Origin of the sequence: Vibrio sp. LQ2, assembly GCF_023920125.1 — a bacterium.
In the GTDB taxonomy this organism is placed as follows: domain Bacteria; phylum Pseudomonadota; class Gammaproteobacteria; order Enterobacterales; family Vibrionaceae; genus Vibrio; species Vibrio fluvialis.
Genome location: NZ_CP085308.1, coordinates 2,991,801 through 3,049,471, shown reverse-complemented (window position 1 = coordinate 3,049,471; position 57,671 = coordinate 2,991,801). Strand labels below are relative to the sequence as shown.

The window sequence follows — 57,671 nt, the reverse complement described above, 5'->3', positions numbered from 1 at the left end:
ACAACGCCTGACGATGACGAACACGTTCTACTTCGTGCTGAAAGCTTTCAAATGAGGAGTACACACGCTTCTCGCCACGCACCCGTTGACCCGCTTGGCTGTTGTCCTGCCAACCCACCACGCTATCAACGCTGAACACTTCATAGTGCGCCGGATAGCGGCTTGACGGCACAATACGGTATTCCGATTTGCGACCATTGAGATCGATTGGGTCGGCATCATGTTCGAATAGGTTGATCACTGGGGTGCAATAGAGCTGAAAATTGTCCTTACGCACGCGAACGTCGGCAGGCAACGTTTTGGATAAATGAATGTGCAGCGTGAATTCGCCGTGCACCGATTTTGGCAGTGCTTGCCCCAATCCCTTGAGATCAAAAAAGTGGAACGCTTCCGGAAATGACAGGTATTCCTGCAAAATGCGGTAGCCTTCGTAAACATTAGTTGGATAAGGCAACAACGATTCGTCGCTCTTAAAGCCCACTGTTGCAAACGTATTACGCGGCAGAGTGAACACCGCACCATTCACTTCAACGGTGACTTTATCCAGATAGTGATTGAGCCACAGATACAGCATTTGTGAACTGTACTTGTCCCCACCTAAGTAAAAACGCAAATCACCCAGTTCAGCATCACCAATCGAAATGTCGCCGTTCATCTTCATCGCTAATTTAATGGTGGTTGCTTCGCGCGTGTGTTCCGCGTTGGCGTCCAGACAATGAAGCGGATAGAGAGCAACATCTCGGCAGGTTCGAAAATGGCATTTAGTGCCAAACACGGGTTTGCTATCCAGTTGTGTGCCGCGTGTAATGGTCTGCTTTTCACTGACGCTTTTGTCCGGTGTAAAGGCCACCACACTCATGCTCGGCACGGGCCGCAAATAGTTCGGCCACAGCATGTTGATGATCGAGTGTGTCAGTTCAGGGAATTCATCTTCGACTTTTTCACGCAGACGCGCAGTCAGGAACGCAAAACCTTCCAACAGACGTTCAACGTCCGGGTCGGTTGTTCTGCCATGCAGAAAGCGCGACAGCTGAGGGTGAATTTCGGTAAATTCTCTCCCCTGCTCTTTAAGAAAAGCGAGCTCTTCCCTGAAATACTTGTCTTGAGTCATGGTGATTAAAACACTCGATACTTTCTGTTTTGATCCAGTAACAGACTGAACTGAACTTTCTTGTGTAATGCATCGCAGTTAATGCTGGCCACAATGTGGAAACGCAGCGTTAAAGGATTGAAATGGTCCGAGTCGGCACGCACCAGTACCTGTTTTAAGCGCGGCTCATAACGTTCCAGACAATGCTGAATCGCCAGTTTGATGCGCAGCGACAAGTCCATGGTTTCCAAAGTAGCGTCGTTAAAATCCACTAACCCGAGATGCGGGGCGCTTTGAGCACCACCGATTCTTGTATTGAGGATATTGGACACATTACGCTTAACGGATTCGAGTACATCCCATGCATCTGGCCCTTGGGTCAGAGACATGGGCTTAGCATTGGCTTCCAAACGTTCAAAGAAGCCAACACCAAATGCACTCTCTTCAGGTGCAATGTAAGTCATGGTTATGCTTGATCCAGACGGCCTACCAGCGACAGTTCGAAGTTCGCACCCATGTACTTAAAGTGCGGACGAACAGCCAGAGAAACTTGGTACCAACCTGGATTGCCTTCCACGTCCATCACCTCGATTTTCGCGGCGCGAAGTGGACGACGGCTGCGTACATCTGCTGGCGGGTTTTCCTGATCGGCAACGAATTGCTTGATCCAAGCGTTCAGCTCACGTTCCAGATCCTGACGCTCTTTCCAAGCACCAATCTGTTCACGCTGCAGCACTTTCACGTAATGCGCCAAGCGGTTGATGATCATCATGTAAGGCAGTTGCGTACCCAACTTGTAGTTGGTTTCTGCTTCTTTGCCTTCTTTGGTGTTCGGGAAGATCTTGGCTTTCTGAATGGAGTTTGCCGAGAAGAATGCGGCGTTGTCGCTGCCCTTACGCATGGTCAGAGCAATGAAACCTTCTTCTGCCAGTTCAAACTCTTTACGGTCAGTGATCAGCACTTCCGTTGGGATCTTGCTTTGCAGCGCGCCCATCGATTCAAATACGTGTACTGGCAGATCTTCAACCGCACCGCCACTTTGTGGGCCGATAATGTTTGGACACCAACGGTATTTCGCGAAGCTATCTGTCAAACGAGTTGCGAATGCAAACGCCGTATTACCCCATAGGTAATGCTCGTGCGATTGGCTCACGTTCTCTGAATAGTTGAATGATTTGATTGGGTTCTCTGTTGGGTCATAAGGAACACGCAGCAGGAAACGAGGCGCCGTCAGGCCAATGTAACGTGCATCTTCTGACTCACGCAGTGCACGCCATTTGGTGTATTTCGGGCTTTCAAACGTAGACTTGATGTCTTTGATGTTTGGCAGCTCTTCAAAAGAATCGATGCCAAAGAATTGCGGGCCAACACTAGAGATAAAAGGTGCGTGCGCCATTGCGCCTAATGCGCCCATGTATTGCAGCAGTTTCATGTCCGGTGTTGATGGCGTGAAAGCGAAGTTGCCAATGATAGCGCCGGTTGGTTCACCACCAAACTGACCATACCCTGAGGAGTAAACGTGTTTGTATAAGCCAGATTGAGTTGTTTCTGGTGCAAATTCAAAGTCTTCCAGCAGCTCTTCTTTGGTGACGTGCAGCAAATCAACTTTGTTGTTTTCGCGGAAATCGGTACGATCAACGAACAGTTTCAAGCCACGCCAAGCCGATTCCATTTGCTGGTATTTCTCGTCGTGGAGAATTTCATCCATCTGCGCGCTGATTTTTTTGTCCAGTTCAACCAACATCTGATCGACCAGAGATTTATTCACTGCTTCATCTAACTGGTTGCCACCAATCAGATTTTCAATAAATGCTGCAACACCTTTTTTCGCAACATCGTACCCTTCTTCGCTTGGAGCGATGCGGGTTTGCGCCATAATTTCGTCCAGCAGGCTTCCTTCAGCCAGCTGCGGTCTTTCCAGTACCGTTTCAGTAGTAGACATCTTTTTGTTCCTGATTAAGAATTAATGACAAAAGTATCAAGTCAACTTAGGCTTGAGTTTGCTCTTCTGACTCACTAACAAGACTGAGTTCTGCCAGCAGTTTCTCGCGCGACTCTTCCGAGTTCAGCAGATCTTGCAAGCGCTCACGGAACGCAGGAATGTTGCCCAGCGGACCTTTCAGTGCCACCAGCGCCTCACGTAACTCAATCAATTTTTTCAATTCAGGAACTTGCGAAGCCACAGAATCCGGGGAGAAATCCGCAAGGGATTTGAAGCTTAGTTCCACCGGTAGATTGGCGTTTTCATCTTCACCCAGTTTGTTCTTCACTGTTGTCGTCAGTTTGAGATTGCTTTCACGCATTACGGCTTCAAAGTTATTCTTATCCACAGAAACGGTTGAGCGCTCTTCTACTGGCGTCTCTTCTGAATGGCCTTTGAAATCACCAACCACTAAGGTTTTTAATGGCAATTCCACTTCAGCCTGTGCATCCCCAGTCGCAGGAATATACTTAATATTAATGCGCTCTTTAGGAGCTACACTTCCTTCTTTAGACATATAACGTCTCCAAATACCTATGCCAGTCGTTGTCAATGAAATAGTTGTGTAAATATCTGATTGATAATACACATTAGAAATATCTTAATTATCTTATTTGATTTTTAGTAAATATAACTTCTTGAAATTGATTAATTCACCCGACTTCTCGTCAGACAAATATAACCATTGAATAATACAAGTTAAACTTACATGTAAACTTTTATTTATAAAACTATGAATAAAGAGACAAGCCAATCTCCCTATTCCTGATATTCGAAAGCGAGCACATTCTATTCATTTAATAATGTTTTGTTGCACAAAAATCACAAGAATATGATCTTCACCCCAAAAACGATTACTTTTATCACACTTATTATCTATCGCTAATATTGAAATAAACTAAATATCCCAGAACAGATCATGGTTATAAAAGTCGACATTTTTTTTCAGGTTTAATTCTAATGTATCTGCCGCAGTCTCTTGCTCAGAGGTAATACTTGGTGCCAATTGTTGATACTTTTCAGCCACTGCAGAATGGAGATTTTCTAAGCGGTCCGTCCCCGCCGTTTCCAGATACAGATCGAAGTAAGCTTTTGCTCGCACCACGTCGGTTTCCACAAACGGATAAGCTTCTCCTTGTCCGCAGTAAATGAAACCCAGTGCGGCTAGCGATGTGAGATCTCCGGCCTGCAAGGCCTTCTGGCGCCATTCGAATGCTTCTTCGTAGCGACCTTTATCTTCCAACAAGTTGATATAGGCGCGTATTGCCGGAACATAACCTGTTTTAGCCGCAGCCAGATACGTTTCACGCACTTTGGTGTCACGAGAACCAGGCATCATATATGAGCCAGAACCACTTTCTATTCGTCTGGCCTGCTCCATTAATGCTCGCGGATGATGAAAAGCCATTGCTTTAACAAGGTAATATTCTGAAAGTTCTTGATTGCTTGAATGGAAGTACTGCGCCAATTCAAACAAAGCTTGCGCCGGGTTAAGTTGCCCCAAGCGAATCAGCGTGTCGTGGTATTGATGCTGCCACTGCTCGCGTTCCTTTTTACTCAGCCATTGACCATTCTGATACAAATGTTGCATCGCGTGGCGGTTACCGCCTTGTGCAGCCTGAAGCAAATATTCACGGGCTTGCGGCGGGGTACGAATCGTCGTCCGATAGTTGGAAAGTTCCATAGCATAAAGGTAAGCCGCATCAGCATTGCCATTGTCCGCTGCGTGTTTCAGATACTGGCGAGACTCAACATTTTTAAACTGGGCGCGCAATAAGCGACCACTTTCGAACGCCTGCTGCGCGTTCAACAACTTGGCATCGTAATCTTCACCATGCGTAGCAAAGCTCGTCACGCCAAAGGAGAGAACAAGAGAAACCAGACAAGACTTAACCAATGTTGACACTGCTACCACCTTGTAACACGCCACCACAATCCACTGCATCGCCAGCTCTTGCTGCGGGCTTGCCATCAATCATCACGGTTGCAGAGCCTGCCGCAATACTGCGCGGGTGAGCTGGATTTTTCGGTTTATCATGCGGTGCAAGCGGGTCCCCCTGACGAGCGGCCGGAATACCATCAATTTTGACCGAACCCGAACCCGCAGTGACCGGAGTCGGAGGGAATCCATCATGTGCTGACCCGATATGCCCGACTACTATGCCATTTCCCATAACAAACTCTTCTCTGAACCATCATTAAAATATGTGTGGCTCTAATAAAAGCAAAATGTATACCCATTGTTTATCCAGCAACTGGTTAAACCAGAACATAATCAGGCAAGTTATTGCCCATAACAAGCAATACACTACCCAAACCAATACAAAAATTTGCTCGATGGTTTATCAATGTCAGAGAAATGAAATTTAATAAAGTAAAAACTCTAATAAATCATCACAATATACACATTTGTCATTTAATTGATCAATTTTGTGACTGAATATCACTTTTAGTAGATAATAAATATATTAATAATGTCTTATTTTTGAGAGAAAATATAACTCTATATATTGAGTAAATAATTACTTTTCATTTTTAATTTAATTCATCTAGTTGAATATTATTGTTTGATATTTCTAAAATGTATTTTCCTAATATTATTGCCGTTCATCTTTGGGTGAATCCATAACCACCATGGTTGTAATCGATTGCACTTGTAGACATTCTCCTAATACATCAGCATGAAAACGTTTATAAGCCGAGAGGTCCTTTGTTTCAACCCGAAGCAGATATTCATTCATTCCGGTAATGTTATGGCATTCCACGACTTCATCTGCAAAGCGCACATGATCTTCAAAACTCAGTTGCGACTTTTTAGTATGGCTGTTCAAACCAATTGAGACGTAGGCGATAAACCCAACATTCAGTTGAGGTTTATCCAACACCGCACGATAGCCTTTGATGACCTTCTTACGTTCCAGCTCCTGAACTCGACGCAGCGTGGCTGAGGGCGACAAACCCACCCGTTCCGCCAACTCTACATTGGAGACTCGGCCGTCTTGCTGCAATTCACGCAATATTCTTTCGTCAAACTTATCCATTGCCACCATCCATTGCTAAAAACTTCAATAACACACAAATATAAGCACAAAATTGCGCTCAGCTACCATTACTATTTTTCATATGTTTTGATGATGAATGAGTAACTTTGTATGGATTACACTCAATGGGGCCCGCTGGTGGCTTTCGCTTTTGTATCAACCTTTACCCCAGGCCCGAATAACATCATGCTCATGACGTCCGGTGCCAATGTAGGCTTCTGGCGTACGATTCCCCATATGTTGGGCGTTACGTTTGGGTTTAGTGTCATGGTGCTGTTAGTGGGCGTTGGCCTGACGGGATTGTTTCAAGCCTACCCAGTGCTGCAGCAGATCCTGCACGTGGCATGTCTGGTTTATCTGGTCTATCTGGCGATGAAAATTGCTCGCAGCACGCCAGCAAATAAAAACCATCAATATAAGCCGATGTCGTTTCTTTCAGCAGCCATGTTTCAGTGGGTCAATCCCAAAGGTTGGTCAATGGCGTTAACGGCAGTCAGTGTTTATAACCAAAGTGCAAGTTGGGCTCAATTACTGTTGATTGCGTTGGTGTTCGCGGCAGTGAACATTCCGTCCGTCAGCGTGTGGACGGCTGCAGGAAAACAGCTCAGCCATTGGATGACACATCCGAAGTATGTGCGTTGGTTTAACGGTTCGATGGGCGGCTTGCTCCTGCTGTCCACCGTGCCGATGTTGTGAGGTACGATCAGAACTCTTTGTTCATTTGAGTCAGCATTTGCACCAGAGCCTGATGCTGCTGTTCGGTAAAGTGGCGGGTCAAATCCTGCGTAAGCGCGATATGCAGCGCATTGTGCTCGCGGTAAACACTTTGCCCTTGATCAGTTAAATCAACCACAATAGAACGTCGGTCGCCTTCCAGCGACTGACGTTCAATCAACCCCGCCTGCACCAGTTTTTCAACCTGAACGGTCAGCGTGCCCGTCGTGATACTCAAGCGATTGGCCAGCTCTTTCATCCGCATCGCACCATGACTGCCCAACACCTCCAACGTGTGGATCTGCGCCAGTGAATAACCGGTTTCTTTGACCACTGACAGTTCCCAAGAGGACATTTTGTCGTAAAACTCGGTGATCAGATTGTTGAGTTCAGTCAGATGTTGCATGTGTTTGCCTTTACTTGGTATTCACCTCTAGTGTGAGGTGGTGCAGTTTATCAAACTCGGTCAGTTGCTGTCTAAAGTACTCAGCATCTTTCTCAGCTTCAGCTTTAAGTCGAATCGTCGCTGCGTAATGACTGGAACTCACTTTCCACATATGGATGTCCATCACATCGGCACCACTCTGCGCCAGCCTGGTCAGAATTTTTTGCTCATAATCACGGCCAATATGTGCATCCAGCAATATTGGCGCCGTCTGTTTCATCAAACCAATCGCCCACTTGGTGATCACCAACGCCCCCACAATACCCATGATTGGATCCAACCATACCCAACCCAGATATTTGCCCACAATCAATGCTGCAATGGCCAGCAACGACGTCAGTGCGTCAGCCAGAACATGCATATACGCTGCTGTGAGATTGTGATCATGATGGTGCTCATGAGCATGGCCGTGTTCATGATGATGGTCGTGATGGTCGTGATGGTCGTGATGGTCGTGATGGTCGTGATGGTCGTGATGGTCGTGCAATAAAAACATACTGACAACATTCACAATCAAACCAATCACAGCCACTAAAATCGCTTCATTAAACTGGATTGACAGCGGATTGAACAGACGATGCAGAGATTCGCCAAACATAAATAGCGCCACTAATCCCAGGCCAATTGCGCTGGTGTAGCCCCCCAACACGCCAACCTTGCCAGTCCCAAACGTATACTGACGTGAGTCCTGATGTTTACGTGCGTAACGAAACGTGAACAGCGTGATACAGAATGCCGCGGCATGAGTGCCCATGTGCCAGCCATCAGCCAGCAACGCCATAGATCCGTAAATAGAGCCCGCACTGATCTCGACCGCCATGGTGATCAGCGTTAACAACAATACATACAGCGTGCGCTTTTCACCTTTTTCGTTCGCATAAGAAAAGGTATGAGACTGAGGACAACTTGGTGATTGCATAATAAATACTTTGATTATCAAATTTTCTAAATAATAATTAGTTTGAATATCAAAGTAAAACACATTTGTTCCATTATGCTTTTTCGCCTTAAATGTAGGTGAGGTTATAAAACAAACACATAAAGGATTACATGTGCATCCAGCCCTGCTTACCGCCATCACTATGATCGCCTTTGCGGCCAATTCCATTCTTTGTCGGCTGGCGTTGCAAGAACACGCCATTGACGCCGGATCGTTCACGGCACTGAGATTGATCTCGGGTGGAATCACGTTAGTGGTCTTGCATGCCATCGTCGTGCGCCGCGAACATCGTCGCTATTCGCTGCCGTTCGCCTTCAAAGCCGGGGGGGCTCTGTTTACCTATGCGCTCTGTTTCTCCATCGCTTATCTGACATTATCGGCTGGCACTGGTGCATTACTGCTTTTCGGTACCGTGCAACTGTCACTGCTCGCTGCGCACTGTTGGCAAGGCAACAAGATCCGAGCATTAGAATGGCTGGGGCTGGCGATTTCCATCGCCGGCTTTATCTATTTGATGCTGCCAAGTGCTGAACAACCCGATTGGATATCTGCACTGTTGATGGTCGTATCGGGACTCGCTTGGGCTGCGTTTACCCTGCTTGGGCGCAACAGCGGCAATCCGACCAACGCGATCGCCCAGGGATTCTGGGCGGCAAGTCTGCTGTGCATACTCGTCTTTCCCTGGATGATTCATCAGGATTCCATCTCTGCACGCGGCGTAATTCTTGCGCTGTTGTCGGGCAGTCTGGCGTCCGCCGCGGGTTACATTCTCTGGTATCAGGTCATCAGCCGCTTAACCATTCTGCAAGCGTCGGTGGCACAACTGTCGGTTCCTGCTATCGCGTTGGCTGGCGGCAGCCTGCTGCTCAATGAAACCCTCACTCTGCGTCTGATACTGGTGAGCCTGATGATTCTGGGTGGCATATTGCTGGTGTTTGTTGCCCGAGAGCCGAAATAATCGATGTTGATTCCGGGCTGGCTTTTCTAAGGCAGCTCAGTACAATTCAGGCCGTCTATTCCACGCGATTGTTTTGTTATGCCACACTCTGACCGCTGCTTTACACCTTTTAAGGCCGACGTTTCCGCTATTGCTTTGCCGGAACGTTTTACCTTTCCGTTTTGTTACGAGCCGCATGCTCTGTGTGTGATTGCTGCCGATGAACTGCAGCAGCATATCCGCACCCAGCAAGAGTGGTCACATCCGTTCGGTCTTGAAGACGATGAAGCGGGCGCTAGCGGCAAGATGTTCGGCGTACTGGTCGTCAAAAACAGCGCTGGGCAGCTGGGTTATCTCTCTGCTTTTTCCGGCCAACTGGCCGAGCAAAACCATCTACCGGGCTTTGTGCCGCCGGTATTTGATCGCTTTGCCGACGACGCTTTCTTTCGCACCGAAGCCAACCAGATTGCCGCCATCAATCAACAAGTGCGAGAGTTGAAGCAAAACACCCAGGCAGACACGCTGCGCAGCGCGATTTCTGCGCACCAACAGCAAGCAGAGTCGGAGATTGAAGCGCTGCGCCTGCACATGATCGAGACTCGCGCTGAGCGTAAGCAGTTACGCGCCGAAGCCAACGCAGATGATCAGCATGCACTGCTGGAACGCTTGGCGAAAGAGAGTGTGGCCGAGAAAAATCAGCTCAAACAGTTAAAGCAGCAGTGGGAGCAACGTATTCGCGCCTTACAGGATGAGTTAGCGACACAAAACGCCGAACTTCATGCGTTGCAGGAGCAGCGTAAACAGCTCTCTGCGGCGCTGCAGAAAAAGCTGTTTGCCCAATATCGTTTCTTAAACAAACGCGGTGATGTGCAGTCGCTGAATGACATTTTCTCACTCGCGGCCAATCCAATCCCACCCGCAGGCTCAGGGGAATGCGCAGCACCTAAACTGCTGCAATACGCGTTTACGCATCAACTGACACCGATCGCGATGGCGGAATTCTGGTGGGGGCGTTCTCCGAAATCAGAAATTCGCCAGCACAAGAAATTCTATCCGGCCTGCCAAAATAAGTGTCATCCGATCCTTGGCCATATGCTGAGTGGTATGGTACTCGACGACAATCCGTTGCTGGAAAACCCGGCAGAAGGTAAAGAGATCGAGATTGTGTATCAGGATGAAGCGATTGTGGTGATCAACAAACCAGCCGAGTTTCTCTCCGTGCCCGGTGTGAACGTTAAAGACTCTGCCTTGACGCGATTGGAACAGCAGTTTCCCGATGCGGAAGGTCCGTTTGTGTTACATCGTCTGGATATGTCGACTTCGGGGTTATTGGTCTTCGCTCTCACTCGTCGCGCAAATAAAAGCCTACAAAAGCAGTTTATTACTCGCGGTGTAGAGAAGCGCTATGTGGCGCTGCTGAGTGGTGAAATCCCCCACGGCGAAGGCAGTATTACCCTGCCGCTGCGTCCAGACTTAGACGATCGTCCACGTCAGATGGTCTGTTTTGAGCACGGCAAAGCCGCCGAAACTGACTGGCAGACGATCCGTACCGAGCAAGGGCGTACGCGAGTTTATCTGCATCCTAAGACAGGGCGCACCCATCAGTTGCGAGTGCACTGCGCCCATGAGCAAGGTTTCAATACGCCGATTCTGGGTGATGATCTCTATGGTGAGAAAGCCGATCGCCTGCACCTGCATGCGGAAAGTCTCAGCTTTGATCACCCTTACACCAAGCAGCGCATGACTTTTCAGGTCGATCCGGCGTTTTAATTGCGCGCCATTCAAACACCGAGTCCCGACAACCACTGTGGCTACCGGGACATTCCAACCACAATACAAACCGATCTTTTTCCCCCGGGTTTCAGGGTGTTACACTCGCAGCCATCATTTCGCTACAACAAAGACTAGACGACTGGTCTAATTATCACTATATTTCATCCCATGAACGCAAAAACTCAAGATACACGTCAACATATTCTGGAAGTCGGTTACCAATTAGTGGTGAACCGAGGCTTTACCAGTGTCGGCTTATCGGAACTGCTGAAAAGCGCCGATGTGCCCAAAGGCTCGTTTTATCATTATTTCAAGTCCAAAGAGCAATTTGGCGAGGCACTGATTGAAGCCTACTTTGCCCATTATCTCGACAAACTCGATGCTCTGTTCAACGGCAGTGACGGCTCCCACTATCAAAAATTGATGCGTTACTGGCATTACTGGACAGAGCAAAACAGTTGCAGTTGTTCTGCCGGAAAATGTCTGGTGGTCAAACTCGCTGGTGAAGTCTCCGACTTGTCAGAACCTATGCGCCTGGCACTGCTCAAAGGCACCAATAAAATCACTGCCCGGGTAGCCGATTGTATTGAGCAAGGGATCCAAAGTGGTGAACTGCACGTACAAAACAGCCAGCAAACATCAGAGTTGCTCTACAATCTGTGGATTGGGGCAAGCTTGCTGAACAAAATTCGCCAAGATGACATTAGCCTGCAACAGGCGTTACTGGCTACAGAGCAGCTGCTGAAAGGCAATAAGCTCAACTGATACACAACAATCAATGCCGCTATCTCGATAGCGGATTTTTTGCAACGAACACTAGACGACTGGTCTAATCAAGAAGGATATCACATGACTGATTCAATGAATCGACGCATTGTTCTGGCATCTCGCCCAACAGGTGCACCCACTGAACAAAACTTCCGTCTGGAAACCGTTGAGAAACCGACACCGCAAGCAGGCGAAGTGCTGCTGCGTACTATTTACCTGTCGCTCGATCCCTATATGCGCGGTCGCATGAGCGCCGCCGAATCTTACGCAGCGCCTGTCGCCATTGATGACGTCATGGTCGGTGGCACCGTGTGTCAGGTTGAAGAATCACACAACCCGGAGTTCGCGGTCGGCGAATGGGTGCTGTCGTATACGACTGGCTGGCAGAGCTACTCCGTTTCAAATGGTCAAGGTCTGCTGAAACTGGGGATGAACCCTAGCCATCCTTCCTACGCACTGGGCGTGCTGGGTATGCCTGGCTTTACTGCCTACATGGGTCTGTTGGATATTGGCGCGCCAAAAGCTGGGGAAACCATTGTGGTTGCTTCTGCAACGGGCCCGGTGGGAGCGACTGTGGGTCAAATTGGTAAAATCAAGCAGTGCCGGGTGGTGGGTATTGCTGGCGGTGAAGAAAAATGCCGTCACGCCGTCGAAGTACTGGGTTTTGATGCCTGTATCGATCACAAAGCGGACGATTTTGCCGAGCAACTCGCCAAAGCCTGTCCTCAAGGCATTGACGTTTACTACGAAAACGTCGGTGGCAAAGTGTTTGATGCAGTGATGCCGCTGCTTAACACCGGTGCCCGCATTCCAGTGTGTGGCCTGATTTCTCAATACAACGCCACATCACTGCCAGACGGTCCGGATCGTTTGTCTCTGCTGGCAGGCCTCATCCTGACGAAACGCATTCGTATGCAAGGCTTTATTATTTTTGACGATTACGGTCATCGCTATGGCGAATTCGCCAAAGACATGAGCCAATGGGTTGCCGAAGGCAAAGTGCAGTACCGCGAACAAATTGAGCAAGGGCTGGAGAATGCACCTTCGCAACTGATTGGTCTGCTGGAAGGGAAAAACTTCGGCAAACTGGTTATTGCAGTGAACAAGCCGCTGTAAACAGGAGAGCATGATGATCACATTGCACCATCTCAATCGCTCACGTTCCAAACGCATCATCTGGTTGCTGGAAGAACTGGAAGTCGAGTATCAAATCGTTCCTTACCAACGAGATTCGTTGACCTTTCTGGCGCCACCGGAGTTGAAAGCGGTGCACCCTCTGGGGAAATCACCGGTGATTGAAATCGACGGACGCGTAATTGCCGAATCAGGCGCCATCACCGAATACCTGATTGAACGCTTTGCGCCACAACGTCTCGCTCCAGCGCGTGATAGCGCCGACTACATCGACTATCTGCAATGGTTACATTTTGCTGAAAGCTCGGGCATCCTGCCGCTGCTGCTAAAATTGTTCTTGGCCAAAGACGGGGCCAAAACGCAGTTTTTGGAAGGTTACGCCAACAGTGAAGCCGCCAAAGTACTGGGTTATGTCAACGCACAGCTCGAAGGCAAAAACTACTTGGTCGCCGACAAACTCAGTGGCGCAGACATCATGATGTCGTTCATCGCCGAGGGTGTGCAAACCAGTGGCATGCTGGATCATTTCCCGAACATCAAGGCGTATCTGTCCGGTCTGTCCGCACTACCTGCTTATCAGAAAGCGAACCGAATCGAAGCCGAACTCAGCGCCTGATGCGATAGACTTTGCAGATAAAACAAAGCCTGCCAATTGGCAGGCTTTCTATTTCTCGTATTAGGCCACTTCGGGCACGGGTTTCGGTGGTGCATCGACCTCTGGCTCTTTCTGCACCGGAGGCACCTGCCCCTCTTCCACCGCTTGTTGGTAACAACCGCTGAGTTTGATCGCCAGATACATATCGGCACGCAATACCAAACCACCATCGCCGACAGGCACGCCACTCAGCTCACACCACTGACGCATGCTACGTTTACGCCCGGCAAGGATCAGGCGGACACCGCGTTTCTTCAGAATATTCTGCACATCCCCCAACATCGCCATCACACTCAAATCAAGGTGAGTAAAGCTCGCTACCGCATCGATGATCACACAGTTCACTTCCGAATCACTGGTTTCGACCTGCTCCAACAGACGGCGTTTGAAATACGGCGCGTTGAAGTAAGTCAGCGGCGAGTTAAAACGATACAACATCAGCCCAGGAATGGGTGACGCTTTACCTGAACCGTCAATCGTGCGAATGGTGCCGTCCTCATCCAAGCCCAGACGCTGATCGCTCGGTCTCATCACCACACGCAGAAACTGGAACAAACCCAGCAACACGGCCAGTGTGATACCAGGAATCACTCCGACGATCAGCACGGCAATAAACGTCACCCCCGCCAGATAAAACGCATCTTTATCGCGCTTTTTCAGGCCCCACAGTCCTTTCAGATCCAACAATGACGTCGAGGCGATGATCAGCACTACCCCCAAAGCTGCAGTAGGAATGTACTGCAATGGGCGGTAGAGGAAAATCGCCACCACGCCAATCACGACTGCGGCAATCACCGACACCAGTTGCGATTTACCACCATTCGCATCGTTTACCGCAGTGCGCGAGTCGGCGCCACTGATCGCAAAACCCTGAGAAAAGGCGGAGGCTAAGTTGGCAAAACCCAGTGCGCGGAACTCTTTGTCAGCGTCGATATCGTAACCATTTTTGGCCGCAAAGCTGCGCGCGGTGAGCATCATGCTGACAAAGCTCACCATCGCCAGGTTGAGTGCAGGCACCACCAATTCACGGCTGATACCGATGTCAAACATTGGCGTCTGGAATGCTGGCAATCCGCCTTGGATCAAGCCGACAACACTGACCCCCTGACCATCCAACTGGGTAGCCCACACCAACACGCCAGCCGCAATGATCGCCAGCATCGCCGCTGGCCAAGAGGGGCGAAAACGCTTGGCAACAAAATACACCACGACCGTCAGCAAACTGACCACCACAGTTTGCCAATGCACGTCAAACAGACGCTGCGGCGCTTCTGCCAGTCGTTCCAGCAGATAACGCTGCTCATATTTCACGCCAAATACTTTACTCAACTGGCCAACGATGATGGTCAGCGCGACACCATTGAGCAGCCCCATCAGAATCGGACGAGAGAGAAAATCAGCCAGAATGCCAAGACGAAACTTACTGGCGAGAATGCACCACATGCCCATCATCGCAGTCATGGTCATAACTAATTGCCAGTGTTTGGTCGGGTCGCCTCCCGCCAGCGGTGTCACCACCGCCGCAACCACGGCACAAGTGGCTGCATCAGGGCCGACGATCAATTGGCGTGAAGTTCCGAACAATGCATATATCAACATCGGAGCCACACACGAATACAGCCCGACGATCGCTGATACCCCGGTCAACTGCGCATACGCGATCGCCACGGGCAGCGCCACCGCAACCACGGAAAATGCCGCTCGCATGTCGTCAACCAGCCAAGCGCGTTCATAGTGTTTAAACTGATACAATCCCGGCATCCATTGCCGGATCCAAGCCGATTTCAACGTAACCTCACCTCTGACTCAAGTTTTGCCTGTGCACAACGATTCACTTAAGCATAACTCAAGATCCGCAAACTCTCGCTGCTAATTTGCTGATTTTACAAAGGATTGATTTTTGCTCAGTGAATCGCCGAAATCACGGAACCTCTGCCTTCTCATTCGGGCAGAAAACATTGGTCGCTAGCGCGCCCTTTATGTGACAATGATCAGCATATTCGCCACCCAATACCGTTGAACTTATGAATTTCCAAGCTGCTATTTTTGATATGGATGGACTGCTGCTCGATACCGAGCGCGTCTGTTTAGAGATTTTTGAACAAGCCTGTCACGCCGTTGGCGTTCCGTTTTTGCGTGACCTGTATTTATCGGTGATTGGCCGTAATGCCGCAGGCATTGAAGCCTCTTTGCGCGTAGGCTACGGGCCAGACCTCGATTATCCGGTGCTGCACAATGAATGGCGCACGCGCTACAACGCGGTGGTAAAACATCAACCAATCCCGGTCAAACAGGGTGTGATTGAGTTGCTGCAATGGCTGAAGGCGCATCAGATCCCTACGGCGGTTGCAACATCAAGCCAGCGCGACGTCGCCAGCGTCAAATTGCGTCTGGCTGGCATTGATCATTACTTCGATTCATTCGCCACAGGCTGTGAAGTCAGTCAGGGCAAACCGCATCCGGAAATTTTTCTGCTGGCGGCCAATCGCCTGAACGTCGAACCAGAGCACTGCCTGGCGTTTGAAGATTCCAATAATGGCGTCAAATCAGCGATGGCTGCCAAGATGAACACCTATCAGATTCCGGATTTGGTCACGCCAAGTGACGATGTGGTGGCTCTGGGTCACAGCATCCGCCCATCACTCAGCCACGTATTGGATGAACTTAAAGCGAACCGTTAACCCCGATTGATTGGCGGCGCTCAGTCGCCACAACTGTCGATGGTGATCACCACGGAATCGGGTCGCCAGTATTCAAATTCACAGTCCATGATCGCCCCGTCCTGTTTGTAGTTCACCCGGCAGATTTTCAGCACCGGTTGCCCCGTGGCGAGATTGAGCGCCTTCGCCACATGCGATGGCGCTGCGGTCGGAATCACTTCAAAGCGCGAACGCTGGGTGCGGTAACCATATTTTTCCGCGTACAGACCCGTCAGTGAACCTTGCAGATTTTCATGCAGAATATTGGGAAACAGGTTCGCAATCAGGCAGTTTTCGACAAACAACACCGCGCGCCCGTCGATATAGCGCAGGCGTTCAATAATATGAATCGGCGTAATGCGTTCGATCTGCATCGCTTTGGCGTAATCACGCGAGGCCATTACGCTTCGTACATTCAGCACTTTGGTTTCCGCAATGCGATCCTGCTCGCGCACCATCTGATGGAAATGCGAACGCGACAGCGGGTTGTAACGCACCCGTTCCGGCGACACAAACCAGCCGCGGCGCTCTTCGCGATAAATCAGTCCTTCTGTTTCGAGCGATACCAACGCGTCCTTGATGGTAATGCGCGTGGTTTCGAACAGCTCACTCAATTCACGCTCGGATGGCAGCTTCTGCCTGTCGTTCATGATGCCGCCGCAAATCTGCTCGCGCAGGGTGGATTTTATTTTTCCCAGTTGGGTCGTCGCCTGTAGCTTCATCCTGATCTAGTCCAATAAGGTCTCTCTTTTTCAGACTAATCAACGCACATAACAAATTTATTACAGCTAACCCTCTGTTAATTAAAGATAACTGAAACATAACTGCCATAAAACTAACGAAAAAGCGTCATATTTCTTGAGCCAAAACGTCACATTCGCTGCCTAGGATAAAAAACAAACTTACTGACCTAGTCCAGAAGGATGGAGACAATGAAAACGTTACTGACCAGTGCAACTCTGATTGCGACCACGCTCGCGATGCCCGCTTTAGCCAAAGACGGCGACATTCAATCGCTGATCGATGCCGCCAAAAAAGAAGGCGCTGTTTACAGCGTCGGTATGCCGGGAAGTTGGGCAAACTGGAAAGACACCTGGAACGACCTGAACACCCATTACGGCCTGAACCATCAGGACACCGACATGAGTTCAGCGCAGGAAATTGCCAAGTTCGAAGCGGAAAAGAAAAACGCGACCGCCGATATCGGTGATGTCGGCTTTGCGTTTGCCCGCGTTGCGGTCAAAAAGGGCGTCACTCAGCCTTATAAACCGACCACGTGGAGCGACATTCCAAACTGGGCCAAAGATAAAGATGGCCACTGGGCACTTGCTTACACCGGCACGATTGCGTTTATCACCAACAACAATCTGGTCAAGCAAGCACCAACGTCTTGGGCTGATCTGCTCAACGGCCAATACAAAGTGACCGTTGGTGATGTCGGTGTCGCGGCTCAGGCCAATAACGCCGTACTCGCGGCCGCATTTGCCAACGGCGGTGATGAAAGCAACCTGAAACCTGCGCTGGATTTCTTCTCGAAACTGGCGAAAAAAGGCCGTCTGTCGTTCACCGACCCAAGCCTGGCTAATCTGGAAAAAGGCGAAGTGGAAGTCGCGATTATGTGGGACTTTAACGCGCTGAACTACCGCGACCAGATTGATCGCAGCCGCTTTACGGTCACCATTCCGCAAGACGGTTCGGTGATTTCGGGCTACACCACCATCATCAATAAATACGCGAAGAACCCGAATGCGGCCAAGCTGGCGCGTGAGTACATCTTCAGCGACCAAGGCCAAATCAACCTGGCACAAGGTTACGCACGTCCGATTCGCAGTAACATTGAACTGCCGGAATCGATCAAAGCGAAACTGCTGTCGAACGATCAGTACCAGAATGTCCACCCGGTCACTGACTTCAATGCCTGGGAAAAATCCGCCCGCAAACTGCCGCGTCAGTGGCAAGAAAACGTCCTAATCCACCAGCAGTAAGAGGTGACCATGAACAATAAGGTGATCCTTGTTGTTCTTGATGGACTCAATTATCAGGTAGCCCGTGATTGCATGGGCTACCTCAACGGTTTAATTGAGCAGCAAAGAGCAACACTTTACTCCCTGCAATGTGAATTGCCGTCGATGTCACGCCCGCTCTACGAGTGCTTGCTGACAGGGATTCGCCCGGTCGACAGCGGCATCGTGAACAACCAGATTGTGCGTCTGTCGCACTTCGACTCGATTTTCAGCCTCGCCAAATCACAGGGCAAAACCACCGCCGCGGCCGCGTATCACTGGGTCAGTGAACTGTATAACCGCGCGCCTTTTGATGCCGTGCGTGACCGCTTTACCCATGATGAATCGCTCAACATTCAGCACGGCTGCTTTTACCACTGGGACCATTATCCGGATGAAGCGCTGTTTCTTGATGCTGAGCATCTGCGCCTGCGTCATCAGCCGGACTTTCTGCTGATTCATCCGATGAACATCGATGATGCCGGACACAAATTTGGCCTCGATTCACGTCAGTATCGCAACAGCGCCCGCCATGCCGACGTCATTCTCGCCAACTATCTGCAAGGCTGGATTGATGATGGCTATCAGGTGATGGTGACCAGCGATCACGGCATGAATAACGACCTGTCACACGGCGGAATTCTCGCCGAAGAGCGTCAGGTGCCGTTGTTTGTCATCGGCGAACACTTTTCCCATCACGTCGACGTCACTCTCGCGCAAACTGAGATTTGCGGCACGGTGTGTGAATTGCTGCGCCTTGAACACGACAAGCCCGTTGCCCAGCAGGTATTAGCATTATGAGCAGTTCCACCCTCTCTTCACGCGCTACCAGTCGAAACGCCACCGCGGCATCGCAGCCGCGTCACGCCTGGCAGCGTTTTAAGCCGCTGGCGTGGCTCTCGCCATTTGCGCTGTTTTTCTATCTGTTTCAACTGGCGCCGATGGTCTGGGTTGGAGTCAACAGTTTTAAGGTCGACGATGAATGGTCGCTGGACAATTACCGCGAAATCCTCGATTCCGGCTTTATTCAACAAGGTTTTGGCAACAGTTTGTGGCTCTCGGTCTGGTCGAGTCTGGTCGGGCTGGCGATTGCGGCGCTGCTGGTCAGTTCGCTGCGCCGCGTCAGTGGTCGCCTGCGCGATGCAGTAATTGCCTTTACCAACATGAGCAGTAACTTCGCGGGCGTGCCGCTGGCGTTTGCCTTCATCATCATTCTCGGCACCAACGGCGCACTGACGTTGCTGCTCAAACAGTACGGCCTGATTGACGATTTCAACCTGTACGGCAAATCCGGGCTGATGGCGATTTACATCTATTTTCAGATCCCGCTGGCGGTTTTACTCCTCTACCCGGCCTTTGATGCCTTGAGCGACGACTGGCAAGCCGCCGCCGCGCTGCTGGGCGCCAAAACCTGGCAATATTGGGCCAAAATCGCGCTGCCCGTGCTGTCTCCGGCGCTGCTGGGCACCTTTATTATTCTCATCGCCAACGCCATGGGCGCGTATGCCAGTGTGTATGCACTCACTTCCGGCAACTACAACGTGATCACCGTGCGCATTGCCAGCCTGGTGTCAGGCGATCTGTTTTTGGAACCGAATCTTGCGGCGGCGATTTCAGTCGTGCTGATGGCGCTGCTGGCATTCATCACGCTGGTCAACCAATGGCTGATTGCAAGGAGTTACCATGCAAAACGCTAATCATAGCCTCTATCACAAAACCGTGGTGTACGGCATCGTCGGCATTATGTTGGTGCCGATTATCGCCACGCTGGTGTATTCGCTCTCCTCTCGCTGGGGCGCAACCATTCTGCCGGACGGCTTCACCTTCGACTGGTATCTCAAACTGCTCAGCGATACGCGTTTTATCGAAGCTTTCGGACGCTCACTGCTGGTGTGCGTGGCCGCGTTAGCGCTCAGCACGCTGCTGATCCTGCCCGCGATTTTTGTGGTGTTTTACTACTTTCCGAAGCTGGATCGCGTGATGAACCTGCTGATCTTGTTGCCGTTCGCCGTACCGCCCGTAGTCTCCTCAGTTGGCCTGTTGCAGCTCTACGCCGACAGCGCCGTGCCGATTGTCGGCACACCGTGGATTCTGATTGGCACCTACTTCACCATCGCGCTGCCGTTTATGTACCGCGCGCTGGCCAACAGTTTTTCGGCGATTAACCTGCGCGATTTGATGGATGCGGCGCACCTGCTCGGCGCGAGCACGACCCAAGCCTTTCTGCAAATCGTGTTACCCAATGTGCGCAAAGGTCTGATGGCGTCGCTGTTTCTGTCGTTTTCATTCCTGCTGGGCGAATTTGTGTTCGCCAATATTCTGGTCGGCACGCGTTATGAAACGCTGCAAATTTATCTCTACAACATGCGCCAGACCAGCGGCCATTTCACGTCCGCGTTAGTGATGACTTACTTCCTGTTTATCTTTTTCTGTACTTGGCTAGCAAGCCGATTGGGAGCAAAACAATGAGTTACGTTTCTGTTCAGCAACTCACCAAACGCTTTGGCGACAACACCGTATTTGAGTCGATTCAGTTCGACATTCAGCAAGGCGAATTCATTACCCTACTCGGCCCGAGCGGCTGTGGGAAATCGACCCTGCTGCGCAGCCTTGCCGGCCTCAATCCGGTCGATAGCGGTTCGATCATCGTCGGCGGCGAAGAGATCACCCACGCCGCACCACAAAAGCGCGGCATTGGCATGGTGTTCCAATCCTATGCGCTGTTTCCGAACATGACCGTGGCGGGCAACATCGGCTTTGGCCTCAAAATGCAAGGGCTCGATAAAGCCACCATGGCCCGTGAAGTTGCCCAAGTGATTGAGCTGGTCGCATTGCAGGGCAAAGAAGATTGCTATCCGCACCAGTTGTCCGGCGGCCAGCGTCAGCGCGTAGCCCTGGCGCGCGCACTGGTGGTGAAACCGCGGATTTTATTGCTCGATGAACCCCTGTCGGCGCTGGATGCCAAAATCCGCAAACACCTGCGCCAGCAGATTCGTGACATTCAGAAAGAGCTAAACCTGACCACGATTTTCGTCACCCACGATCAAGAAGAAGCAATGACGATGTCGGATCGCATCTTTTTGATGCATCAGGGAAAAATTGTCCAGCAAGGCTCACCGGAGTCGATTTATACTCAACCCGCGAACGAGTTTGTCGCCGGCTTTATGGGTCACTACAATCTGGTCGATGCCGCGCAGGCGAAAACGCTGTTTAATCTGGACACACCGTGGAAAGTCGCGATTCGTCCCGAGTCGATTTATGTCGCCGAGCACGGCCGTCACTATGGCGCGCACATCTCAGCGCCGCAGCGCGCGGTGATCAAAAGCCATCAGTTGCTGGGTAACGTGATTCGTTATCACGTGGCGGTGGATGAGTGCGAACTGACGGTCGATACCCTGAACCGTTCCTCCGAACGTCTGTTGCCAAGCGGCAGTGCGCTGGAGCTACGTTTTAATCTTAATGAAATTCAACCTGTGAGTGCCTAAATGTCTCAGCCTCTGTACGTCTTTGATATGGACGACACCTTAATTGACGGCGATTGCGCCATGATCTGGAACGAATTTCTGGTCGACAAAGGTATTGCCACCGACCCGGATTTTCTCACGCAGGATCGTTACCTGATGTCGCTGTATGCCCGCGGCGAAATGGACATGGAAGACTACCTCGATTACGTCATGCAGCCGCTGTTTGCGCTGTCAGTCGAACAAGTGCACGCGCTGATCGAAGAGTGCGTCGACAGCCGAATACTGCCGCGCCTGTTTCCTCAGGCTAAAACCCTGATCGAGCAGCTAGGAAATGATGGCATCACCATGCTGATCATTTCCGCTTCCGTCAGTTTTCTGGTCGAAGCCGTGGCACGCAAAATTGGCATCGAGCATGCGTTGGGGATTGATATGGCGGTACGCGATGGCCGCTACACCAGTGAGATTGTCGGCGTACCGAGTTATCGTGAAGGCAAAGTCACGCGCCTTGAAACCTGGCTGCTGACTCACCCCGAGCACGTGGGTGAACTGCATTTCTTCACCGATTCGATTAACGATCTGCCACTGTGCCAACATGCGGACTATGCCTATTTAGTCAATCCATGTGAGAAACTGGCACGTCATTCCCGCCCGCCACACTGGCAAGTACTGAACTGGGGATAACACTTTTCCCTTGATGTCACACCATCAAGGGAAAACTCTTTGCTTAATCCGCTTTGAGTCTCACATATGCATATTCTTGCGTGATAGATTACTCTCTACTAAATACTCATTAAATGGGTAAAGGGATGTTACGTACACCGAAGAAAATTGTTGTCCTGCTGGTTTTACTACCCGTTGCCCTCTTTTCTCTGTCGATTCCAATTTTGGAACGGCAGTATTCCCTTTATCTGCTCAACCATAAAATGGATGAAGTCAGCCAGTTCCTTGATACCCGAAGCACTGCGCTGAACGACATGATGCTGCAACAAGCCGAACAGTTACGTTTTGATTGCAGTGATGACGATATGAGCCTGATGCGCAACCCGAACTATTACAACAAGTTCGTGCGCATCATCGGCATCATCGGGGCTGATGGAAAAACCTGTTCAACCGTTGGCATGTCTCTGGTTGAAAGTGAATTGGAAGGCGTTCGCATACCCGCTACTGGCTTCTACATGTCGACCACTCCGGAGTATGAGCATAGCGAGAGCGAGCTGCTGGTCAGTTATCGACACAATGGCAATACCGTCTATTGGGTACTTTATGGTGGCTGGGGTCAGGACATTCTCAAAACGCCATGCCTCGACTGCTTCTTCATGACTTTCAAGTTTCTCGACTCTTCCTTGGAACACATGAAAATCAAACGCGGTGATCCTGATATCGCCAAACAGGCATCGCGGATTTCCATCGCTATTCAGAGCAGCGATACTCAGATCATCAGCCAGATAACGCTCTCTGCCGGCGATAAACTGCATCACTACGCGCTGAGGCAACTAATTATTTGGGGCATCCCGCTCAGCCTGGTACTCGGCATCATGATTGGCTTTGGTTATTTTATGCTGCGTAACTATCGCAACTCAATTGAAGGTCTGATTGAGGTCGCCATCCGTGACAATGAGTTTGTTCCTTTTTACCAGCCGATTGTCGATAGTCGGGATGGCCGTATTGTCGGGTTTGAGGTGCTGTTGCGTTGGCAACGAGGTAACGAATGGGTTGCGCCCAGCCAATTCATTCAGGTAGCAGAAACCACGGGGTTGATTATCCCAATCACTGAACAACTGCTGAAAAAAGTGTTGGGAGATATGACCAGGCTGAACATGGAGCAATGGGTGAGTATCAATCTGGTCGCCGAACACGTTGAAACAGAGATTCTGTTTAACCTGCTGGAAAGGCTGAACTGGCCTCGGCCTCGACAAATCCAGTTTGAAATTACTGAACGCGTACCGATCAAAAACCTGCATTTTGCCGACGCCATGATTCAGCGCCTGACTCAGCACGGCTATCAGTTCAAAATTGATGATTTTGGGACCGGATATGGCGGCTTTTCCTATTTGCAAAAACTGCAGATAGACAGCATCAAAATCGACAAGATGTTCATCGATACCATCGAAACCACCGACGTTAAACGTAATATTCTCGATTCCATCATCGCCTCTGCGCGTGAAACGGACATTGAAGTGATTGCCGAAGGCGTGGAAACACAAAAACAAGTAGAGTATCTGACTCAGCGCGGTGTCTATTTGATTCAGGGGTTTGTTTACTTTAAACCGATGCCGCTGGCACAAGTGCTGCAACATCTGAAAAGTCCAATCGGTTCCGAATCTGCATAAAAAAGCCCGGCATCAGCCGGGCTGTCTACTCATGATGAATGTTTAATCCCACTCAGGTGCAAAGTCCGGATTGGCCAATCGATGATTGCGATCCAGCGTCGCGATGCGCGCCATGTCATCGTCACTCAGCGTCACGTTCACGTACGCCAGATTGCTCTCGATATTGGCACGTTTGGTGGACGATGGAATGGTGACAAACTCGTTGGCCGCCATCCATGCCAACACCACTTGCGCGGGTGTGGCTTGATGAGCGGCAGCAATCTCTTGAATCACAACATCTTTCAGCACATCACCGTAAGCAAACGGCATGTAGCCGGTCACGATGATGTTGTGCGCGCGGCAAAACTCCACCACTGCGCGGTTTTGCAGGTAAGGGTGCACTTCCACCTGGTTGGTGTAAATCACGCCTTCGCCAAGAATCTCAATCGCCTGTTGCATCTGCGCCACCGTAAAGTTCGACACGCCAATCTGTTTTGCTAGGCCAAGATCCTGCGCTTCTTTGAGACATTGCAGATACTCGTCCATCGCTACCGCGTTGTCTTTAAGTGGCCAGTGAATCAGCAGTAAATCCACGTAGTCGGTTTGCAAATCGCTCAGGCTTTGTTTCAGGCTTGGCAAGAATGCCGCTTTGCTCAGTTTGTCCATCCAGATTTTGGTGGTCAAGAACAGCTTATCGCGTGCCACACCCGAAGCGGCGATCGCCTCACCCACTTCTTTTTCGTTGCCATAGATCTGCGCGGTATCGATGTGGCGGTAACCCGCCTCAAGCGCCATAGTCACAGAATGAAACGCGTCTTCCCCTTTCAGGCGGAAGGTCCCCGCGCCAAGCTGAGGTATTTTCATTGTTAACTTTCCTTTCTCTTCATTTTTATTGGTATGCATTACGCGGCGCTGTAGGTTGGGTAGTCGATCAATCCTTTCCCGGCGCCGCCAAACAGGGTGTCTGGGTCGTGTTTCGCCCACGGCTGCCCCAACTGAATGCGCGCCGGTAAATCGGGGTTGGCGACAAACGGACGACCAAAGCCAATCAAATCAGCCAAGCCCGATTGCACTGCTTGTTCCGCGCGTTCTGCGGTGTATTTGCCGGCATAAATGATCGCGCCAGAGAACACATCGCGCAGTGCACGTTTGAAGTCTTGTGGCATCAGCGGCGCATCTTCCCAGTCGGCTTCAGCAATGTGCAGATAGGCAATATCGTGCTGGTTGAGCAGTTTGGCTGCCGCCACGTACGTTTCTTCCGGGTGATCATCCACCGTACCATTGAGCGTGGTCAGGGGCGCCAGCCGAACGCCGACGCGATCCGCGCCAATCGCGTCACACAGCGCAGTCACCACTTCGTCCAAAAAGCGCAGGCGGTTGGTTAAGCTGCCACCGTATTCATCGGTGCGATGGTTCGATTGTGAGTCAATGAATTGGTTGATCAGGTAACCGTTCGCCGCGTGCAGTTCAATGCCGTCAAAGCCCGCCAGCAACGCATTTTTGGCCGCCTGACCAAACTGAGCCACCACGTGTTGGATGTCATTGTGTGTCATTTCACGCGGCTTAACCACATCGACAAATCCCGGTGCATCGGTGCCGTTATCGATGAACACTTTGACGTTTTCCGCTTTGATGGCCGACGCTGAAATCGGCTGCTCGCCACCGATGTTATCCGGGTGCGTCACGCGGCCAACATGCCACAATTGCGCGAACATCAGGCCGCCTTCGGCGTGCACGGCGTCGGTCACTTTGCGCCAACCAGCGATTTGTTCGTCACTGTAGATGCCCGGCGTCCAGGCATAGCCTTTCCCCATCGGTGAGATCTGCGTACCTTCACCAATGATCAAGCCCGCGCTGGCTCGCTGGGCGTAATAGGTTGCCATCAAATCATTGGCAACATCGCCCGGTTGCGAAGCACGCGAACGCGTCATCGGCGGCATGACAATACGGTTGGCCAAACGAAAGCGGCCCACTTGCAGTGGTTGAAATAGAGCGTCGGTCATAGGGTTCCCCTTGATGTTTCGGGCCAGAGCCTCTGGTTCACAAAGAACGCAGAGTCACTCAGCGATGGGACCATGCTAACCGCCGCGCCGCAGCAGATTAAGTGGCAAAAAGACAAAACATTTTTGTGCTTTTTGCAAAAGTGAGGTTCAGAGAGTGAACTTAGGCTGGATGAAATCGATAAAGGCCGAAATACGGCGCGCCACATTGGATGACTTGTAGTACACCGCGTTGATCAGTTCCCGGTCGGAATGCAGCTTGCGGTGCGAATCCAGCAGGGCGACCAAACGACCAGCCGCGATATCCTCTTTGACCATAAAGCCCGACAGACAAGCAACACCGTTGCCCGCGATGACTAACTGACGCACCGTTTCACCACTGCTGCAAGCGATGGTCGGCTCAATGAACTCAACCCCATGCAGCGGCCAGATATTTAACGTACGCGGCGACGTAAAACCGACAATATCGTGGTGATGCAGCTCTGGCGGCGAGGCTGGAAATCCGCGCCGGGCGAGATAATCCGGTGACGCCACCACATACAGCGCGCTCTTACCCAACGGCCGGGCATGCAGGGTTGAATCACTGAGCTTTCCGATACGAATCGCCACATCGGTACGCTTTTCCAGCAAATCGACAAAGCCTTCATTGGAGGTCAGTTCCAGCTCAATATCCGGATACGCTGCATGAAACTCACGCACCAACGGCACCAGTTGATGCAGCATAAATGGGCTCGCTGCATCGACGCGCAATTTGCCTTTGGGTAACTCGCCGCGCGAAACAATGTCTTCTTCCGCCTGGCGCAGATGTTGCAGCCCGGAGCGTACCGATTCCACAAAGCGTTTACCCTCTTCGGTTAGTTCCAGCCGCCGCGTAGTGCGGTTTAAAATTGTGATGCCCAGTTGCTGCTCAAGCCGACTAACGGCACGCGACACTTTCGCCACCTGCACATCCATCACCTCAGCCGCCTGTGAAAAGCTGCCGCTATCGACCACGGTGATGAGAATTTCCAAATCGTCCGAACGAGTCAGCATACGCACTCCATTTATTGCAAAAATTACAAAATTGTTTTGCTAATACTAGCGTTTTTCACAAATAAAAGCTCAACAATAATGCTCGGCATAGTACAGCCCACTTCCCGTTGTCACGGTGAAGTACAACAAGGAAATCAATCTATGCCTATCGCTCTATTTGCTCTTACACTCAGTGCGTTTGCCATCGGCACCACTGAATTTGTCATCGTCGGTTTGATCCCGACCATGGCCAATGATCTTAACGTCTCCCTGCCCTCTGCTGGCTTGCTGGTCAGCCTGTATGCGTTGGGCGTCGCCATCGGCGCGCCCGTGCTGACGGCCTTAACCGGTAGCTGGAATCGCAAACGCGTACTGCTGTCGGTGATGGCGCTGTTTGTCTTGGGGAACTTGCTGGCCTGGCAGTCTCCGGGTTATTCCACCTTGATTCTGGCCCGTATTCTGACTGGCCTTGCGCACGGGGTGTTCTTCTCGATCGGTTCCACCATCGCCACCGGACTGGTCGCCAAAGACAAAGCCGCCAGCGCGATCGCGATTATGTTTACCGGCCTGACCGTAGCACTGGTCACAGGCGTGCCGCTGGGGACTTATATCGGCCAAACTTTTGGTTGGCAGACCACCTTTTTGATCGTCGCCGTTTTGGGTCTGCTGGCCTTGATTGGCAGTGCGTTTTTGGTACCGGGCAATCTGCCACAACCCCCACAAACCTCACTGTCTGAGCAGGTTAAAGTACTGGCACAGCCTCGTCTGCTGTTAGTGTTTGCTATCACCGCGCTGGGTTACGGCGGCACATTTACCGCATTTACCTTTATTGCACCGATTCTGGAAAACGTGTCTGGCTTTGCTTCAACCACCATCAGTATTTTGATGCTGGTGTACGGCGTTTCTGTGGCGGTCGGTAACATTTGGGGCGGGAAACTGGCCGATAAGCATGGTCCAACCCGCGCGCTGACCATCATTTTCACCGGCCTAAGCCTGATTCTGCTGCTGTTCACTTTTGCTGCGCCGCACCCTGTCGCCGCCGTGCTGATGGTCCTGATTTGGGGCGCCTTCGCATTCGGTAACGTACCGGGTTTGCAGGTGTATGTGGTCAAACTGGCTGAACACTACACACCGAAAGCGGTTGATGTGGCATCGGGTCTGAACATCGCCGCATTTAACGTCGGCATTGCGCTCGGTTCATGGGGTGGCAGTATCGTAGTGAAACAATCAGGACTGATGACCACGCCGTGGGTCGGCGCGCTGATCGTTGCCGGTGCGCTGCTGCTTACCCGCTTGAGCCATCGTCTGGATCAGCGCCAGCCCAAGTTTGCCCGCTCACTGTAATTCATCTGCCCAAGCCCTCATTTGAGGGCGTTTTTTCATTGGCTTCCCGCCACGTCGTTTTACAATGTCACCCTGTGTTTTCACTGGTGTGACCCGATGAATTATCTCCTTCTGACCGACAATCTGCTGCGCCACGACGACTTGCGCATGCGCTGCCTGCGTGCGGTGCAATCGCTGAATCTGCCCGATTGCTATCTCGGCGCCGGATTTCTGCGCAACGCCATCTGGGATTCGCTGCATGACAAACGTGAGATGACGCCGCTCAACGATGTGGATGTGGTTTATTTTGACCGTGATGATTGCTCACTGGACACCGAGCAGCAGTGGCAACATCGGCTCAGTCACCTGATGCCAGAGATTCACTGGGAAGTACGTAATCAGGCAAGAATGCACCTAAAACAGGGTCACGCACCGTACGCCAGTTGCGGCGATGGGATTGCCCGTTGGGTGGAAGTGCAGACGTGTGTCGGTGTGCGTCTGGAGGCCGATGACCACCTGCACTTTTTTGCGCCCTTTGGTCTGGAAGAAAACTGGTCGTTACGGGTGAGCATGAATCCCGATTTCCCGCAGCCTGAGGTCTTTCGGCGGCGAATTGCGAACAAGCACTGGCTGACGCTGTGGCCTGAATTGCGTGTGAAGTAAAACGGCTCATCACAAGGAAGAGCCGTTCAATCAGTTAGTCGGGTTTGACGGTGGGGTTGAGGCTGACCCGACGACGCGTCAGCAACTGCTTGATCCAGCCATGGCCGCTGACCAGCACAATGCCTGCAATCACCATGGCGGAGCCATACAGGAAGCCTGCTTCAATCGTTTCACCCAGAATCAGGCCGCCCAATACCACGCCGTAGAGCGGGGTCATAAATGACAGCACGCCAAGGCGTGAGGCAATGTAAGTATTGAGCATCCAGAACCAGACCAGAAAGCCGCCAAACGAGATGATCAAGGTTTGAAACGCAACACTGGCGAGCGCCAATGGCGTTGGATTGATGGTCAGTTGATCCATCCAAATGGCCGCACCAATCAGAATCACAAACGCCACCACCAGTTGATAGAGCAGCGTCTGCTCAGAAGAGACGTAGGCCAGTTTCGAGCTGCGGATCAGCACCGTAGTTAATCCCCATGAGACACCCGCCAGCAGTGCCAGAAAATCGCCCCACAACATATCAGGCTGAGCCGATACCGAAGCTCCTGAATGCCATAAAAACGCTACCGCGATACCAGCAAACGCGAGCAGGATTCCTGCCCACTGCACGGGTGACAGGCGTTCAGAATCAATCAGAAAATGCAGGATCAGAGCGCTGAACACCGGCGAGGTATAGAGGAAAATCACCGCATGCGACGCTGAGGTATATCGCAACGCTTCACCGAGAAACAGATATTCCAACGCGAACAAGGTGCCTACGGCAAGCCCGGCTTTCCAGTTTCCATCAGAAAACACCAGCTTTTTACCGCGCAGCAGCACATACAGCATCACCAAGACAGCCGCCATACCAGAGCGCATACCAATTTGTAAAATGGGCGCGATGTCATTGCCTGTGGCCTTTAGTGCGATTTGCTGCAGGCCCATGGTGAAACAAAACACCACCATGATACCGAGCGCCATGCCATCAATGGGTTTCCGCGACGTCATTGTTACTATCCATATTGTTATGTGTTTTTAACATTATGCGTTGTCGTGATTCAGACATATAGCTAGAATCTGACAACGCATAGCGTTGATGTGACAGAGTGAGCAATGAGTTTTCCAACTAAACATATGCATATCCCGCCATTCAGCACCGAGCTGCCGGCGCCTTTGGTGTTTCGCACCGCTTGTATGCCCGCCGATGCGGCGTATCCACGCCATAGCCACCCTTGGGGTGAATTCGTATACTCGTTCAGCGGTGTGATGGAAGTGAAAGTCGGCAGCCGCCAGTATCTGACGCCATCACAATATGGCTTGTGGCTGCCACCGAATGTTGAACATCAGGGACTCAACCGCTACGAAACCTGCCACAGTTCGCTGTATGTGGATGAAAGCTTGTGCCATCACATGCCGCAGCACACCTGCGCGCTGGAAATCAGTCCGCTGGTGATCGCGTTACTGGAACATCTGCGCCAAACGCCAATCACGCCGCCTTACCGTGACGAGGAGTTTCGTCTGCTGCAAGTGTTGGTGGAACAACTGACCCACGCCACGCCGATTGGCAGCTATCTGCCTACTTCCACCGACCCACTGCTTGGCAAAGTGCTGACGTGGCTGGAGCAGGATCCCGCCAGCAACGCCTCATTGCAAACACTGGCCAAGCAAGCCCACACCACTGAACGTACTCTGATGCGCCGTGCCCAGCGCGATTTAGGCATTTCGGTGTCGGAATGGCGTCAGCGCCTGCGCGTGGTTAAGGCCATGCCAATGCTCGAAGCGGGCGATAAAGTGGAGAACATCGCCCATGATCTCGGCTACGCCAGCGCGTCTGCGTTCATTGCCATGTTCCGTCGCTTGATGGGCGTCACTCCGGATGAATACCGTCGCAATCTCGGTGCCTGAAGAGAGTAAATTGGAATCGGCATCATGGAGAAACAGCGCGCTATCGCCCATAATCAGCCCATTGGAAACGTCACAAGGATGAATATTATGCCAACCTTCAACTGGAAAGCCGCTTGCCTGGCTCTGCTGCTGGCACTGCCCGCAGGTCCGTTACTGGCTTCTGAACGCTCAGAACTGGCGTGGCAATTGATCGATAGCGGCGCTTTGGTGGTAGATGTGCGCACGCCGGATGAGTTTGCCGAGGGCCATTTAGATAACGCCCACAATATTCCGCTCAGTGATGTCGCGACTGGTTTTTCGTCGATTGATAAACACCAGCCGATCGTGGTCTATTGTCGCAGCGGAAACCGCTCTGCTATGGCGATGCAGGCGCTGCTAGAACAAGGCTTTACCAACGTGCACAACGGCGGCGGCCTGAATGAAATGCAGGAAACCCGCTTGGAGCTGACGCCGCTCAACTAAGCTCAAATGGCCATATCAGACCGAAAAAAAGCACGCCACGGCGTGCTTTTTTAATTCCTCAGTGTCAGTCACTACTTAAGATTGAAAGCCGTTAATCTGCCCAATTAAGCTGGCAAAAATACGCTGACCAATCGGCGTCAGCTCATCGGGGAAATCGTAGTCGGGATTGTGTAGTTGCGGGCTTTGCTGGCCCGAGCCGAGCACGAACATCGCGCCCTCTTTCGCAACCGCAGTAAACTGACCAAAATCTTCCGACCAACGCATCGGCTCCTCAAGCAGGGTGCACGGCGTCTGGGTGTTTTGACACGCTTGCACCACCAAATCACAGCCCAGTGACGAATTCACGCTGGCCTGAAATACATCCTGCCATTCCAGCGACCATGCCAGCCCGCTCGCTTGCGCGCTCTGCTGCGCCAACTGCGTGGCGGCTTCCACCAGCGTTTCCATCGCCTGATTGGTTTCACTGCGCAGCGTCGCCATCACCACCGCATCGCCCGGCGCAGTGCCAAACGCAATCTCACCTAATTTGGCGTGAATCACCGTCACCCAACAGCGCTCCGTGAGCGATGCCGGCAACGCGTTCAATTGCTCGATAATCTGACACATCGCCAGCGCCGGACTCACACCGTTTTCCGGATGCGCCGCGTGAGATGTTTTACCTTTCAGACGAATGATCATACCGCGTGACGCGCAATTAAACGGCCCGGCTTTGACCGCAACATGGCCCAGCGCCAGCCCCGGATAGTTGTGCAGCGCAAAGGCGAAATCAGGCATGAACGCAGAAAATTTGGCATCGTTCACCATGTTGATCGCCCCTTCCCCCGTCTCTTCCGCCGGTTGGAATGCCAACACCACCCGTCCTTTTTGCGGGCGTTGCTGGCTAAGCTGCTGGCCAAGAGCACTGACGATCGCCATGTGGCCGTCGTGGCCGCATTTATGTGACACGCCCTGATGCACTGAGCGGTGCGCAAACTGGTTGGTTTCTTCAATCGGCAGCGCATCCAACTCACAACGAATCAGGGTGGTTGGCCCCGGCTCTTTACCCTGAAATACAAACGCCACGCCGCGGCCGCCCAATCCCGTCACCACCTCATCGGGCGAGAAAGCGCCAAATTGCGCGAGAATGCGCTCAGCGGTCTGATGTTCCTGATTGGAGAGTTCCGGGTATTGATGCAGTGTGCGGCGAAACTGCGTCCAACAAATCTCAGCCATAAAGTGGCGCCTCCTTGGGTTGACAAGCCAGTGAATGTTCAGCTTGCCGCAACACCGGCAATAAAATATTGATTCGCTTCACACTTTGCGTGGTCGCTGCGCCCAGACATCGCGCTCGATCTGTGGCGTGCAAACAGGCATACTGCCGTGATGTCTTCTCAATCGGTAGTGTTTGTGCACGTCTCTCTTTCCGAATATCACGCTTTGGGTGATGCGATTATCGCGCTCAATACGCCCGCCTTTACATCACGCTATGTGGCGCTGCTGCGCGAAATTGTCGATTTTGACTGCGCGGTGATGCTTGGCTATCGCCACAACAAACACCCGATTTATCTCTACGATTCGATTCCGGATAACCGCGAACTGCTGTTTCAACGCTACCTGACCGAGTCATATCAGCACGATCCGTTCTATCGTTTGGTGGCCGATACGCAGCAAGAAGGCGTGTTTCATCTCAGCGAGATGAGCGGTGCGCCGCACAGTTATCAGAAAAGCCATTACCAGCAGCAGTTTTATCCGCAAACCGGCTGGCAGGATGAAATGAGCCTGGCAGTGCAACTCGACAGTGAGCGCTGGATCTTGCTCTACCTTGGCCACCTTGCTGCCGGGCGCCGTTTTTCCGCGCAGGACCGACAAGCGCTCAAACAGCGCTTTCACACGCTGGCGCCGCTCTGCCGCCAACATTGGAGCGCCAATGCGCTGCTGCTGGCTCACAGCGATGACAACGCGCTGGAGAGCGAGCCCAACCACACGCCCGACATGCGCCGCTGGGTGGAACGCGCACTAGCCAGCTTTGGCACCCAACTGCTGAGCCCACGCGAGCAGCAAATTACCGCGCTACTGGTACAAGGGTTGGATTCGCAAGAGATCGCCACGCAGTTGGGTATCACACACGGCACGGTCAAAAATCATCGCAAGCGCATCTACGCGCAGCTCCATGTCGCCTCGCTCAGTGAACTGTTTCAGCTGTTTTTAAATCACCTGATTGGCTCGCCCAACCATTCACCACGCGCTTGAGACAATCACAGCGATTATCCCTTTAGGGACATCGCCGGCACAAAGCCCTTTCCGTTACTCTGCCTGCAAGACATCTTGGAGGCTGTATGAATTCCCAAACCCTATTTCATGATTTAACCGCGCGCGGCCTGATCGCGCAAAGCACATCGCTTGATGAACTCACCGCCCTATTCTCTGAACCGCAAACCCTGTACTGCGGCTTTGATCCAACCGCAGGCAGCCTGCACATCGGTCACTTGGTGCCGCTGTTGATGCTCAAACGTTTTCAGGATGCGGGGCACCAAGCCATTGCGCTGATTGGCGGCGCAACGGGCATGATTGGCGATCCAAGCTTTAAAGCCACCGAACGCACACTCAACTCAGAGCAGACCGTACAGCAATGGGTGGACGATTTACGCCAGCAGATCGCGCGCACCATGACGCCGCATCTCACCCAGCCGCTGCTGTGTGTCAATAACGCCGATTGGACGGGCCAAGTGAATGTGATCGACTTCTTCCGCGACATCGGCAAACACTTTTCAGTCAATGCGATGATCAACCGCGAATCGGTGAAACAGCGTCTGGCTCGCCCGGACCAAGGCATTTCGTTCACCGAATTCAGCTACTCGCTGCTGCAATCGTTCGACTTTGCCCATTTGAACCGCGAACATCAGTGTCGCCTGCAAATTGGCGGTAACGATCAATGGGGCAACATCGTCAGCGGCATCGACCTCACGCGTCGCCTGAATAACGAAACCGTGCATGGTTTAACGCTACCACTGATCACCAAATCCGACGGCACCAAATTTGGCAAAACCGAAGGGGGCGCCGTTTGGCTGGACGCGAGTAAAACCTCGCCCTACGCGTTCTACCAGTTCTGGTTGAACACCGACGATGCCGATGTATACCGTTTTCTGCGTTACTACACCTTCCTGTCAGTGGACGAGATTGCACGCATTGAAGCCGAAGATGCCGCGCGAAGCGGCAAACCGCAAGCGCAGCAAATTCTGGCCGAGAACATCACTGCATTTGTGCATGGGGAAGCGGGCTTAGCGAGCGCGCAGCGCATCAGTGACGCCCTGTTCAGTGGCGCAGTTGCACAGCTCAGCCGGGATGAACTGGCGCAACTGGAGTTGGACGGGCTGCCGTGCACCACCGTCAGCACCGCAGATGATGTGGTTGAACTGCTGATCGCATCACAACTCGCCAGCTCCAAACGTCAGGCGCGCGAATGGTTAGCTGGCGGCGCCATTCGCGTCAACGGGGAAAAAATAGCCGACGCCGATTTAAGCCATAGTTTTGCGCTGTTCGATCGCTACTACCTGCTGCAACGCGGTAAGAAACAGTTTGCGCTGATCAAACTGAGCTAGGTTTACAGTGTAAACACGCACTTTTCATCCTCAGCCCGCAGCGTGCCTCACATTGCGGGCTACGACACTGATCTCCTGGCCATAACATGCATGAATTCTGTTCAACGCTTTGTTTTCAAAGCCATGCATGAAAAATCGTCAAGTGTGTAACATTGACCGCTACGCACTTCGGTGACAGATTAATCGCACACTCACTCTGCTTATCAGGAGATGTATGTCTGTCAGCCTCAACCAATACGCGAAAATCTATTCGACGTTTGAAAACGAACGCACCCGCCCGGTGTTTGATCTGCTTGCTCCGCTCGCCACCCGCACTACCGGCAATGCGATCGATCTCGGCTGTGGCCCCGGTAATTCCACCGAAGTGCTGCAACGCTTTTTCCCGCAAGCAACCATTGCCGCGCTCGATAGCTCGGAAGACATGATTGAAAAGGCGCAGCAGCGACTGCCCCATGTCCGGTTTGACGTCGGTAGTATTCAAGACTGGATGCCAAATGAACATTACGATTTGATTCTCGCTAACGCCTCATTGCAATGGGTGCCGAACCACCAGCAACTGTATCCGCATTTAATGCAGCAGCTCAGCCCAACGGGCGTGTTAGCGGTGCAAACGCCCGATAATCTGGGCGAACCAGCGCATGAACTGCTGAAAGAGCTCGCTACCAGCACACAGTGGCACAGTCAGCTCTCTGCGGTGGAACGTCTGCCAAGAGCGAATGCAGAGTGGTACTTCGAGCTGCTCTCGGCGCACAGCTCGCAAGTGACGATTTGGCGAACCTGCTATTTTCATCACCTGAAAGGTGGCATTGACGATATGGTGGATTGGTTCCGGGGCAGCGCACTGCGCCCCTATCTACTGCAACTGGGCGAGCGCGACCAAGTGCAATTTCTTGCTCAGTACAAGCAGGCGTTGCAAGACGCGTATCGCGTGCTGGATGATGGTTCTGTTCTGCTACCATTTCCGCGACTGTTTATCAATGCATTGCGATAACCGCCAATAAAAAAGCCCCGTAAGGGGCTTTTTTATTGGGTTTACTCTGGTAGCAGGCTTTGCAGCGCGTTACTGACCATCTGGTGATCATCAAGCTGGGCTAGGCCGGAAACCGTCACCGCCCCCACCAATCCAGATCCGGCAATACGAATCGGAAACGAGCCGCCATGAGCGCAATATTCCGCAGCATCAATGTGCGGCTGCGTCTCAAATTCGCGCTGTTTCTGCGCGTTGTACAGCGACAGATAGTAAGAACTGCGGCCATATCGCAGCACCGAATTGCGTTTGCGGCGCATCCAATCGAGATGATCCGCGCACGTGCCCGGCATGGCGTATTGGAACAGCGTCTGGCCAAAACCATACACTTCAATCGCCACCGCGACTTGCTGGCTTTCTGCCATCTGTTTAAGCGCGCAGCCCAGTTGCCACGCCACATCGTGGTTAAAATGGTTCAGTTGCAGCGCCTCTTCTTGCTGCGCAATCTCGGCCAGTGTCAGGCTCATAAGTTAACCTGCAACGTTTGGCCCGTTTTGCTGCTCTCCAGTGCCATTTCAATCAGCGCGATGTTTTGCAACGCCTGCTCTGGCGGAACCGGATTGGCCGTGCCGAGACGAATCGCATTCGCCACGCCTTTGAAATAGAGCTGATAGCCGCCCAGTTCGGTCGCAATGGTTTCTGATCCCGTTTCACTGTGCAGCTGACCATACAGCGAAGCCTCTTCCTGCGACCACTGCGGGCTGTTCGGCTGCTTGCCTTCTTTGAGGTAGGTTTCCTGTGGATCGAGACCGTATTTCTCATACTTCGCCAGGCTACCCAGCACTTTGTAGCGCAGATTCGGCTCTGGGCTGTAAAGGTTTGAATGCAGGTGCACTAAATGATTTGGGTAGTGCAGGATCAGGTTGTAGTAATCGATGGTGGTCGCGCCCGGGCGCATCATGCGGCACTGCGCATTGATCGCTTGTGGCAGGCCAAACAGCGCCAGCGCTTGGTCCAGCAGGTGCGGTGCCAAATCAAACAAAATACCGCCACCATCTTGCGCCAGTTCACGCCAGCGCTGACGAATTTCCGGACGGTAGCGGTCGAAGTGGGATTCAAACAGTTTGATGTCGCCCAAACGCCCTTCCGCCATCAGCTTTTGCAGAGTGAGGAAATCGCCATCCCAACGACGGTTATGGAAAACGCTCAGCGTTAGGCCTTTTTCCGCCGCCAACGCAATCAGCTCTTCGCCATCTTCAATGCGGGTCACGAACGGCTTTTCAACGATCACGTGCTTGCCATTTTGCAGCGCACGTTTGGCCAACGGGTAATGCACATCGTTCGGCGCGGTGATGATCACCAGCTCCGCATCGCTGTTGTCCAGCAGGTCATTCGCATCGCCAAACCATTGCGCGCTCGGCCAATCGGCCGCGACTGCGGCTTGTTGGCTGGAACTGATCGCACTCAGCGTCAGCTCAGGCAGCGCGTTGATGAAAGGCAAGTGAAAGGTTTTCGCCGAATAGCCGTAGCCAATCACGGCAGTTTTTACCGGAGCGTAAGTCATATCAAAACTGTCCTTCTGGTGCGGTCGCCACAACACACTGAATGTCGTGACGGTCAAATAATTCTTGCAGTGCTGGCGCGGGTGGCGCGTCGGTGATCACCATGTCGATCGCCGCCACATCACACACGTGATGGAAATTCTCGGTGCCCATTTTGTGCTGTTCACACACCAAAATGATCTGCTGCGCTTGCGCCATCATCGCGCGTTTCATCGACGCTTCTTGTTCATAATTGGTGGTCAGGCCACGCTCAGACAGCGCGCACACGCCAATAAACGCCTTGTTGACATGATAGCCAGCCATTTGCTGTTCAGCCTGCGCGCCTAAAATAGCGCGGCTGTAAGGGTCGAAATGACCGCCCAGCAAATGGACCGAATGCGAAGAGCCTTCTTCAACCTGAGCCAGCGTGTTGACTGAGTTGGTCACGATAGTCGCAGGCGCCGTCAGATAGCCTGGGACCAGCGCCAACGTGGTGCTGGTATCGAGCACAATGTAATCCTGAGCATCCACCATCGATGCCGCGCACTGCGCCAATGCGTGCTTGCTCGCGCTGACGGTTTTGGCCGAGAACGGCTCGCTTTTCGGCGATACCGGCGCCAGCATCGCACCGCCTCGAATGCGCTGAATGCCCGGCAACTGGGTGAGCTTCACCAGATCGCGCCGCGCGGAATCACGCGACACACCAAACTGGTCACAGATGTCGGTCAGGGTCATTTTTCCCTGCTGCTTTATCAGCATTTGTAAGTGAATCAGGCGCTCTTCTTGCGTCATAAACTTAAAATCACGTAAGTATTTTTAATGCATTATGCCGCATTGAATGATGATGTCACGTAAAAGATCGCACGCAGGATTGAACAAGCCTCAACGCGCAGGCACAAAAAAAGCCAGTCTGATTCAGACTGGCTTTATGGATTTTGTCTTGGCCGTCGCTCAACTACGCGGCGGCGATGTACTGCTTTTTGGTACGTTTTTGATGCTTCAGTTCATCGATCAGCGCATCAACATCCAACTCAATGTTGAATCGGCGTTTGAGGTTAGCCAGAAACAGGGGATCTTCACACATGGCTTTTTCTGGCTCATCACTGATTTTCGCCACCGGACGACCATTGCATTCGGTCAGCTTAATCACGATTGAGAGCGGTTGATAGGCCTTACCCTGCTCATTTTTCCAGCCTGCCAGATCATTGGTTAGGAAGGTACCGATACCAAATGAAATACGCACGCGGCCCGCAAAATATTCACACAGTTCCAACGCTTCATCAAAGTTCAGCCCGTTGGAGAAAATGAATACTTTCGACGATGGGTCGATGCCCATGTTCTGATAGTGTTCCAGCATGCGATCGCCCCATTTGAATGGGCAGCCAGAGTCGTGACGAATACCGTCATACGCCTTGGCCAAGTGCATGTTGAAGTCTACCTGAAACGCATCGATGGTCAGAGTATCGGTCGGTGCAATCGAAAGCTGGCCGTCAAAGGCTTTCAGCCACTGCTCGAGTGCTACACGCTGCGAATCACGCACATTAACCAATGCCTGATGGCCCATAAACCATTCATGCGCAATGGTGCCAATCGGTTTAAGGTTAAACTCGCGCGCAAAATGGTAGTTGCTGGTACCCAGCAACAGCTCCGGAATTTCCTGCGTCAGATACGCCATCACATCACGTTGTACCTGGCTGGAGAAACGGCGACGGGTGCCCATTTCCGTCAGAGAGAAGTTGGTGATGCCACGCTTGGCAATTTCCGCTTTCAGTTTCTGTACTTTGTCCGCCAGCACCTGCAACGGCAGTTCTGCCGGCACCTGAGCCCAGCGGCGACGGTTGCGCACTTCTGACACGATCGCCATCACGATGGTTTCGTACAGAATGGTATCGCGCCAACTGCCTTGAATACCAATGCGCAGCTGATGTTTGCCATCTTGCTTCATCACGCCAAATTCGACCTGACGATCCGGTTGGAAATGGAAATAACGCAGCGATTGCAAAAATGAGGTTTTGAGGTGCGGAGAGCTTTGCTTCAGATACACAATGTCCACATCCGAAAAACGCAGGGATGCCAAATGACGAATCTCATCGCGCACTTCTTCCAACAGTTCACTCACGTCCTCATCGCTGCGCACGATCAGCTCGTAGCGCACCTGAGCGTCCGGATAGAGTGAGTGGATCGCCTGCATCATATTGATTTTATAGGCATCGAGATCCAACAGACTGCGGATGATGTGTGGAGAAAACAGGCGAGAGTTCATGATGCCTTCCTTCAATTCACGACATAGGGTTGGTCATGTTAGTAACATTGTGTTCCTAACTGTTCCCGGCACATTAAATGAGCACACGAAGTTTGTCAACTTTTGTGACAAACCTAACATTAGCGAAATTCCCGCGCATCGACAGTGGATATTCATGTGAAACAATGAGATTACAAGCTTTTATCCGTGGTTTCAGCCAACATTCTCTGCATAAAATTTAGTTTGTCACATTTTGTTATTTACATTTGACCCAAACAGATCGCTTGCCTAGAATGAGCCCATTATTCGTCATGAAATACGCAAGCCATAACCTGAAGTCGCCCGGGAGCAATAGACCGCTTCTGCCCCTCAACGCACCTCCTGTTGATGTGTCGTTACCCGGGAAAAGCCACTTCAAGCGGGAAGAAACTATGATCGTCACCATTGATATGATTTGCCTTCGCCTGGCACCAACGGGAATCCAGACCCTGCTGGTGAAGCGAAGTAATCCTAACCGGCCAGATTGCGGCAAGTGGGCCGTTCCGGGCGGTTTGGTGTACGACGAGGACATGACGGCCAGCGGCGGTGAGCCGGCCGATGAAGATTTCGATTCCGCGCGGCGCCGGATTTGTCGCCAGAAGGTGCATACCTACCCAAACTTCATCAGCGATCCGCTGGTCGACGGCAATCCCAAACGAGATCCCGATGGCTGGAGCGTGAGCATCTCACACTACGCGCTGCTCAACCCTTCCAACGTGCAGCAGATCGAAGATTTCGGTATCGATAGCCGTCGAGCTGGCTGGTTTGATCTCGATCCGCTGCTCAATGGTGAGATGGAACTGGCCTTTGACCACGTGGCGCAAATTCAGCATGCGTGGAAAAAGCTGCGCGCTGCGGTGGAATACACCTCGGTCGTGTTGTTTTCGCTGGAAAAAGAGTTTCTGGTCGCAGACATCATTGAGGCCTACGCCAAGTTCGGGGTCGAAGTGAACCGCATGACCGTCAAACGTCGCCTGATTGATACAGGCGTGATTGTCAGCGCCAATAAGATCGCGGCCTCGAGCAAAGGTAAGGGCGGTAAACCCGCCACCGTCTATCGCCTGCCCAGCAATGAAGTGACCTACTTCCAGACCTGTCTGCGCGGCTGATACCACCTATTTCCCTCACGCAACCGCTTGCAGTCGTCAGGCGGCTCTGATTATTATGTCAGCAATGACGACACGCGCTTAATCAAGCCCATTCCGGACTGTGCCACGTCTCTGCTCTGCTTATCTCAACTTCACGAGCGTACAACACAAGTGATGAACCCAACGATTGCTGCAACTGGTGGTTGGCTGCTGATGGCAAGCCTGCTGCTGTCTCTGAGTGCACAGCTGACCCATCAACTGAGCGGTTTCTGGGCGGGTATTCCTATTTGGATCGCCGCAGGGTTATTCCTGCCCGCCGTCAAACCCGCGCAAAAGAAACAGATATTGCTGTTGTTTGGTCTGGGGGCGGCCGGGCTGATTTATGGCGCGCTCAAGGGCAGTGACAACCACTATGTGCTGAAGGCGATCGAAGCCAACCAAAACGTGGTCACCATGCTGATCGGGGTAGGTTTTCTGCGCATTTTTGCGGTAGAGAGTGTCCGTACCGGAGAGCGTCTGCCTCAAGGCAAACGCGCATTGGTCCGCACGCTGTTTGGCGCACACTTATTTGGTGCCGTGCTGAACATGTCGTCGGTGATCATCGTCGGCGATAAGTTGTCATCAAAAGATAAACTGTCCACCACACAAGGGTTGGTGCTCTTGAGAGCGTTTGCCACCTGCGCTTTCTGGTCGCCATTCTTTGCCTCAATGGGTTTAACCCTCATCAGTGCACCGGGCGCGCAGCTTGGCACGTTAGTGATGTATGGTTTGCCGGTCAGTCTGGTGGCGCTATCGCTCAGTGCGTGGCAGATCACCCGCCGTCCGGATGCCGAGCGCATGAGTGGTTATCCTATCTCTTTTTCTTCGCTGTGGATGCCGGGATTGCTGGCTCTGGTAGTCATCTCTGGTCATGAGTTGTATCCACATATCAGCGTGTTATCGCTGGTTACCATGACCGCGATTCTCTTTACTGCCAGTTGGTTGGTGGTGAAAAAGGGCAAACTGGGACTGCACAGTGCGCGCAATCACATCACTTCCGGTGTAGCGGGATCGGCCGGGGAAGTGGTGCTGTTTGCGGCAGCGGCCATGCTGGCCTCTGGTGTGGCATCGGCACTGGCGGCGACGCAGATTCAACTGGCACCGGCGCATTTCGGCGCGCTGGAAGCGAGCCTAACTCTGGTGGTGTTGGCAGTATTGGCCATGAGTGGCATGCACCCGGTAACCAGCGTGGTACTGGCGGGGAGTGTGCTCTCACCGACCGTCAGCGATCCGGATTTACTCGGCATGACACTGCTGATGGGCTGGTCTCTGGGCATTACGCTGTCGCCGTTTTCCGGCGTTCAGCTCAGTATTCAATCGCGCTACGACATCAGTGCCAAGGCGTTGCTGAGCGCCAACTGGCGCTACATTCTGGTGATGTATCTGGTGTGCAGCAGCGTGTTGTGGTTCTACACGCACAGATAACAAAATCCCCGCCAAATGGCGGGGATTGTTCATTCAGAATTGACTGAGTTCAGCTCTCACTTAATTCAGCTCCAGTTGCAGCCCTTTGACCAACCAGTTGTCGGCCCAGATTTTAACCGCCGTGACCGACTGGCCCGCCGGTAAATCAAAACGATCATCATGCAGATTGGTGCCGTACTGTTTTGACCCGACGGTATGCACGCTGCCATCAAGGTACGTAAACGTCAGTGCCAGCAGTTGCTGTCCGCCGTAGTTAAAATCGCCCGAAGTAGCGACCACCGATTGCACCTGACGCAGGTCAATCTGGCTCAGCGATCCGCCGCTGCCACCGACCATCAGTCCTTCTGCGGTGCCGAGCGCATCGATCGCCGCCCCCGAGCGCACAAACAGGGTTCCCTCAGCACTCAACGGTTGTGAGTTGAGCTGACCCACCGCCAGCCCTAATACCGGCGAAGTTTGTTGCTGGTTAAACACATCGGTGTACGCGGTGATGGTGCGCAGGCTGACGCTTTCACTGGCGGAGGCATACAAGCCCAGTGCGCCCGTTGCCGTATCGTGCCCCAGCGTTTCGCCACTGTAGACGTTAGTCAGCTCGTCACTGTCCTCTTTCCACTCCCAGCGTTGACTCAGGCTCTGATTACACGCTTGCAGCGCATCCAACGCATTGCCGTCCAGACAGCGCTTGGTGTCGAGCGCACTCACATAACGGCCCAGTTGATCGTAGATGAACGACTGACTCGCGGTTTGGTTGTCACACGTGCTGGCCGTCAACGTGCCGTCAGCTTGCACCGTGACGCAGCGATCATTAAAGCTGGCCAATTGCAGATTCACCGGGCGACCACCGGTAAATACCGGATGATCCCAATCCACGGTAAAACTGGCGGATTTGGTCACGCGGCGACGCGGCGTATCTTCAAAACCGTGATACGACTGATGCGCGCCGACGACATAGTAGTGTTTGTACGCACCGTTGTAGAGCGGGCGAATATTGACTGAAGAATCAATCACAAACTCGGTCGAACCGCTCTCGCTTGGTGAGGCTTTGTAAATCACGTCCATTTTCGGCACGAAGCTGGCGTAGCCAATCGGATTGATGCGGTTTACATCCACCGGATAGGTATTGACCCACAGCGCATCGGTGGAGCGGTTAAGCAGCGACTCCGCGGTGGCATACTGCTGACGCGCCCAGCTAAAGCTGATGTTCTGCGCGTTTTTAGTGGAGCGTTCAATACGGTAATCCTGAGTATTAAACGTCAGCCAACGGCTCTGCGAGTAACTCGCGCGCGCTTCCAGCTTGCCTTTCGGCCCTTTGCTGTCGGCTTCCACGCCACCTGACACACCCAGCTCAAACCCGGACACTTCTTTGCGCTCAAAATTGGCGTTGACGTTGCTGGCCGGAAATGTTTTGAGGACCTGCGCTTTGTTGTTGGAGGCATTAAAGGCAAAGCGATAATCCTGCGCAATCGCATCGGTCGACCATTCGCGGAAATAGGCATCCAACGTCACGTAATCGGCACCGAACTGGCGGTAACTCAGCTGATCGTTGAGATGAATGCCCGCCCCAGTGCTGTCATCATCCAAACTGATGCGGACAATTTTCGCATCCGGTGTGGCCGAGCCGACAATGCCATATTGCAGCGAACGTTCCAGATTGACGCGATAAATCAGGGAGATGTTGGCGTCGTGACAGAATGAGCGGCGCCCTTTGTCACTCTTCCATAACCAGGAATTATCAAAGGTACACTCTTCGTCGCTGATCGCGCGGTTGACGTTAATGTAGAACGCCACATGCGGCAGTGTATTGGCTTCACCACCACTGACGCGCTGAGTGTCCGACAGCGATCGGCGCACTCGCTTGGCGGCCGGCGCTTCCAGCAAAGCGGGATTAACGTCATCCGCCGTATCAAACGGCGTAAACAGCAGTTCCCCTTTATGTTCGGTCACTAAGACGAACAGGCTCGAAAAGCTCATACCATATTGCTGACGAAACAGCGCCTGCATCACTGCGCGCTCTTCGCTATTTTCGATCTGGCTGAAATCCATCAAAATACGTTGTTTCTCTTGCACAACGAATTGACGTAATTGCGCCAGAGTTGGCATATCGGTATCGTTTGCCTGCCAATATTGTGCGTTATAATAATTGACCTGACTCGAATCAGAAACCTGACTTAAAATAGATACCGCTGCGCCTACAGGGTCGTGAATATCGGCAAATACATTGCCACTCGCAGAGAGTGAACATAACGCCAACGTTGTTGCTGCATAAGAATTTAGTTTTAGCATAGGTGCCCTTTATTATTTTCATTCTACTTAACGAAATAACGTCAGGTGGAATGGTTTATTATTTACAGGCTTTCCCCTTGTCGACAGACAATAGGAAACCGCTCCAAGCCGCTCAGAACAGAGGGCTAGATTTTATTATTCAATTGGTTAGTAAACTTACTCGTCGAGTGAGTAAACGTTAGCGCCACAACCGCAGAAAGGCTGTTCAGGTCTACAAAGATGGGGTAAATCTGGTGACGCCAAGGTGATCAATATAAGGAAGTGCACGACAAATAAAGCTTATTAACAAAAAGCATCGCACAAGATCACGCTTTGTAGGCGATTTAAACAGATTTGTTTAACATGCTAACAATGAAAATAAATATTTAATCAAAATTTAATTTAGTTATTATTGTTTTATCATTTTCTTATTTTTATTCGGCTAATTTAGAAATAATTAAATTACTCAGCTTACTTTCATTATTGTTAATATTTCCTCATCCATATCTTTCCCATAAAAAATAAACGTTGAGTTTCTATCCGAATAAATGAATTCCGGTGACTGAATTCACATTCAGACATGATCTTACTTCCAAGCTCAACGGTTTATGCTTTCAATTGCATTGGCGGTATGAATATATTCCGCACTGAACACCTCCGACCAGAAAGTCAGTGGCTAACTTCCCTTTTTCGTTGCACGGGCGAGTGCGTCCAAAACGGAGTCGGGAAAACAACGTAGAAAATAAGAAGAGACACTATGACATTAAAACTCTCCCTGCTGATCGCGAGCCTGAGCGCCGTGTCTCCAGCAGTCTTGGCAAACGACGTCAATCCAGCGCCACTCATGGCGCCGTCCGAAGCGGATTCCGCGCAGACGCTGGGCAGTCTGACGTACACCTATGTTCGCTGCTGGTATCGTCCGGCTGCGACGCATAATGATCCTTACACCACCTGGGAGTGGGCGAAGAACGCGGACGGCAGTGATTTCACCATTGACGGCTATTGGTGGTCCTCCGTGAGTTACAAAAACATGTTCTATACCGATACTCAGCCCGATACCATCATGCAGCGCTGTGCAGAGACGTTGGGGTTAACCCACGATACTGCCGACATCACCTATGCCGCGGCCGATACCCGTTTCTCCTACAACCACACCATCTGGAGCAACGATGTCGCCAACGCGCCAAGCAAAATCAACAAGGTGATCGCCTTTGGTGACAGCCTATCGGACACGGGCAACATTTTTAACGCCTCGCAATGGCGCTTCCCGAACCCGAACTCCTGGTTTGTCGGCCACTTCTCAAACGGGTTTGTCTGGACCGAGTATCTGGCGCAAGGTTTGGGGCTGCCCCTCTACAACTGGGCCGTGGGCGGTGCGGCGGGGCGAAATCAATACTGGGCGCTGACCGGCGTGAATGAGCAGGTCAGTTCCTACCTGACCTACATGGAGATGGCGCCGAATTACCGTGCGGAGAACACGCTGTTTACACTCGAATTCGGTCTGAATGATTTTATGAACTACGACCGTTCGCTGGCAGACGTCAAAGCAGATTACAGCTCAGCGCTGATTCGTCTGGTGGAAGCCGGGGCGAAAAATCTGGTGCTGTTGACTCTGCCGGATGCCACGCGCGCGCCGCAGTTCCAATATTCAACGCAGGAACACATCGACGAGGTGCGCGCCAAAGTGATTGGCATGAACGCGTTCATTCGTGAGCAGGCACGTTACTTCCAGATGCAGGGCATCAACATTTCGCTGTTTGACGCCTACACGCTGTTTGATCAGATGATCGCCGACCCAGCCGCGCACGGCTTTGATAATGCCAGCGCGCCATGTCTTGATATTCAGCGCAGCTCTGCGGCGGACTATCTCTACACGCATGCTCTGGCAGCCGAGTGTGCCTCATCCGGTTCAGACCGTTTTGTGTTCTGGGATGTGACTCACCCAACCACGGCAACGCATCGCTACATCGCCGACCACATTCTGGCTACCGGTGTTGCGCAGTTCCCGCGTTAATCACTGCGCTGTAATTAGAAAGCCCCAAGCGTATCGCTCGGGGCTTTTTTAATGTCATCAACAAATAAGCGATTACAGAAACATGCCGCCGGACGCTTCGATGCGCTGGCCTTGAATCCATCCGGTATCGCCGACCAGCAATGACGCCATCACGCCGCCGATGTCATCCGGTAACCCCGCGCGACCCAACGCGGTATTGGCCGACACCAGCGCATTGATCGCTTCCACATCACGCACCGCGCCACCGCCAAAATCGGTTTCAATCGCCCCCGGCGCGAGAACGTTAACGCGGATCCCCCGGCTGCCCAGCTCTTTGGCCAGATAACGGGTATAGACTTCAATCGCTCCTTTCATCGCGGCATACACCCCTTTGCCCGGCATGGCAAAACGGGTCAGGCCGGTGGAGACGTTGAGGATGCGGCCACCGTCACGCAGTAATGGAACCAGCGCCTGCGTCAAGAAAAACACACCTTTGAAATGAATATTGCACAGGCGATCAAACAGCGCTTCGCTGGCGTCGGTCAGGCTGGCATCCATACCAATGCCGGCATTGTTGACCAGAAAATCGAAATCGTCACGCTGCCAATGTGTGGCTAAAACCTGCTTCACTTCGGCCACAAACGGCTCAAATTCGCTGATGTTGCCTGTGTCGAGCTGAATAGCCACCGCTTTGCGGCCGAGCGCTTCAATCGCTGCCACCACTTGCTGCGCCTGCTCGGCCTGACTGTGGTAGGTGAGAATAATATCCACGCCCTGCTTGGCCAGTTTCAGCGCGCCATTTTGGCCCAGCCCACGGCTGGCACCCGTGATCAAAGCAATACGAGAATCCATTGGAGTTTCCTTTTTGGTGTTGGGTTACAGTCAACACAGCTTATTAGCCAACAGAATCAGGATAAACAGCGATAAATTGATTACACTGTTCATCATTAATGAATAATAGGAGCCATCCATGGATCGCCTGACTGCCATGCACACCTTTGTGCGCGTTGCGGAGCTTGCCAGCTTCAGCCGCGCCGCCGAAGAGTTAGGGCTGCCGAAAGCCAGCGTCTCGAATCACATCCAACTGCTTGAAACGCAGGCAGGTGCGCGCCTTTTGCAGCGCACTACACGCAAAGTGTCTTTAACGCCTGACGGGCGCACCTACTATGAGCGTTGCCTCGATCTGCTGGCTGAATTTGAAGAACTCGATGCCTTATTCGTCCAGACGGAGCAGCAGCTCAGCGGGCGCATTCGGGTCGACATGCCAACGGGAATGGCAAAAGGCGTGGTCGTGCCGCATCTGGCCGAATTTCTGCAGCAGCATCCGGGTGTTCAGCTGGAGCTGAGCAGCACCGATCGCCGCGTCGATGTGGTGCGGGAAGGGTTTGATTTTGTGGTTCGTGCAGGGTTGTTGAGTGATTCGGCGCTGATCGCACGTAAGGTGTGTGACATGGCGGTACGTACCTATGCCAGCCCCGACTACCTGGCGCGCCATGGCGAGCCGCAAACGCCGGATGACTTATCGCACCATCAACTGGTGCACTACGCGCAAAATCTCGGCGGTCAGCCGGACGGTTGGGAATACTGGGATGGCGAGCAGTTGCGCACCATCGACATGGCGGGCGCGCTGACGGTCAACAATGCCGAGTCTTACACCGCCGCGTGTTTGGCGGGTATCGGGCTGATTCAAACACCGGAATCGGGCGTGCGTAAGCTGGTCGCCAGCGGTCAATTGGTTGAAGTGCTGGCAAATTATACCTGTCAGCCGCTGCCCGTGTACCTGCTCTATCCGCACCGCCGACATCTGGCCAAGCGGGTCCGCGTTTTGATGGACTGGATGACGGCGTTGATTCAGCACAAATTGCAGTCCGTTCATGATGAGCCCCGCCATGATTAGTCAGCGGGCTGCGCGGCGCAAACGGCGCTCTGAACCAACCCATCGCCAAGTTGACGAATTGCTGGGCTAACGAAGCTGATACTGCTGCGCCAGCTCGCGCTTGCGTTGATAATCATTCGCCAGTTGCGTGGCTGATTTGCCGTGATTGGCATAAAACAGCCCACCATGTTGCGCGATATTGGGGTAATCGTTCACAATCACATCCAGCACGTAATCGATGCGTTTCAGGGTCAGCGGCGTGCACGACTGACCGTGCAGATCGTCTTCAATATCGAGTACATGAGAGCGGAACGCCTCCAGTTGAAACAGATGAGCTAACGCGTGTTCACTGCTCAGCGCCGTTTGCCAACGCTCAATGATTTGGCGGTAATGCGCCAGCACTTGTGAAGTCGCCTGCTGGGTGTGTAGCCAATGCACTTTGCGCTGATAACTCGCCACAGCCCGTTGTTTCAGTTGGCGGAACAGAGTCAGTTGCTGGTTCTCTGTCAATGCGTTTGACAGCAACCAGCCAAAGAAGAAGCGGGTTTCAAAACGTTCCACCGCATGAAACATCGGGTCTTGTGTGCCGTTGCTGTTGAACTCGCGCAGCGGATCAAACGGGTACATGTAGCCAAAGTCAAACAGCCACAGCTGACCGTCATTGTCCACCAGCATATTCCCGCCGCACAGATCCCACTCCATCAGACCTTGTGCTTCGCATGCCTCCAGCGTCACCAACAGTTGCTCCATCAAATCCGGCGTCAGCGTTTGGATGTGTTGTCCGTCAATCCACGGCGAGAGCAGAATGCCCAACCGATAATCCGCATAGAGCGTGGGCACAATATGGGCAAAGCGCGGCGCGGTGGCCGGATTTGCTTTCAGTGCCTCAAAATCTCGCCTGCGCTGCACTTCGTTGAGAAACGAATATTGCCCATCCAGATTGGCAACTTTGGCCGTGTGGCGGCGTTTTTTCAGGTTGTAATCCCGCCCGTTAACCCGCAGGTGAAACACCTCCGCAGTCAAGCCAGAACCAATCACCTCAACCACGTATGGCGAATCGGCGTTTAATGTCGCCAGTTGCTCCGGCGGCAACGGGCAGTGGCTCACGTCACCGACGATCAGCGGTGCGTCACTTTGATCAAAGTGCTGTTGGGCTTGTTGTCTTGCGTTCATGTTCACCTCGTTGATGTCACGCTGCCATTGCAGCGCGATCGGGTGAAAAAAGCATCCTACCCCCAACTGAAACCTTGGGCGCAGAAGCAAAGAGGGAGAACTATCATCGGGGCGTAGACAAGAAAAATGTTCCCGCTTGGGCGAGGTTCAGGGCCTCAATCTCAAACGGGAAGTACTGGGGAGTACACGCAGGTCAGCGGACAATGCACATAGGCGTGCCAGCAATCGGATCGCGGTGAATTTCCGCATCCAGTTCAAACACGCTGGCGAGCAGTTGCGGCGTCATCACGTCGCTGGGTGCCCCTTCGCCAACAATGCGCCCGCGCTGCATCACAATCAGGTGGTCGCAATAGCGGCACGCCTGATTGATGTCGTGCAGCACGGTGACAATGGTTTTGCCCTGCTGATTGAGCAGGCGCATCAGCTTCATCAGTTCGACCTGATGGTTAATGTCAAGGTAAGTCGTCGGTTCATCAAGCAGCACAAAATCGGTATCTTGCGCCAAAGTCAGGGCCAGCCACACGCGCTGACGCTGACCGCCGGACAAATCCGACACCGCGCGGTCGGCAAATTCCGCCACGCCTGTCGCCCGCATCGCCTGCTCGACAATGCGCTTGTCCTCGCTAGACAGCTGACCCCAGAATCCAGTGTACGGGCTGCGACCATACGCCACCGCCTCGCGCACACTCACCCCTTCCGGCGGCTCCTGCGATTGCGGTAACAGCGCCAGTTGCTGCGCCAACAAACGCGACGGAACCTGCTCGATCGGTTTGCCCTGCCACAACACCTGTCCGCTTTCGGCATGGAGAATGCGTGACAAGGTTTTCAGCAACGTGGATTTGCCACAGCCGTTGGGGCCGAGCAACGCAGTAATTTTGCCTTCCGGAATGACGACATCCACACCGTTCACGATCGGCCCTTTGCCGTAGCCGACAATCAGATTTTCAGTGGTTAAACGCATGGCTTATCTCATTCTCATTAACAGATATAAAAAGTACGGCGCGCCGATGATCGCAGTCAGGATCCCTGCGGGCAGTTCCAGCGGCGGATGGATGATACGCGCGATCAGATCGGCCACCAGCAGCAATAGAGCGCCGACCAGCATCGCCGTCGGCAGCAGCTGTTGGTGGCGGCCGCCCACCAGTTGCCGCGCCAGATGCGGTGCGACCAAGCCGAGAAAACTGAGCGGCCCACACACCGCCACCGCCGCTGAGGTCCAGATAACCGCCACCAGCAGTGCGCCCGCGCGTACCCAAGCGACCGAAATACCGAGGCTTGTGGCCCGTTCATCGCCCAGCGTGAGCAGATTCAGCGCATGGCTGAGCCACAGCACTACAGGAAGCAGCACCCACCACGGCCAGAGCAGCGTCAGTTGCGACCAGCCGCGCCCCCACAAACTGCCGGTCAGCCACAGCAACGCATTGTTGATTTCCAGCGGCTGCGTGAGGATCAAAAAGTCAATCGCACTGCCGTACAACGCCGCCAGCGCTACACCGGTAATCGCCAGTTTGACCGGCGCGGTTTGGCCACCGCACACCAGCGCCAGCACCACCGCCGAGGCCAACCCGCCTGCCAGCGCAGCTGCCGGTAACCAATAGACGGAGAGGGTCGGCCACAACGTCATCAGCGCGACTGCTGCAAGCCCTGCGCCATGGCTAACGCCAAGAATGTCCGGCGAGGCGAGCGGGTTGCGAATCACGCCTTGAATCAACACGCCCGCAGTGGCGAGCATCGCCCCCACCAGCAGTGCAATCCACACGCGGGGCAGGCGATAGTCGTGAATGGTGAAATAATGTTCGCTGCCTTGAAACAGGCCATCCCACACCTGCGCCGTGCTGAGATTGACCGCGCCCAAACTCAGATTAGCTAAAGCCGCAACCACCAACAGGCACAACAGAATCAGTTGCGTTTTACGGATCGGATTCATTGCTTTTTCCTCACCAGATAGAGGAAACACGGCGCGCCAATCAGCGCCAACACTGCCCCTGCGGGTGTTTCAGTAGGAAACACCACCGCGCGGCTGATGATATCGGCGCCGAGCGTGAGCATGGCGCCCAGCAGCATCACCACCGGCAGCAAAATTCGGTGATCGTAACCGACCAGAAGGCGAGCCATGTGCGGCACAATCAACCCCACAAAGGCAATCGCGCCGACCGTGCTGACACTGATGCCAACCAGCACCAACACCGCCAGCCCCACCAGCACGCGCAGCAGCGTTAGGTTCACGCCCAGGCTTTTCACCCGCTCATCACCCATCGCCAGCACATTCACTTTCGGAGCCAGCAACATACTGAGTACCAGCGCCAGCGACAGCGGCGGCCAACTCATGTGCCAAGTGCGCCATTCCACATGGGCAAACGAGCCCGCCAGCCATGCCATCACACTGGCGGCCTGATCTTCCACCAGAATCACGCTGGCTTTGGTCAAGGCACTACACAACGCGGAGATGGCAATCCCCGCCAGCACGAGTTGCCCGCGTTCAGAGCCCATTTTCCACGCGCCGCCGAGCATCATCACCAAGCACCACGCGCTCAGCCCGCCGATCATCGCAGCCAGCGGGCTGCTGAGTGACGATGAAGCGGCAAACACTGTGGTCACCAGCGCCATACCGAGCGCCGCACCTGCGTTCACTCCAAACAAACTGGGCGATGCCAGCGGGTTGCGAGTCAGTCCCTGCATCAACGTGCCGGCCGCTGCCAGACTGGCGCCAACCAAAGCCGCATCGAGCACCCGCGGCAGGCGAATATCGCGCACAATCACATGCGCAATGACCTGCTCATTCGGCGCCCACAGTGCCGTCAGCGCATCCGCCGCAGACACCGGCACCGCCGAGTAAGCAAACAGTGCGCACCAGGCGACGAGAAACAGAAACACAACGAGCGTGATCACCACGCCCGTTCGTTGAATCGATGGCGTCAACCTCATCAGGATTGAACCAACTTCACCAGATCCGCCGCCATGTATTCCGCGGCCAGAATGCCGCGGCAGCGCGCCCACATGTTGCCATCCACATGCAGCACCTGCTTGGCTCGCACCGCACTAAGCACATTCCAAAGCGGCTGTTTCTGCCAACGGCTGACAATGCTCTTTTCGGTGTAATCGCCGACCACCAGATAGTTCGGGTTGAGTGCCAACAATTGCTCTAAACTGATTTGGCGCGACGCATTTTCATTTTTCAGCCCAGTTGGTGCAGCCAGTCCCAGCGCATGAATCACGCCACCTGCGTACGATTCGGCCGAGTGCGCATAAAAGTCATTTTCACGCGCAACACCAAATTGCACGGTCTGATTGTTCAGGCCAGACAACTGCGCCGCGTAGTGGTCCATCAACTGATGGTGCTGCGCTAAACGCTGCTGCATTTCGGCCTCTTTACCGATCACTTTGCCGATGATCGCCACCGATTTAAGGTTATCTTCATAAGTTTCGCGACGCGAAGGCAGTAAGAGCGTCGGCGCAATTTTCGACAAATCGCGATACACCGCGGAGTGACGATCAACATCCGCGATGATCAGATCCGGTTTCAGAGACGCAATCACTTCCAGACTCGGTTGAGAGCGCGTGCCGACCGACTGCCACTGGCCGAGTTTTGCACTCACCGCAGGCAGTAATCGACTTGGATCGTTGTCATCCGCAATGCCCACCGGACTGACATCCACCGCGGCCAGCGCATCCACAAAAGAAAATTCCAGCGCAACAATGCGCTGTGGCACCTGATTCAAGGTGAATTCACCGTGACTGTCCGTCACGGTTACAGCCGAGGCCATCAAACTCAGACAGCCACTGACGAGCACAACGCTGCGCGCAATCCATCGACACCATTTCATTTTTCATTACCTATTTGATTGGGATTTAACATTCATCGGCCGCATCGCCATCGGTGATTGTAATGATTTAGCTCACAAAATGAATGCAAATTTTATTGAGAATTATTCATATTCCATCACTAAACGGACTGAGCCACGCTCAAAACGAAACAGGTCCAGCGGATGCCGGACCTGATCGTCACACTTAAAAATCGTAGCTCGCCGTGAGGTAGAGACGACGCTGCTCACCCGGGAAGGAACCGGTTCGGTCGATGAATCCACTCACCGCGTACTTCTTATCAAACAGGTTCTTCACGTTGAGCTGGAACTGCCACTGCTGCCAGCGGGTCTGCCATGACGCATCAAACACGGTGAAGGCTTTCACCGTCTGGCCGCTCTGGTTGTACTGTTCACTGACGTGATCGGCACCAAAGCCAACGGACGAGTCGATGGCGGTGATGTCATAGCGCGTCCACACGCCCAGCTGGTGATGCGGCGCGTTGGCAAATCGAGTACCGACCGTGCCGCTGATGCCGTCGTACGCTTCTTTCACGCGCGTGTCGTTGTAGGCGTAGCTCAGATTGGCGCTCCAGTTGTCGGTTAAATCCGCCAGCATGTCGACTTCGACGCCTTGGCTGCGCACTTTGCCGTAGGCTACTGAGCGCGTGTCATCGTCCGGATCCGTTTGCAGAATGTTCTCTTTGATGATGTGGTACAGCGCCACATTGACGTTCAGCGCATTATCCAGCCAGTAGGTGCGCACACCCGTTTCGTACATCAGGCTCTCTTCCGGATCAAACGGGCCACCATTCGACTCCGCTTGGTCAGACACATCCTGCGGCACAAAACCCGTCGCCACGACGGCATACGGATGCCATTGATCGTTGATGCGATACGTCGATCCCAAACGGTAAGACATGCCAGAACCGGTATAATCGCTCTCTCTGCCCGCTTTGATGTCGTTGATTGTGTCCTTGTAACCGTCGATGCGCAGGCCCGACAGCACGTTCCAGCGCTCAGTCACCGCCCACTGATCCTGCACATACGCGCCATAACGCTGCGAACGCGAATCGGTTTGCTTGGCAAGCGTCAGCGTGTAGCTGGAGGTATCCGCGCCATATTCCGGATCAGTCAGACTGATGCCGTCCACATTGGCACGGTAATAAACATAATCTTCGTCGAGGCGATAATAATCACCGCCGATAAGCACGGTATGATCGCCCAGTTCCGCCACCAAGTTTGCCGTCACCGACCCCGCTTTGTTGTGACGAACCTGATCGCGGTATTGGCGCTTGCTCCAATCCACCACGCCGTCGCCATCGGTATCCACCAAGCCGTTGGGTTCGTGATACTTCTGCGTTTCTGTGTTTTCGTAGTAACGCAGCGTCACATCACCGCTTAACCAGTCGTTGAAACTGTGGTCAACGCGCATCTGGTACACCTGCGCTTCTAAGTCCTGAAAGTCAGAAGCTTCGTTAGCGTTCCAGTCGATGTCAGCCAAGAAGTTGCCGTCATCATCGGTAGGAATACCACGCAGGCGTGCGCCGCCGTAATGCTGAATGATGTCGGTAAATTGCGCCGTCACCGTAGTGTTATCCGTCATGTCCCACGCGTAGCCCAAATCGATGATTCGGTTGCGCACATCGGTGTTGTTGCGTGACGGGTTTTCGTGGTCTTGATAAATGGCGACGCGGTAGCGCTGACTTTTGTCGTCGGTTACTGGCCCCGACAACTCCACACTGCCGCTGACAAAATCTTGATTTCCACCCGTCACTGACACGCGGCGTTTGGTGTCGTAGGTCGGTTTTTTGGTCACATAGTTGATCACGCCGCCCGGTTCCCCGCTGCCCATCACCGCCGAAGACGGGCCTTTCAGCACTTCCACCTGCTCAATGTTGAACAGCTGCGGAATGGCGAAACCGTTGAACGGGTCGCCGCGCACGCCATCATAAAGAATCTGATCTTGGCGAAAACCGCGAAACGTCACGCCAGAGTAGGAATACTGGCTCACGCCACTGATCGAGCGATACAAGTCGGTCACCTGACGCGCGCCTTGGTCTTCAATCAATTGTTGCGGCAGCACCTGAATCGACTGCGGTGTATCGTCAATCGCCGTGGGAGTTTTGGTGGCTAAGCTCGTTTCTTGCGCGCGGTAGAGCGACAGTGCGCGACCGTAAACGGTCACGGTATCGTTGCTGGCGGGCGCCGTGTTGGTTTGCGAAGTGTCATCGGCTGCAAAAGCCTGCGCGGATAAACCGGCAAGCACAGCCAAAAAGAGTGAATGAGTGTTGGCTCGGGCCTTCATTGTTATTTCTTATGTATGTTGTGTTAGAACAAGGCACCGGAATCTAACTGAGTTTTATTCTCATTACAAATAGTTTGTCATCATTCGCACTATCTATGGAAACTATCCCAAAAATAAAACTGATCATTATTTATTCAATTTTTTTGAACATGATCAGTCAATCTTTGCTATCGATCACAATGTGACTTAGATCTAATATTTATCCCAAGCACTGAGGTGCGAAATAAACAACTACCCAATGAGGAAAAAATTATGACTAAGTTCGCTTCAATTCTGGCAGCCACAGTACTTTCAACTACATTTGCCGCTGGCGCCATGGCTTCTGACCTACAAATGAACGTGATGACTCGCGACAACCTGGCAACCGTATCTTTGACTCAAGACGGTCAGGCACTCGCAAACTATCCTGTTGAAATTCAAGGTCAAAATTACGTAACTGCACAAGACGGTACCGTGACCATCAAAAACAACGACAACAGCTCTCGCACTGTGAAATTCGTTGCAACCGATGCAGCGGGTAACTCTATCGTGAAAACTGGCTTCGTAAGCCGTGACAATGGTTAATTCGCCAAAAATCAGGAACTAACATTCAATGGATTTGAATAAAATTGTGTTCTAGCGCGACAGCTTGTGATTTCACTCTGTCGCGTTTTCTTTTGTTCCCCGTCACCACCACCTCTCTCTGTGCCATACTGAACGCATCGTTTTCACTGCCGTAGATCACTTTGCATGTCTGAATGCCAGCACGTTATTACTGAACTCAAAAAACAACTGAAACTCCATGGCATCCAATATCAGGATATCGCACGCGCTCTGAATCTGAGCGAAGGCTCGGTAAAACGCCTGCTCGCCGAGGGCAGCCACATCAGTTTGGAACGGCTGGCAACCATCTGTCAGTTGATGGGCATGGAACTCACCGAGCTGTTTCGTCTGGTTGCCGATAAGCAAACGTTGTTGAGCGCCCTCACTTTTGAACAGGAAAAGCAGCTGGTCAGCGACAAAGCGCTGCTGCTGGTCGCCGTATGCGTGGTCAATGGATACCGGTTCGACGACATGTTGCAGCAATACCAGTTTTCAGAGCCACAACTGATTCAGAAACTGGCACTGCTTGATCGACTCAAAATCATCGATTTACTACCGGGTAATCGCATTAAGCTGCGCATTTCGCCCACGTTTGCCTGGATTGCCGGCGGGCCGATTCAACGCTTCTTTCAGCAACAGGTACAGGAAGCGTTTTTTCGCAGCTACTTCTCCGGCAACGATGAAAAACTGGTGATGGCGACCGGGCTAATGTCACTGCCAAGTAACCAGAAACTTCAGCAACGCATTCAGAAACTGGTGAATGAGTTCTACGCCACCTGCCACGATGACCAACCGCTGGCGTTTGAAGACCGCCACGGTACATCGATGATTGTTGCCATTCGCCGCTGGACCTTTCCGCTGTTTTCCGAATTCGAATCCACCACTAAGTAATCTTTTACGCCCCTTTGAGTTACCTAATGCGCGACCTGACACATCGCGCTTAGCGCATTTTGTGGGTTGCTGCATGCTGTCGGCCTCAGGAGCGTGGTTGGACCACGCAATGCAAAGGAGGCGACTATGCGAGCCACAAAACCAATTTCCACTCTGTTGTCGATGCTGTTTCTGACGCTGCTGACTCTGCTGTTCAGCACCACCAGCTTCGCCAGCGGACTACTCAAACCGATCAACAGTCAGGATCAGGATCTGAAAATCCTGACGCACCATGTCAACGTCGTGATTGAAGACAGTTACGCCACCACTCAAATCGAACAGGAGTTTTTTAACCCCAACGATCATCAGCTTGAAGCGCTGTATACTTTTCCGGTGCCGCGTCACGCCGTAGTCGGTGAATTTATCTACTGGATTAATGGCAAACCGGTCATTGCCGAAGCTGTTGCCAAAGAAAAAGCGCGCGCCATTTACGAGGATCAAAAATCTCAAGGGCACAGCACCGCGCTGACGGAAAAAGACGAGTATCGCCATTTCGAGATTCGCGTGTTTCCTGTCCTGCCGCAACAAAGT

General features: G+C 52.6%; 56 protein-coding genes (2 of these 56 cut by a window edge). 28 read left to right on the top strand and 28 right to left on the bottom strand.

Annotated elements, in window-relative coordinates; all coding sequences use genetic code 11:
- From tssF to LGV68_RS14260, 7 genes are all read right to left on the bottom strand, one after another.
- A protein-coding gene (gene tssF / locus LGV68_RS14290; protein ID WP_252535522.1) for a type VI secretion system baseplate subunit TssF crosses the window boundary here: on the bottom strand, window positions 1-1,111 show its 5' portion. 659 nt of this gene lie to the left of the window's left edge; only the first 1,111 of its 1,770 coding nucleotides appear in the window; the start codon lies at window positions 1,109-1,111; the stop codon falls past the left edge of the window.
- A gap of 5 nt (window positions 1,112-1,116) precedes the next feature.
- Entirely contained in the window at window positions 1,117-1,554 is a 438-nt protein-coding gene (gene tssE, locus LGV68_RS14285) for a type VI secretion system baseplate subunit TssE (protein WP_004727193.1), read from the bottom strand.
- 2 nt (window positions 1,555-1,556) lie between these two features.
- A complete protein-coding gene (gene tssC, locus LGV68_RS14280) occupies window positions 1,557-3,032 on the bottom strand; it encodes a type VI secretion system contractile sheath large subunit (RefSeq protein ID WP_020329729.1) in 1,476 nt (491 codons plus the stop codon).
- Window positions 3,033-3,078: 46 nt separating this feature from the next.
- Complete coding sequence (gene tssB / locus LGV68_RS14275; protein ID WP_252535520.1) at window positions 3,079-3,588, bottom strand: type VI secretion system contractile sheath small subunit; 510 nt, start codon at window positions 3,586-3,588, stop codon at window positions 3,079-3,081.
- A gap of 381 nt (window positions 3,589-3,969) precedes the next feature.
- Entirely contained in the window at window positions 3,970-5,016 is a 1,047-nt protein-coding gene (locus LGV68_RS14270) for a sel1 repeat family protein (protein ID WP_252535518.1), read from the bottom strand.
- A complete protein-coding gene (locus LGV68_RS14265; protein ID WP_020329726.1) occupies window positions 4,961-5,245 on the bottom strand; it encodes a type VI secretion system PAAR protein in 285 nt (94 codons plus the stop codon). Before LGV68_RS14265 ends, LGV68_RS14270 begins: the two co-directional genes overlap by 56 nt.
- Window positions 5,246-5,668: 423 nt before the next feature.
- A complete protein-coding gene (locus LGV68_RS14260; protein WP_222734284.1) occupies window positions 5,669-6,112 on the bottom strand; it encodes an Lrp/AsnC family transcriptional regulator in 444 nt (147 codons plus the stop codon).
- 111 nt (window positions 6,113-6,223) lie between these two features.
- Here LGV68_RS14260 and LGV68_RS14255 point away from each other — a divergent pair, with 111 nt between their 5' ends.
- Window positions 6,224-6,808 (top strand): LysE family translocator, encoded by a 585-nt coding sequence (locus LGV68_RS14255; RefSeq protein ID WP_222734286.1) that lies wholly within the window; start codon window positions 6,224-6,226, stop codon window positions 6,806-6,808.
- Window positions 6,809-6,815: 7 nt separating this feature from the next.
- On the opposite strand, the gene LGV68_RS14250 is transcribed toward LGV68_RS14255, so the two are convergent.
- Window positions 6,816-7,232, bottom strand: a complete 417-nt coding sequence (locus LGV68_RS14250) for a MarR family transcriptional regulator (RefSeq protein WP_024374622.1) — start codon at window positions 7,230-7,232, stop codon at window positions 6,816-6,818.
- Between the two features lie 10 nt (window positions 7,233-7,242).
- Complete coding sequence (gene dmeF, locus LGV68_RS14245) at window positions 7,243-8,190, bottom strand: CDF family Co(II)/Ni(II) efflux transporter DmeF (RefSeq protein ID WP_252535516.1); 948 nt, start codon at window positions 8,188-8,190, stop codon at window positions 7,243-7,245.
- A 133-nt stretch (window positions 8,191-8,323) separates the two neighbouring features.
- On the opposite strand from dmeF, the gene LGV68_RS14240 reads away from it, so the two are divergent.
- The 5 genes from LGV68_RS14240 to LGV68_RS14220 all read left to right on the top strand — a co-directional run bounded on the left by LGV68_RS14240 (window position 8,324) and on the right by LGV68_RS14220 (window position 13,439).
- Complete coding sequence (locus LGV68_RS14240; protein ID WP_158126028.1) at window positions 8,324-9,169, top strand: DMT family transporter; 846 nt, start codon at window positions 8,324-8,326, stop codon at window positions 9,167-9,169.
- Window positions 9,170-9,247: 78 nt separating this feature from the next.
- Window positions 9,248-10,918 (top strand): RluA family pseudouridine synthase, encoded by a 1,671-nt coding sequence (locus LGV68_RS14235; RefSeq protein ID WP_252535514.1) that lies wholly within the window; start codon window positions 9,248-9,250, stop codon window positions 10,916-10,918.
- 171 nt (window positions 10,919-11,089) lie between these two features.
- Window positions 11,090-11,686, top strand: a complete 597-nt coding sequence (locus LGV68_RS14230; protein WP_020329719.1) for a TetR/AcrR family transcriptional regulator — start codon at window positions 11,090-11,092, stop codon at window positions 11,684-11,686.
- An 84-nt stretch (window positions 11,687-11,770) separates the two neighbouring features.
- Window positions 11,771-12,805, top strand: coding sequence for an NADP-dependent oxidoreductase (locus LGV68_RS14225; RefSeq protein WP_158129564.1), 1,035 nt, complete (start codon window positions 11,771-11,773; stop codon window positions 12,803-12,805).
- A gap of 13 nt (window positions 12,806-12,818) precedes the next feature.
- On the top strand, window positions 12,819-13,439 hold the full coding sequence (locus LGV68_RS14220; protein WP_158152526.1) for a glutathione S-transferase: 621 nt from the start codon (window positions 12,819-12,821) through the stop codon (window positions 13,437-13,439).
- Between the two features lie 60 nt (window positions 13,440-13,499).
- Here LGV68_RS14220 and LGV68_RS14215 read toward each other — a convergent pair whose 3' ends face one another.
- On the bottom strand, window positions 13,500-15,239 hold the full coding sequence (locus LGV68_RS14215) for a SulP family inorganic anion transporter (RefSeq protein ID WP_020329716.1): 1,740 nt from the start codon (window positions 15,237-15,239) through the stop codon (window positions 13,500-13,502).
- 263 nt (window positions 15,240-15,502) lie between these two features.
- Between LGV68_RS14215 and LGV68_RS14210 the strand changes: the two genes are divergently transcribed.
- Window positions 15,503-16,159 carry an HAD family phosphatase gene (locus LGV68_RS14210; protein ID WP_252535512.1) on the top strand — a complete coding sequence of 219 codons (657 nt, stop codon included), beginning with the start codon at window positions 15,503-15,505 and terminating at the stop codon, window positions 16,157-16,159.
- A 20-nt stretch (window positions 16,160-16,179) separates the two neighbouring features.
- On the opposite strand, the gene LGV68_RS14205 is transcribed toward LGV68_RS14210, so the two are convergent.
- Entirely contained in the window at window positions 16,180-16,899 is a 720-nt protein-coding gene (locus LGV68_RS14205) for a UTRA domain-containing protein (protein ID WP_024374614.1), read from the bottom strand.
- Window positions 16,900-17,109: 210 nt separating this feature from the next.
- Between LGV68_RS14205 and LGV68_RS14200 the strand changes: the two genes are divergently transcribed.
- The 7 genes from LGV68_RS14200 (at window position 17,110) to LGV68_RS14170 (ending at window position 23,974) form a co-directional block, all read left to right on the top strand.
- Window positions 17,110-18,162, top strand: coding sequence for an ABC transporter substrate-binding protein (locus tag LGV68_RS14200; RefSeq protein WP_020329713.1), 1,053 nt, complete (start codon window positions 17,110-17,112; stop codon window positions 18,160-18,162).
- A 9-nt stretch (window positions 18,163-18,171) separates the two neighbouring features.
- On the top strand, window positions 18,172-18,981 hold the full coding sequence (locus tag LGV68_RS14195; RefSeq protein ID WP_158143597.1) for an alkaline phosphatase family protein: 810 nt from the start codon (window positions 18,172-18,174) through the stop codon (window positions 18,979-18,981).
- Window positions 18,978-19,877 carry an ABC transporter permease subunit gene (locus LGV68_RS14190; RefSeq protein ID WP_055452312.1) on the top strand — a complete coding sequence of 300 codons (900 nt, stop codon included), beginning with the start codon at window positions 18,978-18,980 and terminating at the stop codon, window positions 19,875-19,877. Before LGV68_RS14195 ends, LGV68_RS14190 begins: the two co-directional genes overlap by 4 nt.
- On the top strand, window positions 19,864-20,649 hold the full coding sequence (locus tag LGV68_RS14185; RefSeq protein ID WP_158145880.1) for an ABC transporter permease: 786 nt from the start codon (window positions 19,864-19,866) through the stop codon (window positions 20,647-20,649). Before LGV68_RS14190 ends, LGV68_RS14185 begins: the two co-directional genes overlap by 14 nt.
- Window positions 20,646-21,665: an ABC transporter ATP-binding protein gene (locus LGV68_RS14180; RefSeq protein WP_055452310.1), complete on the top strand. Its 1,020-nt coding sequence runs from the start codon at window positions 20,646-20,648 to the stop codon at window positions 21,663-21,665. The genes LGV68_RS14185 and LGV68_RS14180 overlap by 4 nt, the downstream gene beginning before the upstream one ends.
- A complete protein-coding gene (locus tag LGV68_RS14175) occupies window positions 21,666-22,325 on the top strand; it encodes an HAD family hydrolase (RefSeq protein ID WP_158152454.1) in 660 nt (219 codons plus the stop codon). It begins immediately after the preceding gene.
- Between the two features lie 125 nt (window positions 22,326-22,450).
- Window positions 22,451-23,974: an EAL domain-containing protein gene (locus tag LGV68_RS14170; RefSeq protein ID WP_047461717.1), complete on the top strand. Its 1,524-nt coding sequence runs from the start codon at window positions 22,451-22,453 to the stop codon at window positions 23,972-23,974.
- 42 nt (window positions 23,975-24,016) lie between these two features.
- Here LGV68_RS14170 and dkgB read toward each other — a convergent pair whose 3' ends face one another.
- From dkgB to LGV68_RS14155, 3 genes are all read right to left on the bottom strand, one after another.
- Complete coding sequence (gene dkgB / locus LGV68_RS14165) at window positions 24,017-24,817, bottom strand: 2,5-didehydrogluconate reductase DkgB (protein ID WP_172571514.1); 801 nt, start codon at window positions 24,815-24,817, stop codon at window positions 24,017-24,019.
- Between the two features lie 38 nt (window positions 24,818-24,855).
- The gene (locus LGV68_RS14160) at window positions 24,856-25,956 is read right to left on the bottom strand and encodes an alkene reductase (RefSeq protein WP_208593193.1); all 1,101 of its coding nucleotides are present in this window, start codon (window positions 25,954-25,956) and stop codon (window positions 24,856-24,858) included.
- A 147-nt stretch (window positions 25,957-26,103) separates the two neighbouring features.
- The gene (locus tag LGV68_RS14155) at window positions 26,104-26,985 is read right to left on the bottom strand and encodes a LysR family transcriptional regulator (RefSeq protein ID WP_199465478.1); all 882 of its coding nucleotides are present in this window, start codon (window positions 26,983-26,985) and stop codon (window positions 26,104-26,106) included.
- A 141-nt stretch (window positions 26,986-27,126) separates the two neighbouring features.
- Here LGV68_RS14155 and LGV68_RS14150 point away from each other — a divergent pair, with 141 nt between their 5' ends.
- Window positions 27,127-28,308, top strand: coding sequence for an MFS transporter (locus LGV68_RS14150; protein WP_020329703.1), 1,182 nt, complete (start codon window positions 27,127-27,129; stop codon window positions 28,306-28,308).
- 96 nt (window positions 28,309-28,404) lie between these two features.
- Window positions 28,405-28,950 (top strand): nucleotidyltransferase family protein, encoded by a 546-nt coding sequence (locus tag LGV68_RS14145; protein WP_252535510.1) that lies wholly within the window; start codon window positions 28,405-28,407, stop codon window positions 28,948-28,950.
- A 34-nt stretch (window positions 28,951-28,984) separates the two neighbouring features.
- On the opposite strand, the gene LGV68_RS14140 is transcribed toward LGV68_RS14145, so the two are convergent.
- Window positions 28,985-29,938, bottom strand: coding sequence for a DMT family transporter (locus tag LGV68_RS14140; RefSeq protein ID WP_020329701.1), 954 nt, complete (start codon window positions 29,936-29,938; stop codon window positions 28,985-28,987).
- Between the two features lie 105 nt (window positions 29,939-30,043).
- On the opposite strand from LGV68_RS14140, the gene LGV68_RS14135 reads away from it, so the two are divergent.
- Window positions 30,044-30,835: a helix-turn-helix transcriptional regulator gene (locus LGV68_RS14135; protein ID WP_038156776.1), complete on the top strand. Its 792-nt coding sequence runs from the start codon at window positions 30,044-30,046 to the stop codon at window positions 30,833-30,835.
- A 78-nt stretch (window positions 30,836-30,913) separates the two neighbouring features.
- The gene (locus tag LGV68_RS14130) at window positions 30,914-31,297 is read left to right on the top strand and encodes a rhodanese-like domain-containing protein (protein WP_222724554.1); all 384 of its coding nucleotides are present in this window, start codon (window positions 30,914-30,916) and stop codon (window positions 31,295-31,297) included.
- Between the two features lie 75 nt (window positions 31,298-31,372).
- On the opposite strand, the gene LGV68_RS14125 is transcribed toward LGV68_RS14130, so the two are convergent.
- A complete protein-coding gene (locus tag LGV68_RS14125) occupies window positions 31,373-32,509 on the bottom strand; it encodes an amidohydrolase (RefSeq protein ID WP_252535508.1) in 1,137 nt (378 codons plus the stop codon).
- A 174-nt stretch (window positions 32,510-32,683) separates the two neighbouring features.
- On the opposite strand from LGV68_RS14125, the gene LGV68_RS14120 reads away from it, so the two are divergent.
- The 3 genes from LGV68_RS14120 to LGV68_RS14110 all read left to right on the top strand — a co-directional run bounded on the left by LGV68_RS14120 (window position 32,684) and on the right by LGV68_RS14110 (window position 35,866).
- On the top strand, window positions 32,684-33,526 hold the full coding sequence (locus LGV68_RS14120) for a LuxR C-terminal-related transcriptional regulator (protein ID WP_047461722.1): 843 nt from the start codon (window positions 32,684-32,686) through the stop codon (window positions 33,524-33,526).
- Between the two features lie 86 nt (window positions 33,527-33,612).
- A complete protein-coding gene (gene tyrS / locus LGV68_RS14115; RefSeq protein ID WP_165879572.1) occupies window positions 33,613-34,875 on the top strand; it encodes a tyrosine--tRNA ligase in 1,263 nt (420 codons plus the stop codon).
- A 214-nt stretch (window positions 34,876-35,089) separates the two neighbouring features.
- The gene (locus tag LGV68_RS14110; RefSeq protein WP_252535506.1) at window positions 35,090-35,866 is read left to right on the top strand and encodes a methyltransferase domain-containing protein; all 777 of its coding nucleotides are present in this window, start codon (window positions 35,090-35,092) and stop codon (window positions 35,864-35,866) included.
- A 41-nt stretch (window positions 35,867-35,907) separates the two neighbouring features.
- Here LGV68_RS14110 and LGV68_RS14105 read toward each other — a convergent pair whose 3' ends face one another.
- The 4 genes from LGV68_RS14105 to pncB form a co-directional block, all read right to left on the bottom strand.
- On the bottom strand, window positions 35,908-36,369 hold the full coding sequence (locus LGV68_RS14105) for a heme-degrading domain-containing protein (protein WP_222762440.1): 462 nt from the start codon (window positions 36,367-36,369) through the stop codon (window positions 35,908-35,910).
- Complete coding sequence (locus LGV68_RS14100; protein WP_252535504.1) at window positions 36,366-37,406, bottom strand: oxidoreductase; 1,041 nt, start codon at window positions 37,404-37,406, stop codon at window positions 36,366-36,368. The genes LGV68_RS14105 and LGV68_RS14100 overlap by 4 nt, the downstream gene beginning before the upstream one ends.
- Window position 37,407: 1 nt before the next feature.
- Window positions 37,408-38,175, bottom strand: coding sequence for a DeoR/GlpR family DNA-binding transcription regulator (locus tag LGV68_RS14095; RefSeq protein WP_165879579.1), 768 nt, complete (start codon window positions 38,173-38,175; stop codon window positions 37,408-37,410).
- A gap of 163 nt (window positions 38,176-38,338) precedes the next feature.
- Entirely contained in the window at window positions 38,339-39,646 is a 1,308-nt protein-coding gene (gene pncB, locus LGV68_RS14090) for a nicotinate phosphoribosyltransferase (protein WP_252535502.1), read from the bottom strand.
- A 410-nt stretch (window positions 39,647-40,056) separates the two neighbouring features.
- Between pncB and LGV68_RS14085 the strand changes: the two genes are divergently transcribed.
- Both LGV68_RS14085 and LGV68_RS14080 read left to right on the top strand, forming a co-directional pair.
- Complete coding sequence (locus tag LGV68_RS14085) at window positions 40,057-40,773, top strand: NUDIX hydrolase (RefSeq protein ID WP_024375044.1); 717 nt, start codon at window positions 40,057-40,059, stop codon at window positions 40,771-40,773.
- 27 nt (window positions 40,774-40,800) lie between these two features.
- Window positions 40,801-42,216: a hypothetical protein gene (locus tag LGV68_RS14080; RefSeq protein WP_230857644.1), complete on the top strand. Its 1,416-nt coding sequence runs from the start codon at window positions 40,801-40,803 to the stop codon at window positions 42,214-42,216.
- Window positions 42,217-42,276: 60 nt separating this feature from the next.
- Here LGV68_RS14080 and LGV68_RS14075 read toward each other — a convergent pair whose 3' ends face one another.
- Entirely contained in the window at window positions 42,277-44,499 is a 2,223-nt protein-coding gene (locus LGV68_RS14075; protein WP_238834993.1) for a leukocidin family pore-forming toxin, read from the bottom strand.
- Between the two features lie 736 nt (window positions 44,500-45,235).
- Between LGV68_RS14075 and LGV68_RS14070 the strand changes: the two genes are divergently transcribed.
- Window positions 45,236-46,492, top strand: a complete 1,257-nt coding sequence (locus LGV68_RS14070; protein WP_165879582.1) for an SGNH/GDSL hydrolase family protein — start codon at window positions 45,236-45,238, stop codon at window positions 46,490-46,492.
- Between the two features lie 72 nt (window positions 46,493-46,564).
- Here LGV68_RS14070 and LGV68_RS14065 read toward each other — a convergent pair whose 3' ends face one another.
- A complete protein-coding gene (locus tag LGV68_RS14065; RefSeq protein ID WP_024375041.1) occupies window positions 46,565-47,323 on the bottom strand; it encodes an SDR family oxidoreductase in 759 nt (252 codons plus the stop codon).
- A 118-nt stretch (window positions 47,324-47,441) separates the two neighbouring features.
- Between LGV68_RS14065 and LGV68_RS14060 the strand changes: the two genes are divergently transcribed.
- Window positions 47,442-48,368 (top strand): LysR family transcriptional regulator, encoded by a 927-nt coding sequence (locus LGV68_RS14060; protein ID WP_252535500.1) that lies wholly within the window; start codon window positions 47,442-47,444, stop codon window positions 48,366-48,368.
- A 66-nt stretch (window positions 48,369-48,434) separates the two neighbouring features.
- On the opposite strand, the gene LGV68_RS14055 is transcribed toward LGV68_RS14060, so the two are convergent.
- From LGV68_RS14055 to LGV68_RS14030, 6 genes are all read right to left on the bottom strand, one after another.
- Entirely contained in the window at window positions 48,435-49,520 is a 1,086-nt protein-coding gene (locus LGV68_RS14055) for a phosphotransferase (protein ID WP_238834991.1), read from the bottom strand.
- Window positions 49,521-49,713: 193 nt separating this feature from the next.
- The gene (gene fecE, locus LGV68_RS14050; protein WP_143683043.1) at window positions 49,714-50,481 is read right to left on the bottom strand and encodes a Fe(3+) dicitrate ABC transporter ATP-binding protein FecE; all 768 of its coding nucleotides are present in this window, start codon (window positions 50,479-50,481) and stop codon (window positions 49,714-49,716) included.
- Window positions 50,482-50,484: 3 nt separating this feature from the next.
- Window positions 50,485-51,447 carry a Fe(3+) dicitrate ABC transporter permease subunit FecD gene (gene fecD / locus LGV68_RS14045; RefSeq protein WP_020430141.1) on the bottom strand — a complete coding sequence of 321 codons (963 nt, stop codon included), beginning with the start codon at window positions 51,445-51,447 and terminating at the stop codon, window positions 50,485-50,487.
- Window positions 51,444-52,445 carry an iron chelate uptake ABC transporter family permease subunit gene (locus LGV68_RS14040; protein ID WP_222820238.1) on the bottom strand — a complete coding sequence of 334 codons (1,002 nt, stop codon included), beginning with the start codon at window positions 52,443-52,445 and terminating at the stop codon, window positions 51,444-51,446. The genes fecD and LGV68_RS14040 overlap by 4 nt, the downstream gene beginning before the upstream one ends.
- The gene (locus LGV68_RS14035) at window positions 52,445-53,344 is read right to left on the bottom strand and encodes a Fe(3+) dicitrate ABC transporter substrate-binding protein (protein WP_289781533.1); all 900 of its coding nucleotides are present in this window, start codon (window positions 53,342-53,344) and stop codon (window positions 52,445-52,447) included. Before LGV68_RS14035 ends, LGV68_RS14040 begins: the two co-directional genes overlap by 1 nt.
- 184 nt (window positions 53,345-53,528) lie before the next feature.
- Complete coding sequence (locus LGV68_RS14030) at window positions 53,529-55,628, bottom strand: TonB-dependent receptor (RefSeq protein WP_252535497.1); 2,100 nt, start codon at window positions 55,626-55,628, stop codon at window positions 53,529-53,531.
- Between the two features lie 252 nt (window positions 55,629-55,880).
- Between LGV68_RS14030 and LGV68_RS14025 the strand changes: the two genes are divergently transcribed.
- The 3 genes from LGV68_RS14025 to LGV68_RS14015 all read left to right on the top strand — a co-directional run.
- On the top strand, window positions 55,881-56,192 hold the full coding sequence (locus tag LGV68_RS14025; protein ID WP_024375034.1) for a hypothetical protein: 312 nt from the start codon (window positions 55,881-55,883) through the stop codon (window positions 56,190-56,192).
- A 165-nt stretch (window positions 56,193-56,357) separates the two neighbouring features.
- A complete protein-coding gene (locus LGV68_RS14020; protein ID WP_024375033.1) occupies window positions 56,358-57,101 on the top strand; it encodes a helix-turn-helix transcriptional regulator in 744 nt (247 codons plus the stop codon).
- A gap of 126 nt (window positions 57,102-57,227) precedes the next feature.
- Window positions 57,228-57,671, top strand: partial view of a VIT and VWA domain-containing protein gene (locus LGV68_RS14015; RefSeq protein WP_252535494.1) — the 5' end (the start) only. Its footprint extends 1,626 nt past the window's final position; 444 of the gene's 2,070 nt are visible here — the first part of the coding sequence; the start codon lies at window positions 57,228-57,230; its stop codon lies beyond the right edge, outside the window.

Coding starts and splice junctions, on each gene's coding strand:
- LGV68_RS14205 (WP_024374614.1), bottom strand. CDS start 16,899: ATGAAGCTACAGGCGACGACCCAACTGGGAAAAATAAAATCCACCCTG.
- LGV68_RS14175 (WP_158152454.1), top strand. CDS start 21,666: ATGTCTCAGCCTCTGTACGTCTTTGATATGGACGACACCTTAATTGAC.
- LGV68_RS14180 (WP_055452310.1), top strand. CDS start 20,646: ATGAGTTACGTTTCTGTTCAGCAACTCACCAAACGCTTTGGCGACAAC.
- LGV68_RS14150 (WP_020329703.1), top strand. CDS start 27,127: ATGCCTATCGCTCTATTTGCTCTTACACTCAGTGCGTTTGCCATCGGC.
- LGV68_RS14130 (WP_222724554.1), top strand. CDS start 30,914: ATGAATATTATGCCAACCTTCAACTGGAAAGCCGCTTGCCTGGCTCTG.
- pncB (WP_252535502.1), bottom strand. CDS start 39,646: ATGAACTCTCGCCTGTTTTCTCCACACATCATCCGCAGTCTGTTGGAT.
- LGV68_RS14155 (WP_199465478.1), bottom strand. CDS start 26,985: ATGCTGACTCGTTCGGACGATTTGGAAATTCTCATCACCGTGGTCGAT.
- tssB (WP_252535520.1), bottom strand. CDS start 3,588: ATGTCTAAAGAAGGAAGTGTAGCTCCTAAAGAGCGCATTAATATTAAG.
- LGV68_RS14030 (WP_252535497.1), bottom strand. CDS start 55,628: ATGAAGGCCCGAGCCAACACTCATTCACTCTTTTTGGCTGTGCTTGCC.
- LGV68_RS14020 (WP_024375033.1), top strand. CDS start 56,358: ATGTCTGAATGCCAGCACGTTATTACTGAACTCAAAAAACAACTGAAA.
- LGV68_RS14055 (WP_238834991.1), bottom strand. CDS start 49,520: ATGAACGCAAGACAACAAGCCCAACAGCACTTTGATCAAAGTGACGCA.
- LGV68_RS14170 (WP_047461717.1), top strand. CDS start 22,451: ATGTTACGTACACCGAAGAAAATTGTTGTCCTGCTGGTTTTACTACCC.
- LGV68_RS14190 (WP_055452312.1), top strand. CDS start 18,978: ATGAGCAGTTCCACCCTCTCTTCACGCGCTACCAGTCGAAACGCCACC.
- LGV68_RS14065 (WP_024375041.1), bottom strand. CDS start 47,323: ATGGATTCTCGTATTGCTTTGATCACGGGTGCCAGCCGTGGGCTGGGC.
- LGV68_RS14250 (WP_024374622.1), bottom strand. CDS start 7,232: ATGCAACATCTGACTGAACTCAACAATCTGATCACCGAGTTTTACGAC.
- LGV68_RS14100 (WP_252535504.1), bottom strand. CDS start 37,406: ATGACTTACGCTCCGGTAAAAACTGCCGTGATTGGCTACGGCTATTCG.
- LGV68_RS14160 (WP_208593193.1), bottom strand. CDS start 25,956: ATGACCGACGCTCTATTTCAACCACTGCAAGTGGGCCGCTTTCGTTTG.
- dmeF (WP_252535516.1), bottom strand. CDS start 8,190: ATGCAATCACCAAGTTGTCCTCAGTCTCATACCTTTTCTTATGCGAAC.
- LGV68_RS14270 (WP_252535518.1), bottom strand. CDS start 5,016: ATGCAGTGGATTGTGGTGGCGTGTTACAAGGTGGTAGCAGTGTCAACA.
- LGV68_RS14075 (WP_238834993.1), bottom strand. CDS start 44,499: ATGCTAAAACTAAATTCTTATGCAGCAACAACGTTGGCGTTATGTTCA.
- LGV68_RS14200 (WP_020329713.1), top strand. CDS start 17,110: ATGAAAACGTTACTGACCAGTGCAACTCTGATTGCGACCACGCTCGCG.
- LGV68_RS14265 (WP_020329726.1), bottom strand. CDS start 5,245: ATGGGAAATGGCATAGTAGTCGGGCATATCGGGTCAGCACATGATGGA.
- LGV68_RS14095 (WP_165879579.1), bottom strand. CDS start 38,175: ATGACGCAAGAAGAGCGCCTGATTCACTTACAAATGCTGATAAAGCAG.
- LGV68_RS14260 (WP_222734284.1), bottom strand. CDS start 6,112: ATGGATAAGTTTGACGAAAGAATATTGCGTGAATTGCAGCAAGACGGC.
- LGV68_RS14110 (WP_252535506.1), top strand. CDS start 35,090: ATGTCTGTCAGCCTCAACCAATACGCGAAAATCTATTCGACGTTTGAA.
- dkgB (WP_172571514.1), bottom strand. CDS start 24,817: ATGAAAATACCTCAGCTTGGCGCGGGGACCTTCCGCCTGAAAGGGGAA.
- LGV68_RS14105 (WP_222762440.1), bottom strand. CDS start 36,369: ATGAGCCTGACACTGGCCGAGATTGCGCAGCAAGAAGAGGCGCTGCAA.
- LGV68_RS14235 (WP_252535514.1), top strand. CDS start 9,248: ATGCCACACTCTGACCGCTGCTTTACACCTTTTAAGGCCGACGTTTCC.
- LGV68_RS14125 (WP_252535508.1), bottom strand. CDS start 32,509: ATGGCTGAGATTTGTTGGACGCAGTTTCGCCGCACACTGCATCAATAC.
- LGV68_RS14145 (WP_252535510.1), top strand. CDS start 28,405: ATGAATTATCTCCTTCTGACCGACAATCTGCTGCGCCACGACGACTTG.
- tyrS (WP_165879572.1), top strand. CDS start 33,613: ATGAATTCCCAAACCCTATTTCATGATTTAACCGCGCGCGGCCTGATC.
- LGV68_RS14035 (WP_289781533.1), bottom strand. CDS start 53,344: ATGAAATGGTGTCGATGGATTGCGCGCAGCGTTGTGCTCGTCAGTGGC.
- LGV68_RS14040 (WP_222820238.1), bottom strand. CDS start 52,445: ATGAGGTTGACGCCATCGATTCAACGAACGGGCGTGGTGATCACGCTC.
- LGV68_RS14135 (WP_038156776.1), top strand. CDS start 30,044: ATGAGTTTTCCAACTAAACATATGCATATCCCGCCATTCAGCACCGAG.
- LGV68_RS14215 (WP_020329716.1), bottom strand. CDS start 15,239: ATGCCGGGATTGTATCAGTTTAAACACTATGAACGCGCTTGGCTGGTT.
- LGV68_RS14185 (WP_158145880.1), top strand. CDS start 19,864: ATGCAAAACGCTAATCATAGCCTCTATCACAAAACCGTGGTGTACGGC.
- fecE (WP_143683043.1), bottom strand. CDS start 50,481: ATGCGTTTAACCACTGAAAATCTGATTGTCGGCTACGGCAAAGGGCCG.
- LGV68_RS14195 (WP_158143597.1), top strand. CDS start 18,172: ATGAACAATAAGGTGATCCTTGTTGTTCTTGATGGACTCAATTATCAG.
- LGV68_RS14220 (WP_158152526.1), top strand. CDS start 12,819: ATGATCACATTGCACCATCTCAATCGCTCACGTTCCAAACGCATCATC.
- LGV68_RS14210 (WP_252535512.1), top strand. CDS start 15,503: ATGAATTTCCAAGCTGCTATTTTTGATATGGATGGACTGCTGCTCGAT.
- fecD (WP_020430141.1), bottom strand. CDS start 51,447: ATGAATCCGATCCGTAAAACGCAACTGATTCTGTTGTGCCTGTTGGTG.
- LGV68_RS14025 (WP_024375034.1), top strand. CDS start 55,881: ATGACTAAGTTCGCTTCAATTCTGGCAGCCACAGTACTTTCAACTACA.
- LGV68_RS14085 (WP_024375044.1), top strand. CDS start 40,057: ATGATCGTCACCATTGATATGATTTGCCTTCGCCTGGCACCAACGGGA.
- tssE (WP_004727193.1), bottom strand. CDS start 1,554: ATGACTTACATTGCACCTGAAGAGAGTGCATTTGGTGTTGGCTTCTTT.
- LGV68_RS14070 (WP_165879582.1), top strand. CDS start 45,236: ATGACATTAAAACTCTCCCTGCTGATCGCGAGCCTGAGCGCCGTGTCT.
- tssC (WP_020329729.1), bottom strand. CDS start 3,032: ATGTCTACTACTGAAACGGTACTGGAAAGACCGCAGCTGGCTGAAGGA.
- LGV68_RS14225 (WP_158129564.1), top strand. CDS start 11,771: ATGACTGATTCAATGAATCGACGCATTGTTCTGGCATCTCGCCCAACA.
- LGV68_RS14060 (WP_252535500.1), top strand. CDS start 47,442: ATGGATCGCCTGACTGCCATGCACACCTTTGTGCGCGTTGCGGAGCTT.
- LGV68_RS14140 (WP_020329701.1), bottom strand. CDS start 29,938: ATGACGTCGCGGAAACCCATTGATGGCATGGCGCTCGGTATCATGGTG.
- LGV68_RS14255 (WP_222734286.1), top strand. CDS start 6,224: ATGGATTACACTCAATGGGGCCCGCTGGTGGCTTTCGCTTTTGTATCA.
- LGV68_RS14230 (WP_020329719.1), top strand. CDS start 11,090: ATGAACGCAAAAACTCAAGATACACGTCAACATATTCTGGAAGTCGGT.